The organism is Priestia sp. AB (assembly GCF_028369225.1).
GTDB lineage: Bacteria > Bacillota > Bacilli > Bacillales > Bacillaceae_H > Priestia > Priestia megaterium.
In genome coordinates this window covers 922744-980414 of the sequence record NZ_JAQMYN010000001.1, presented here as the reverse complement: position 1 = coordinate 980414, position 57671 = coordinate 922744, and the positions used below count along the sequence as shown (strand labels likewise).

Here is a 57671-nt window from a genome sequence, read left to right as displayed (position 1 = left end):
GTTCACTTCTACAAATTCAGCGGATGTCACCATGTCTGCTTCCGCTAGCATTTCCATTGCTAAATGACTTTCTCGGTAGCTGATGCCGCCTTTTACAGGTGTACCTACGCCTGGTGCATCATCCGGATCTAAGCCGTCTAAGTCCAGCGACAGGTGCACGCCGTCTGTACCGCTTAAATAATCAATCGTTTCTTTCATCACTTGCGTCATACCTAAACGATCAATTTCATGCATGGTATACACTTTAATTCCTTTTTCTTTAATTAACTCTTTTTCACCATCATCCAATGAGCGTGCACCGATAATAACTAGATTTTCAGGTTTAATTTTTGGGGTATACCCTCCAATATTTAAAAGTACAGGATGTCCAATACCCAAGCTCACCGCTAACGGCATGCCGTGAATATTGCCTGATGGAGATGTTTCAGCTGTGTTTAAATCACCATGAGCATCATACCAAATAACGCCTAAATTTTCTGAACCTTTTGCGACTCCTGCAAGTGTTCCGATTGCAATGCTGTGGTCTCCGCCTAATATTAACGGAAAGCGTTCTTGCTCTCTCACTTCTTCAACTCTTGCAGCAAGCTGTTCATTTCCGCTGGCTACAGCCGCTAAGTTTTTCAAATTCGTATTTTTATCTACGTCTGCCCGCTCTTTAATTTCTACTTTAATATCGCCTTCATCGTGTACGGTATAGCCAAGAGCTTCTAAGCGTGTATTCATGCCTGCATAGCGGATCGCGCTTGGCCCCATGTCTACACCCCTTCTTGTTTGTCCGTAATCCATGGGTACACCGATAATTGAAATGTCTTTTTTCATTTTCTATACCTCCGTTGCATTTTATTCTGTGTGAAGTAAACATAGGTAGTTATTTAACTATGTATTTTTTTCATTGATACAGCCCCTCATCTATTTCTTATGCAAAAATGATGCCAACTTTGTTTGTAGCATTCTATCAGTCTTTTTATCACGGATTTTCTTACACATGCCAAAAAAACTGTCGATTTCTACAACTTTTTGGCAAACCATGCAAACTTTTTTGTCGTTTCGTTTAAAATCGCCAATTTTATTTGCTTTCATAAAAAAGAGATTGCGACATAACAAATTCCATTCAACAGCTAGAAGTAACTACACACAGAAAACCTAAGTTTGTCATACCAATAAAAAAATCCGAACGAGTTGGATTCTTCATCAAGAATCTCAATTCATCGTTCGGATTTTTCTTCACCTAAAATACTTTTGTCCCAGTCTCTTTTTTAATTTGTAATAACGTCTCCGTCTTCATCATCGCCTGTATCGTCTTCACCAGGATCTTTTTCTAATGAAACCACTTTCTTTTGGTCATCCCATTTCACTTTGTAGCCAAGTGATTTGGCTACTTTGATAACTGATAAATAAGAGTGATGATTTGGTTTATACAGCTTTAAGTCACTCGAATCAACGACGCCTAAGCCTAACAGCAGGCGATCGGATTGAACGTAAGGCTTTCCATCAATCAGCTTCACTTGCTTATCAGTAAATGGATAAACGGCACGGTTGACTTCAACTGTAAACTCTCCTTTTTTCTCTTCTTTAATTGGTTTTGGCTGTTTGGATACATATTTAATTGCGTCTACTCCTAATACCGTGCCCTGGCGCGTATTATCAGCGCCTCCGTACATTTTCCCCGTTTCATAGTCATAGATAACCGCTTGAACGTTTCCAATATGCTCAGGCTTTTCCTCAAACGCATGTCCTTTAGCCATCATTTCAAGAATTGTATCTTGGCTAAAGCCAGGTTCCCATCTTACGGTTGGATAGCCGCCTGAATAAATACGAGGTGTTAAAATCGCTTTTTGAATCGGCATCTTATGGTCAATAACATTCATAATCGTTTCTGCTACAGACGCAATAATGGTTGGGCCTCCCGGTGAACCAATTGCCATGAACGGCTTTCCGTCTTTTAACAGCATCGTTGGAGACATGCTGCTTCGAGGACGTTTTTTAGGCTCAACCTGGTTCACACCTCCCGGAGTGGCATCAAAATCCGTCATTTCATTGTTGAGCATAAATCCGTAGTCAGGAACCATAATTCCTGAACCAAAAACTTGTTCAATGGTAGTCGTGTAAGAAACCATGTTTCCCCATTTGTCTACAACAGAGAAATGAGTCGTTTGGCCGATTGGATTTTCTTCCTTTACTGTTGCTTTATTTGGATTTTCTTTTCCTTCATATTTCCAAGGGTCTCCTTCTTTGACATTAGGCGTTGCTTTGTTTGGATTAATTAATTTACGACGTTCTTTAATATAATCTTCATCTAACAGTCCTTTTTTCGGCACTTCGTAAAAGTCTTCATCTGCCATATACGCCGCGCGGTCCGCGAAAGCTAAGTGCATCGCTTCCGTTAAATGCTGCAAATACTGAGGCGTATTGGAACCCATTTTTTCTACATCATAACCTTCCATTAGCTTTAAAATCTGCTGAACGGTTAATCCGCCGGAGCTAGGAGGAGCCGCACTAACCACATCGTAGCCTCGGTAAGTTGTTTTAACCGGCTCACGTTCTTTTACAACGTAATTTTTCAAATCATCCATGGTCATGCTTCCATCGCGTTTTTGAACTTCTTTAACAAGCGCTTTTCCAATTTCTCCTTTATAAAGAGCGTCTGACCCTTCTTTTTGAATAAGCTTTAATGTTTTAGCAAGATCCGGCTGAACAAGCTTATCTCCTTCTTTTAACGGCTTGCCATTCGGCACAAATACATTACCGGCCGTTTGGTATCTTTCAAGCTTGTCCGCATTTTCATCAATGTACTGAGCCATCGACCAATTTACTTTGATTCCTTGTTCTGCTTGAGTAATAGCTGGTTTAATAACATCTGATAAGTCCATTGTTCCATAATCTTTAAGGGCTGTTTCTACCCCTTTTAGCGTACCAGGAACTCCAACTGCTTTTCCTGTTATGTGACGCTTACTGAAAGGGATGACTTTTCCCTTTGAATCTAAAAACAGCTTAGGCGTGACATCAGCTGGTGCCATTTCACGGCTGTCTAGCATCGTAATTTTATCTTTCTTTTTTTCATAAATCATCATAAAGCCGCCGCCGCCGATACCTGACATCATCGGTTCCACAACGTTGAGAGATAATTGAATGGCAGCTGCCGCGTCCACAGCGTTTCCGCCTTCAGCTAAAACTTTCCTTCCCGCTTCAGCAGCCAGCGGGTGAGATGCCGCTACAATTCCTTGTGTAGCACCTCGTTTCATTGAATGGTCGACACCCGGAACTTCAGCAGCAGCTGGTGTGACAACTAAACTTAAACTAAATAATGCAATAACCAACATCTTCATAACCTTCACCTGGGTCTCCTCCTTCAAATACATTATTTCACATCGTCTGAAACGATGGATTTAGCAAGAAATAAATTGGTTTATTATGATATTTCTTACATATGTGTATAAATAAAAAGCAAAGTAAATCAGACCTTTGCTTTTTTTAGTTAGTCGCATGTTTAACTTTTCTCTCTATCTATTTACAATTATCTATATTTTCTAACAATTTATCCATAGGCTGATAGTTTCTTACTATTTTTGGAATTATGTAGACTGAACGCTCTAATAATGTAGAAAATCTAGCAGTTAAGAAGTCGTTGGACTTACATGCACTCCTTAAAATTTCTATAAATATTCTCATTGTTATATAAAAAGCAATTCTTTATGAAAATCAGCATATGTTTCCTAAAAGCCAAAAATAAAACAGGACTTTTGATTCACCGTCCTGTTTGCAGCATGTTTTCGACTTTTTTAATATCCGCGTGAGTAGGATTGATTTCCCAGGCATAGGCGATTTGTTCTTTCGCTTTTTCCATTTCTTTTAATTGAATATAGGTTTTTGCGAGTTCGAGCGGCAGCATAACCCCTTCAAAGCCAAGATCTTGTGCCCGTTGCAAGTAAGACAGCGATTTTTCGTAATTCCCTCCAAACATAAGCGGAGTTTCCCGGTATTTTATTCCTCGAACGAAGTGCGCCAAGCTTGAAGATGGATTTAATGTTAATGCCTGATGAAGAGCTCTGTCCATTTCTAAATTTAATACCATTTTTTCAAAAATAATTGATTCTTCGATTTGCTTTGCTAAACAAACCGCTAAGTAACAGTACAAATCAGATGCTTGAGGTTTTTTCTTCATTTCTTGTTGAATTTCGCGCTTGATCTCTTTCCACTTACCCTCTTCTAGCTGATTCATGACGTATTCTACATGTATTCCCACCACTTTGCCCTCCTTTTCCTCTTTATCATAAAGGATTTCTGCAAAAATGAAAAAAGTAAGTGTTCTTCATTTTTCTCAAAAGATCGTTACCGTTAAAAAACAGGCAAATTTCTCAATCACTTAACCCAATTAGTACATAGGATATAGAGAATTTTATTAAAGGAGGTTACACATATGGGCGCAAAAGGCGGTTTTGGTTTTTCATTTATCGTTGTTTTATTTATTCTATTAGTAATCGTAGGATGTTCTTGCTACTACTAATTTTTAGAGGGGATGAACATCATTCATCCTCTTATTTCAAAAAAAACCATGCTTTCGCATGGCTACATACCGATTAGATGAATGAGTAGAGGAACTCATTGTTCGGCAATATTGAAGAAATTTTTGGTTTTCACTTCCGCCTAGTATGCCCTTTTTGACGGGGGCTATGCGCAAATAAAGTTAACGTTTAAAAGCGAAAGCCAGACGCACCTACAATAACAAGTAAAACAAATAACACAACGATTAACGCAAAATTTTGTTTTCCCACGTACCATCCCTCACTTCCTGTTATCTGCTTTTAGTGTATACAACAGCTTGGCAAAATGTTTAGGACAGGGGTGCGGATTTTTTTAACGGGAAAAACCTTCAAATTCCGCCAAAAAAGTGAATCATATTTTTGTTTCTTTCGTTATATATAGTAAGAGATTTTTTTACTATAAAAAAGGGGGGCCTTTAATGCGCCGACATTCTAAATTGCCCATTGTTCTTGTCTTTGCCTTCTTTTTATTCATCGCAACTGTTTTGTGCGTAACCTCTTATATGTCTTGAACGTATAAATAATATAAAAAAATCGCCTCATCGAAGGCGATTTTTCTACCCTAGCATTATATCTTCATTTGGATAACGAACGGCTTCACGCTTTTGCTTAGATAATGAAAACGCAAGCGTTAATGGCCCCACTTTTCCTAAAAACATGATAAAGATAATAATCACGCGTCCAAAGTACGAAAGTTCAGGAGTTGCTCCCATCGATAAACCTACTGTTCCAAACGCAGAAACAACTTCAAACATAATTTTTACAAACGGCAGGTTTTCCGAAATATTTAACAGGAAAATGGCTCCAAATACAAACATAATTGAAATCATCGTGATGGCTAGTGCCTTAAACACGTGAAGAGGAAGAAGTCGTCTCTTTAATAGCACAATATCTTCCCGGCTTCGTAAAAATGCCCATACAGAAAAAACAATCACCACAAACGTTGTTAGTTTAATACCGCCTCCTGTTGACGCACTTCCTGCACCAATAAACATTAATAAGACCATTAAAAAGACCGTTGCGTCATGCAGGTGAGCTAAATCAATTGTATTAAATCCCGCGGTTCTTGTCGTTACCGCTTGAAAATAAGAAGCCCATACTTTGTCTCCTAATGATAAATTTCCGAGCGTATGCGAATTGCTGTACTCTAAGAAAAAAATAAAAAGCATGGCAGTCACATTAATCGCAAACGTGCTGATAATCATAATTTTTGAATGCAGCGTTAGTTTTCTATACGATTTTTTCACCCACATATCAGCAAGAACGGTAAACCCTAACCCACCAATGATGAACAAAAAAGAAATCGTTATGTTAATAATAGGATCTCCAACATACTGCACTAAGTTATCAGACAGTAGCCCAAACCCTGCGTTATTAAAAGCCGAAATTGAATGAAACAAGCTAAAGAACAGCCCCTTAGACCATCCGAATTCCGGAACCCAGCGTATTGCTAAAAAGATAAGTGCAACAAATTCAATTAAAAATGAAAAGATAAACAGCCTTTTAACTAGCAGGACAACTCCGCCGACGCTCGTTTGATTTAATGCCTGCTGAACGAGCATACGCTCTTTAAATCCAATTTTTTTACCTAGCATCATAAAAATCAACACGGCAAATGACATAATGCCAAGACCGCCTATTTGAATTAACAGCATAATAATGATTTGACCGATGACGGTAAAACGGGTACCTGTATCTACGACGGCTAAGCCGGTTACTGTCATAGCGGAAGTAGACGTAAAAAAGGCATCTACCCACCCGATTGGCTCAGTAGTAGAAAAAGGCATCATCAATAGAAGAGCACCAATAATAATTCCTCCGCCAAAAATGGAGACAAGCAGCTGCGGAGGAGTGAGTTTAATGATTTGTTTTTTCATAAGTTAAACTCCTTCTTCTTCAAAACGGTTCAAATCGCGGTTATGTCCGATGACAATCAGCATATCTCCTTGTTCAATTATTTCATGCGCGGTAGGCGAGATCACCATTTCCCCGTCTTTTCGCTGAAAGCCGATAATATTGCAGCCGTACTTGGCACGAATGTTTAAATCAAACAGCGTTTTATTATGAAGTTTCTTAGAGGCGACAATTTCGACAATACTATAATCCTTTGACAATTCAATATAATCAATGATTTTTTCTGACACCACGTGATGAGCAATACGCTTAGCAATATCGCGCTCAGGGTGAATGACTTTATCCGCTCCTATTTTTTCGAGCACTTTTTGATGATACATATTCACTGCTTTTACCCATACTTGCTTAACGCCCATATCTTTTAAAAGCATCGTTGCCAGCACGCTTGCTTCGATATCATCTCCAAACGAAATAAGAGCATGATCAACATTGCGAATACCTAGCCCCTTTAAGCTAGCTTCATCAATCGCGTTTGCTTGCACAACATATGTAGCTGAGTTGCTAAATTTATTTACTACCTCCTGATTGCGGTCAATAGCGAGCACATCCACATCCAGATTAGCAAACTCTTCAACCAAACTGCCTCCAAAACGACCTAATCCCAATACAGCAAACTGTTTTTTCATAATGTATTTATTCCTTTCTTCAACTGCTGTGTGTTCTCTTAGCTTATACTTTTTCTAAAAAATTACATCTTTTTCTTAAAAAAAGCGCAAAAAAACACAGGAAGGCTCCTGTGTTTTTCCACACTCTTCCCCCTCAAAACGCTTGCGAAGTTAGCTGTCGGGTTCGGGTTTTAAGAGTAACCCTACCTTTTTAAGGATTCACCCCGGAGCACAATATGTGCGTAAATAATGGGTCCTCCGCTCCGTAATGGATTAAGCGATTTTTATTTAAATGTCTATGATCTATTTTTTAGAATAATCGATTCGATTCATGATACGTTTCACTTTACGAAAGCTATCTTACTCCTGTGGATTTTGTCTGTCAAGATATTTTTAGCGAAGACCTCACTTGCCCTGCAAGCTGCAAAAATCATATAAATCTAAACTGACAATCATTTTGTGAAATTGATCAAATAAATTAATAACAGCTAAAAGCTCTAACAGCTGCGTATCACTGTAAAATTTCTTTAATTGATTCATATCAGCATCCGTCAACTCCCTTGGACGCACCCGGTATACATCAATAAATCGAAACAGCAGTCGATCTTTTTCTTCCAGCTCTTTTTCTCTTAACACTTTTTGATTAAGCGTCTCATCGCCTACATATGACATGCTCATACACGTCTCACAGCCGTTAACACCTGCTAGATAAAGCCTTATTTTTTCCTTAGTCTCTTTTTCTACTATATCGCTGTTCCAAAGCGTGTCGTAAAGCTCATCATACAATCTTTTTACATGCGGAATTAAATTCAATGCTTTTTCAAAATTTGTTCCCTCTTCGTTTGCTAACAAAACTCTTGCCATTTTTTACTCACTCCTTTTTAATTATTATAGTAAGAAAAATGGAAATTTTAGATTACAGATAAAACATCTTAGCTACTATTACTAATCAAATGAAACGTTAATGAGAAAGAAGGTTTTCAATTGAAAATTGATGAAATTGATTTATCGATTTTGCAGGCGCTGCAGCAAAACAGCCGCCTTTCCTTACGAGAGCTAGGAAAACAAATTAACTTGTCTCCTCCTTCGGTGGCAGAGCGAGTACGACAGCTAGAGAGCTTTGGCGTTATAAAAGGGTATACGATTGATATTGATTATGAAAAGCTGCATTTGCCCGTGTCATGTTTTATTGAAGTAACGATGAAAAACGGAGAGCACGAGCGTTTTAAACGATTTATTTCTCAGTATCCCTACGCTTTATTCTGTGAACGCATCGCCGGGCAAGCCTGCTTTATTACAAAGCTTCAGCTTCCTCACCTGCACGTACTCGAACAATTTATTAACGAAATTACACCTTATGCCAAAACGATTTCACACATCGCCCTTTCTCACGTGGAGATGGCTCCTGCATTATTGCGTCATTTAAAAGATGAAAAGTGATTGAAACGTAACGAAAAAATCCCAACGATTGGATTGATCGTTCGGATTTTCTTTCCACTAAACTACTTTTGTCCCAGCCTCTTTTATTCGTCCAACAGCATAAAAAATAACCCTCCAAAGCTGGAGGGTATAAATTTTCCGAATAATGAAAGTTTTACAACTTCATTTTATCAGGTGACGACATTTCTGTCTACTTAAAAATGTAAAAGAGCTCTCTATTAATAGAAAGCTCTTTTACCTGCTTGTTTTTTGAAAACAATCAATCTATATAAAAGGGAACTACCTAAGGCTGAAAGTCACGTGAAACCTTGGCAGTTCATCCTGCATATACCGGTTGATATGATTCAAAACAAGTTCTTTCATCATTTCTTCTTTGACTTCTGATTCCGTTTTTTTATCTTTTTGTTTTAAAATAAGAATATAATAGACTTTACCCATTTTAATGGGCTCACTACTCTCTCCGATGTGCTGTTTTTTTAAAACATCTATAAAAGAGGGAGATAGACTTGAAAGCTTTAGATTATCAGCATTCTCTATTTTGCTGACTGTCTGGACATCAGCATATTTTTTTTGAACGTCCTGAAGAGATGTTCCTTTTTGCAGTTCAGCCGCAGCGGCAGCGGCATCATGTAAAGTAGAAAAAGCCAGCTGCGTAAAAGATACGCGCGTTAGATCGTTTTCAATACGTTTATAGTAAGCAGTTAGTTCATCAGACGTAATTTGTTTGCGGAAATATTCTTCTAATTTAAACTGATTCGTTAGCTGGTTGGTTACATCACTAGAACGAATATTTAACACTTCATAACCTTGTTTTCTTGTATCCTCGTTATATGAGCGTTTAATTTGCTTCCACATATCCTCGACTTGTTTTTGTACTTTATCGCTTGTCTTTAGATGTGAAATTAAGATTTTTTGCATAACAAGCTGCCGCAATAACTCTTTGCGGTAGCTTGTATCATTTAGCGGAGCATCTGGATTTAAGAACCCTTCAACGGCTAAAAAACGGTTGAATTCAGCTCCTGTCACCTTGCCTCCCTCATACGCTGCCAGTTCTTTGGTAGAAGATAGCTGACTAATTTCTACAGAAGGAAACATCGTGTTTGAATGCTTCCCTCCGCAGCCGGTTAAAAATCCGAACGCTGTTAATACTGCTAGTAGCAGCTTTAACGGTGTTGAACTCATCCATTGTTATCCTGCTGTTCTGAAAGCTTCAGAGAAATAGTTTGTTTTTTTCCATTTCGGTACACGTCTAATTTTACCGTGTCTCCTACTTTACGTTTTGTGTATAGATATTGACGTAAATCACTGGATGTTTTGACTTCATTTCCATCGATGGCAACAATCACGTCTTTTGATTGTAAACCTGCATCAGAAGCAGAAGAGAATGGTTCAACCGTCGTTACGACAACTCCTTCAGACGTATCGCTGGTTAGGCCTAGCTGGTTTTGTTTTGTTGCAGCTGAAAGCTGACCTACATCTTGAAGACCTACCCCCATATATGGACGCGTTATTTTTCCGTTTTTCATCAGCTGTTCAATCGTCGGCTGCACTTCATCACTTGGAAGAGCAAAGCCGATGCCTTCTACATTGTCTTCTGAAATTTTCATACTGTTGATACCGACTACTTCACCGGAAGAATTGATCAAGGCACCGCCGCTGTTTCCTGGATTAATCGCCGCATCCGTTTGAATTGCATCTACGTTCCAATTTTCTGAAATAGGGACAGAGCGTTTTGCTGCGCTCACGATACCTTGTGTGACCGTACGAGAAAATTGTTCACCAAGAGGATTTCCGATTGCAAGCACCGTTTCACCTGCTACTAAATCCGATGATTTCCCGAACTTCGCCACTTGTTCAACATTTTTGTCAGACATCTCAAGCACCGCTAAATCCGTTAGCGCATCAGCTCCGACAATCTTAGCTTTTTCTTTTTGTCCGTTTGAAAGTGACACTTCTACTTCGCTTGCGCCGTCAATAACGTGGTTATTGGTCACAACGTATGCTTTTCCATTTTCTTTTTTGAAAATAACACCGGAACCCGTTCCTGCTTCTTGCGTTTGGGTATCTCCAGAAAATGGATTTGTTTGCTGTTGAATATTGTTCACGCCTACAACAGCAGCTGATACTTTATTTACAACTGAAACAAGATCTGACTGATTCACGGTTGTGCTTACTGTTCGAGGCGTTGTGCTCGTTGTTGTTGCGGTTTGAGTCTGCGTTGTTTGATTCGCTGTTTGCGTATCAGCTGAATCCATTAACCCCAGCTGCGGAGCACCGTATAGCACAATTCCTCCACCTAGCACTGCTCCGGCGATAGAAGATGCAATCACTGGAAATAAGCGTCTTCTTGGAGGCTGTGATGATGACGCAGGCTGATACTGATCGTAGCGCTGCTGGCGGTTTTCATATTCTTCTTTTCGTTCTTGCTCTCTTTCATAATCACGTGGATCCATGAAAAACACTCCTTTTAACGTAGCAAATTTTATGTTATCTATACTATAAAATAAAAGTTTGGGATAAGTATCAAAACAATGTGTGAAATTGTGAAAAATTTCTTTATAACAGCAAACACGTAGTATAATAGCGGGTACATAGACCTTTAGAGAAACGCGCACATATGGCGTAATATGCTTTATTTACCTTAATTTTCATATATTCAGAGGAAGGTGTCAAATTTGAGCTTTACACTATATTTAGTAGAGGATGAACAAAATTTAAACGAAGTTTTAACCCTTTACCTTCAAAAAGAAGGCTGGGATGTTCGCTCATTTTTTAACGGCACGGACGCCAAAGAAATGATTACAACCCCTCCGCATCTGTGGATTTTAGATATTATGCTGCCTGATATTGACGGGTATCAGCTCATTCGCGAAATCAAGCAGCAAACGCCACATGTGCCTGTTATTTTCATCTCAGCCCGCGATGCCGATATTGACCGGGTTCTTGGGCTTGAAATGGGCAGCGACGACTATTTATCAAAGCCTTTTTTGCCTCGTGAACTAGTTATTCGAGCAAACAAACTGCTAAACCGCGTATATGGTTCCAATCAAAAGAAAACCGGCACCATTACGCTGACTCCTTATGAAATCGATTTACATACCCGTACAGTCAGTGAAAATGGAAAGCCGATTGATTTAACGTCTAAAGAATTTGATTTTCTCGTCACTATCTCAAAAGACCTTGGACAGGCTTTTTCACGGGAGCAGCTGCTGAATCTCATTTGGGGAGAAGATTATTTCGGCACAGACCGAGTGGTGGATGATTTAGTAAGGCGCGTGCGTAAAAAAATGCCGCAAGCACGAATTGAAACGATTTACGGATACGGATACCGGATGATGAAAGCATGAAAAACAAGTCGCTTGCATTTCAAATTTGGCTCGTCATCTCCGGTATTCTACTGCTTATTTCAATTTTGCTCGCTATTTTATTCCCAACGACGCTCAGGCAGTTCTTCACGAATGAAATTTATACCACTATTGAAAATGAACAGCATATTTTAAAAGAATACGGACTGCCCAGCCGCTCAGGTGAATACTACTTTAGCAATGAAGACAGTGAACCAACACTTGGAAATCGAACCGTCGATCATATTTTATTGCCTGAACATGCGGATATCTCTTATTTTTCATCACGGGTGTTGCCTCAAGACTTTTTGAGAAAAGCCCAGGAAGATGCAATCAGCCAGCGAAAAATCGTCGCTCGCTATGAAAAAGATCTTGGCAACCGGACGCTTTTTTATGTAATTCGAAAAGTAAGCGTAAACGGACAGCCTGCTTTTTTGCTTTCATTTTCGTGGGATACGTATCGCAACGCGCTCACTTCTACTCTGTTTAAACAGCTGCTTCTTGTAATTTCAATTGTATTTCTATTCAGCTGGCTTCCATCTATTTGGCTATCAAGATATTTAAGCAAGCCGCTTGTATCGCTTGAAAAAGATGTGAAAAAAATTGCCGAACAAAATTGGCATGAGCCCGTTGCAGTCAACCGTTCCGATGAAATTGGCAAGCTAGGCGCCTCCATCGAGCAAATGCGCAAAAGGCTCGTATCTAAAGATGAAGCACAGCAAACGCTGCTTCAAAATATTTCACACGATTTAAAAACACCGGTTATGGTGATTCAAAGCTACGCTCAGTCGATTCAAGACGGCATTTATCCAAAAGGTGATTTATCTCAAACGGTAAAAGTTATTGAAGATGAATCCAAAAATCTTGAGAAAAAAATCCGCGATTTGCTTTACTTAACCAAGCTTGACTATATGTCCACTCATCAGCTTGCACAAGATGACTTTGATTTTACTGCACTTCTTCATGAAGTAGTGGATCGCTTGCGGTGGAGACGCCCTGAAATACAGTGGGAATTTGACGACGAAAACGCAACAATTAAAGGAGATAGAGAACTGTGGACAAAAGTTCTTGAAAATGTACTCGACAATCAGCTGCGCTATGCCGAGACGAAGGTTTCACTTTCACTTGCTAAACACCAAACGAACGTTCAATGTACAATCAGCAACGATGGTCCGCCGATTGATCAAAGCGTGCTTCAACACTTGTTTGAACCGTTTAAAAAAGGAGCAAACGGTGAATTCGGTATCGGCTTAAGTATCGTAAAGCGTATTGTTACGATGCACGATGCAGCCATTACGGCTGAAAACACAGACACCGGAGTAACGTTTTCACTTACTATTCCTATATAAACTAAAAAAGCAAGGGATTCGAATCCCTTGCTTTTTTATGAAAAAATTGATGTATAGGCATAAAGAGCCGGTGAACCGCCTGAGTGGACAAACACCACATTTTCATCCTTATTAAAATAACCTTTTCGAATTAAATCAATTAGACCAGCCATCGCTTTTCCCGTATACACAGGATCCAATAAAATCCCTTCCGTACTGGCCACAAGTTTGACTGCTTCCACCATCTCTTCTGTCGGAACAGCATACCCTCGACCTACGTATTCATCCATACATACAATCTCTTCTTTTTTAAAAGGCGTTTTACTATGTAAATGATCATAAAGTTCACTCGTCAGCTTGGCAACTTTTACTTCTTGCTCTTCTTTAGCACGACTGACATTCATTCCAATAACAGATACGTCACTTTGAAGACCTTGAAAGCCTGCCACTAATCCTGCATGCATGCCTCCGCTGCCGCTTGTACAAACTACGTGGTTAAGCTTTATTTGCTGCTCATAGCTTTGCATAAGCAGTTCTTGTGCACAGGCAGCGTATCCGGTTGCACCGATAACATTCGAACCTCCTACTGGAATTAAATACGGTTTATGACCTTTTTCAATTAGCTCTCGCTCTACTGTTTTCATTTCGGCTGTCAAATCAGAACCTTCAGCGACAAACCGCATGTCATGAGCGCCTAATAAATGATAAAGAAAATAGTTTCCTGTGGGCTGACCGCTTGCTTTATTTTCGCCTTCTTCTAATACGAGCACGCATTTCATTTGTTCTTTTACAGCCGCAGCGAGCGTCAAACGACAGTGATTGGATTGTATCGCACGTTACAAGCACGTCTGCTCCTTGCGCTTTTGCATCAGCTACTAAATATTCAAGCTTGCGCGTCTTATTTCCGCCCCCTGTCAGTCCAAGCATATCATCTCGCTTCATATAAATTGAAGGTCCATTTAACTGCTGAGATAAAACCGATAGCTTTTCTAAAGGTGTAGGGGAATCCGTATATTTCCTTCTAGAAAATTGAGTTAAGTTCATGCTCTCATCCTCTCTTTCATATTTGTTCTATTTTACCATATAGAAGCTTTTGAAGAGCTTTTTACGAAAGGGCTTTCTATAACTTGTATACATAAGAACAAGTAGTCAACATACATTAAACCATATAAACAGTTTGAAGGAGTGTTTTCAATGAGTGAAAAAGCAGTACTTTGCAGCGTCTCACGAGTAGTCAAATCACAGCACATTTTTCCAAATGACCTAAACAATCACCACACCCTTTTTGGGGGGAAAATTGTCGCTGACATGGACATGACGGCTTCTCTTTCAGCAGCTAAACATTCCCGAAAGACGTGTGTTACGGCTTCCATTGATCACGTTGATTTTATCGAACCCGTCACCGAAGAAGATTTTATTTCATATGAAGCATTCGTTGTTGTCACAGGAAAAAGCTCCATGATTATTTTTGTTAAAGTGATTGCCGAAAATTTGTTAACGGGCATTAAGCGTATTGCAGCTACTTCTTTTCTCACCTTTGTTGCGTTAGAAAACGGGAAACCTGCCTCCGTTCCTCAAGTTATTGCTCAAACTGAAGAAGAAAAAAGCCTTCAAAAAGTAGCTCTTGAACGAAAAGAGTCCAAAAAAACGCAGGTTGAGCACAGCAAAGCGATTGCGAGCATTTTATCTAAATCTTTGCGCAGCAGTAATTAAGCTCTTCATCTAAAAAGCAGCTGTCTGCTTTTTAGACGAAGTTTTTTTAGTTTTCACATTGTTATTTAATGTAATATGCGATATATTGGTTTTATGAAAAATAACATTCAACCTCTCAAACGACTTTCTTTAAGGGAAGAAGTCTATCAAACACTTAAACACAATATTGTCATGCTTGAATTTCAGCCGGAACAAAAGCTTCAGGATAAAGAACTGGCTGAGCAGTTTGGAGTTAGCCGCACTCCTGTTCGAGAAGCATTAAAAAGGCTTGAAGATGAAGGCCTTGTCCAAACGACACCTGGCTCTTCTACAAAAGTGGCTCCATTAAACCTTGAGGAGGCAAAACAATCTTTTATTGTCGTCGCAGCTCTTCATGCACTTGCTGCTAAGCTGGCTTGTACTTCGTTACAAGAAGAAGATATGGGCGAACTAATCAAACACAATCAATCTCTAGAACATGCAATCAAAACAAGAAATGTCCTTAAAGCGATCGAAGCGGATGAAACATTTCATTCCATCTTTTTAAAACGGGCGAACAATATAGAGCTAGAACGTGTTGTAAAACAAACAAGCGCCAAAATTCAGCGTCTGGAAATCGCTCGTTTTTCGTCTCTTGCTAGTCTTGCTTCGGTTGATCAGCACAAAGAAATCATAAACGCTTGCGGTCAAAAAGATGCCGCACTGACATCGCAGCTTGTGGAAACGAACTGGCTGACGCTAGGTGAAGCGCTGACAAGTGAGGAGGAATCCAAGTGAAGCCTCTTTTATTAGGCATTGCTGCATCATTCTTTTTTGCTTTTACATTCGTTTTAAATCGAGCGATGGATTTATCCGGAGGCAGCTGGGCGTGGAGCGCGTCGCTGCGCTATTTTTTTATGGTACCTCTTTTGCTTGTGCTCGTTTATTTTTGGGGTGGTATTAAACCTGTGGTAGCAGAAATAAAAGCTCAGCCTCAAAAATGGCTGCTTTGGAGCACGGTTGGATTTGGGTTATTTTACGCTCCTCTTTGTTTTGCTTCAACCTACGGTCCCGGCTGGCTTATTGCAGGAACTTGGCAAATCACAATTTTATCGGGGTCTCTCCTAGCTCCTTTGTTTTACAAGGAAGGAAAGAAGCGAGGCGGCATTCCCTTCAAGCAGCTAGGTTTTTCGTTTATTATTTTAATAGGAGTTGTGCTCATGCAGCTTGAGCATGCGACTGAACTGTCGGCCGCTACTGCCTTGCTTTGTACCATTCCGATTTTAATTGCCTCTTTTGCATACCCGCTTGGCAACCGTAAAATGATGGAAGTTTCGTCACTTAATACGTTTCAGCGCGTGCTTGGAATGACGCTTTCAAGCCTGCCGTTTTGGATTATTCTTTCTGTCTATGCCTGCGTGACCGATGGACTACCAAAAACAACTCAGATTTATCAAAGCAGTTTAGTTGCTTTACTTTCAGGAGTATGTGCAACAGTTTTATTTTTTGCAGCAACCGACCTTGTTAAAAAAGATTCTCAAAAGCTAGGTGCAGTTGAAGCTACACAATCGATGGAAGTTTTATTTGCCCTGCTAGGAGAGGTCTTCCTTCTATCAAGTCCTTTGCCATCGATTCTTTCTTGGGTTGGAATGGGAGTTATCATAGCAGGCATGGTCCTTCACAGCTACCAAACAAGTCATAAAAAAGCTATACCGCAAAAAGAATTGACCCACTAATTAATAACAAAAAAGAGCGTCTTAGTCGGCGCTCTTTTTGTTTATACAACAGACCTTCTTTCTAAATTGAAGACATTCACCTGCTCAGCATCAAAGCGGCTTAGCAACGAATCTACTCCGTACTCAAGTGCAAAAGCACGTTCATTTTCTGAAATCGGAACGGCCTGCAGGAACGTTACTTTTTTATCAGATAGTTCAATCGTTGAAAAATTATCCCATAAAAACGGCGGAATCAGCAAAATGTGCTGCATATGAAAGCTGTCATCAAGAACTGCAATAACGTCTTTATAAATAGCTCCTGGGAAGATGGACACATGAGATTTCATCATATGGAAAATACAGTTTGCTAAAATAGCAGAATAAATACCGAATTCCTCATGACAAGCCCCAACGATTTCAATTCGAAGCGGGATCCCTCCAACTGTATAGCCTGTCGGACATTGATGTCCACCGAGCGTTGCATACGCGGTTACGTCTTGACGCGGATGGTTTTCACACGCCACAACGTGAATACCATGCTTTTTTCTTTCATCTGAATAATCTTCAATTCGATCCTTTTGACCAAATACATCTATTGCTTTATGTATAATTAATTCTTCATCTTTTGTAAAATTACTCATAAAAAACCTCCTTGCTTGCGACCTTAAAAAGCTCCCTACTGTACAGCATATACTACTGCACTCGCTTACGATATAGTTTTTAGAAAATGTGATAGAAATGTTATCGTTTCGTAACATACTATGATATTGTATCAAGAAGCAAACGAGAAACCTTAACCAATTTTTTCTTTTCCCATAAAAAATAGAGCCTGCACCATGGCAGCCTCTATTTTTTATGACATTATTATGAAATAATTTGCAATTCTTTTGGGTACTTCGTTAACGTTTCGTATCCATCTTTTGTAATGATTACATCATCTTCGATACGCACGCCTCCAAGTCCTGGAATATAGATACCCGGTTCAATTGTATATACCATGCCTTCTTGAAGCACATCATCATTGTTACGGCTCATTGAAGGAAACTCATGCACGCTAATACCAAGACCATGACCAAGACGATGCAAGAAATACTCTCCATATCCTGCTTCTGTAATAATATTGCGTGCTACCATGTCCAAGTCGCCAATTCGAGTGCCAGGCTTGGAAGCTTCAAGTGCTGCCTGCTCAGCGCGCTGTACCGTTTCATAGATTTCTTTTTGCTTATCATTAATAGACTTGTAAGCAACTGTACGTGTAATATCTGAACAGTATCCGTCTAGCACTACACCTAAATCGAACAGAACCATATCTCCTGGCTTTAACGTGCGAAGACCTGGGTTCCCATGCGCTTCTCCCGTTTTTTCACCAAATAAAACCATCGTTGAAAACGACATCTCACGAATTCCTTTTCGCTTTAGCTCGTATTCAATTTTAGCCAGAACATCCATTTCCGTAACGCCTTCTTTTAAAGCAGCTACGCCCACTTCTACACCAAAATCAGCTAAGGCAGCTGCCTTTTGCAGAATCTCAACTTCACGCTCATCTTTAATTAAACGCAGCTGATTTAACTTCTCTTCTGCTCCGACTAGCTCAGCGTTTGGATATAGGCTAAGCAGTTCTTCGGCTCTCGCATACAGCAGCTGCTCTTTCTCTACAGCAACCTTTTTCACATCTATTACGTTTCGTTTATGTAAAGCTTCTTTAATAAGTTCCCAAGGATTTTGATGATCTTCATATCCAATCACATCAAACTTCCAGCCCGCTTCTTTTGCTTGTCCCACTTCCATTGATGGACAAACAAGCATCGGCTCCGCTTCGTTAAACACAAATAAGCCAAGCAAACGCTCATGCGGATCCGTGTGAAATCCAGTTAAATAAAATACGTTTTCGGTTGACGAAATAAAGGCCGTTTCTACATTCTTTTCTTTTAGCCACGATACGACTTTTTGTAAACGTGCTTCCATTAAAAAAACCCCTTTCATTGTGCAATATTACTATTATAACATAGTTATTTAGCAATATTGTACAATGAATAGAGGTTAAGACAAAGCCGCGTGAAGAGTAGTAAGCTGCTCTTTAATCGCTTTTCGCTGAATACTTACTTTCATCAGCCAGCCATTTTCTCCGTATCTATAAATAAATTCGTACGTACCTTTAGGGAAATATTCTTTTACCAGCATGTCCCGATTTTCAACAAATCCCGGATCGCCAATAAAATAGGTACCTTCTTCAAGCGGAAGCTCATGAACTTTTTTTTCTAGCTGCTTCTCTTCGTCTTCATCATCATCTATAACAATGTGCAGACCGCCTTCATCACGCACAACATCGAATTCACCGTTTTGTTCAAGCTCAAGCACTGGCACCACTTGTCCATTTACCGTTAGCAGCTGCTTCGTTCCTTCAAGGACCTGGGACCAGTGATCATCGTATAAAGTAGAAGAATAAAAAATATATCCCTGAGATTTATATAATAAAAGCAGCTGTTCAAAATGATTTTTCACTTGTTCTTTATCAAACAGAATAACAAAATGCTTTCGATAGAAAAAACTTGTAAAAGGCAGAATAGACGATTGATTAAGCTCTTTAATTATTTCAGCACTATCTTTACCTGAAATAATAGCTCCGGTCAATTCCCCCGCGCCATAAGGTTTCCAATGACTTAACGCCGCTTCTGGAATCAGCACAAGGTTCGAAGATGACACATATATACTCATTCGCTTCACTCCTTTTTTCTACATTTAGACCTATATTTGATTCTCCCCAAATGGAGACTTTCCTCTTATTCCATTCTTAAAAGACAGAACTTTTCCCCTAACTATGATAGATTATAACAAAGATCCTTGAAAAAAATAACCTTTATTTCCTCTTTCTTCTATTTGTAAACTTCTCTTATTTTAGCTGTCTTCGCAGATTTACTAGTGAACGTACTTGCTAATCTAATTCCTTAGTGTTAATTTTATTATGTCGTTTTATAATTTTTTGCATAATTGGTTTCAAACAAAAAAGTATTAATATTTTTGAATGCGATGGTGAGACATTTGGAAGAACGTACAGAACGTAAACAACATAAAAGAAAAAAGCAAAGAAAAAAGAAACGCTTTAGAAAGCTACTTCTTTTCTTTCTCATTCTTGTAATCGCCGCTGGTGCGTATGTGTATTATCAATACCAACAAGGGTTAGCAGAAGCAGACGGAGCTTTTGGGAAAGATGGACAATTTGATTTTAATGGTGCAAGTGCCAATTTAGATAGCATGAATGTGCTGCTTCTTGGAATTGACTCTCGAGGTGAAGAACATTCGCGTGCCGATACAATCATGATTGCTCATTATGACAAAGACAGCAATCAGCCTAAACTTGTTTCTTTGATGCGTGATTCATATGTGGATATTCCTGGACATGGCAAAAACAAATTAAATTCAGCCTATGCATTTGGCGGGCCCGAATTAATGCGTAAGACAATTAAAGAAAATTTCGGCGTAGATGTAAACTATTATGCCGTTGTTGATTTTAAAGGCTTTTCTAAAGTTGCCGATACGATTGCCCCTGAGGGAATTACGGTTACCGTGCCGCACGAAATGTCATCAGGAATTGGCATGACGCTAAAACCTGGAAAACAAACTCTTCACGGAGATAAATTACTAGGATACGTGCGATTCCGACATGATAGCCAAAGTGATTTCGGGCGCGTGAAGCGTCAACAAGAAGTGATCGGTAAATTAATGGATGAAGCTCTTCAAGTAAAGACGCTGGCGAAAGCTCCTAAGCTATGGGGCGTCATTGATCCATATGTGGATACAAATATTCCGCCAAAAACATTTATTGTGATAGGAAAAGATTTTTTAGTTGGAAATCAGCCAGATTTAAAATCTCTTCGTTTACCGGTTGAAGGTTCCTATTCAAATGAACGAATATCCGGTATTGGTGCTGTTTTAAGCATCGACCTTGAAGAAAACAAACAAGCGTTACAGTCATTTTTAAATTAGGAAAAGGTGTCCATTGGCGGACACCTTTTTTTATACTATTCAAAAAAACTTCTGTTTTTCCTCCCTATCCTTCAAAAAAATTTGAGCTTCGACAAAAAATGAAGCCATTTTCCAGGAAACAGCTATTTCTTTGAAGTTCTATTTTTCCTGTTACATGCGTATATGAAAAGAGAAGGACTTCTTTTTTATATTTTTGATTCAAGGAGATGAACGTATGAAATTATATGGTTTTCAATCTGAAGAAGAGCGTTCCTTTCTTCATTCTACCTATAAAGTAAACCCATTGCTTTCTCATACTGGAGATGTCAAAATTAGCTTTCTATCTTTTCAAGAAAATGATTATACCCCTCGTCAAGAAGCTACGATTCCACAGCTTCTATTAGTCGTTCACGGGGAAGGCTGGGTAGCTGGGGATAACGGCCTGAAAATTTATATCAAACAAGGTGAATCCGCATTTTGGAGAGCGGGGGAATCATTTGAAGTCGGGAGTCTAACGGCTATGACAGGATTACTCATTGAAGGATTAGATATCGCTCCTCAAAAGCTGCTTACTTCTTTTTCACGAACAAATGTAAATTAAAAAGCCGCGTTAACGCGGCTTTTTTTTATTATCTTAGTAATCGAGCGTAGCTTTCAGCACTATCTTGAATAACTTTGTCACTCAGGTCACCGCCTGCTCCTTGAAATAAAAATGGCGTTTGGAACTTCATACCTGTTAAATTTGCCGTAGCTTGAAACGGAAGAAGCAGATGATTCATTGGGTAACGGTTGTATCCCCCTTCTTGATAAGCTTCCGCAGGGCCTCCTGTCGAAGTAGCTACGACAAACTCTTTTCCCTGAAGTTTAGTACCTTTGCTTCCATAAGCCCATCCGTATGTTAAGACAACATCTTGCCACTCTTTTAAGAGTGCTGGTGAGCTGTACCAGTAAAATGGAAATTGAAAAACAATACGATCAAATTGAACAGCTAACTCCTGCTCTTTTTCTACATCAATTTTGAAATCGGGATAGTTTGCGTATAAATCATGAACGTACACATTCTCTTCTTTTTTTACTCGCTCTGCCCACGCTTTATTAATGCGAGAAGATGCTAAATTTGGATGCGCTAAAATAACCAGTGTTTTCATTTTGCTACTCTCCTTCTAATGTCTGTGCTTGCTTTGTTCTTTTCTATTTTTTCCGCTTGCTTCTCACGGCTTGCTCAGTCATTCTTTCCTTTTCCTTCAGCAAATCCAAGTTAGTTTACACTTATAAACTACCAGTATTATCATTCTGCTTCAATAAAATTGACTTTGCTTTTATCACCTTTAATTTTTTTATGTATCCAAAACGGCAGATAAAGGACAAGAAAGCTAAGAATCATCATTCCTTCAATCCATACTAAATACCAAGGATGAGGTCCAAGAACATCCAGCAAGGAAGCGTGTTCTGGCTTTTTCATCATGTATAAATAATTCGCCCCGAGTAAACAATTCATGACATAGATAAAACCTCCGTACAGATTAACAAATACTACGCTTACCCACAAAGAACGAAACGTCGGCTCATATCTGCAAACAGCAATTAGCATACAGCAAGCAAGTACCACACCGCCATGCGATACATAAAACTGCACATAGCGAAACTGGGCATACGCATAGCCGCCAAGGTCTGGGGTAATCATCGCTTGAACAGAGCTGCTGATTCCTGCGAAGTACACAAAATAAAAAAGAAACCTACTTTTGGTTATCAGCATAACAGCAGCCAGCAGCACGACTATATCACTGAGCTGAAGAGGCAAGGAAGTTTCAGCAGACCACTGATGGCAGCTGATTTCCCAAGCTTGGTAGGCTGTTTCTGAAGCAATTAGAATGAGTGAAAGCAAAATGAACACAAACCTCTTTTTTCGCAGTTGCTTTCGACACAAAAAAATAAATGCTCCTATAATCACGATAATAGCTAAAGTTACAAGATGTTCAACTGAAAAAAGCTGAAAGGAATGTTGTACAGGATGACACGTAAAAAATGAATTCATAAAAGCGCCTCCCTTCCATCAGAAAACAAATTCGGTACCTTTAGCTTGTTCATAAGACCTCATTTTCATTAATGCTTCTCTCGCATTAAAAAGAGATTGAGACATAACGAAATCACGCCAATCTAAAGACGGACGAATGGTGTAAATAATCGAGTATGGATCACTTCTTGCACCGCAGTTGATTTCCATGCAAGGCTTCGCTTTCCGCGGGAGTCTTCGCGTTGCCCTCCAATCAACTGCTAGAACCAACTAAAATAAAGAGATCCGAACGATTCATCATTCGGATCTTCTTTCAACTAACATACTGTTATCCTAGCTTTTTTCTTCGTTTTTACTCTCTAATTAATCCTTTTTTCACTAAGAATTGATGAGCAACTTCTTCAGCCGTTTTTCCTTTCGCATTTACTTGATAGTTCATTTCACGCATTTCCTCATCACTGATTTTACCGCCCAGTTGATTTAAGATTTTTTTCAGTTCAGGGTGCTCTTTTAGCGTATCTTCACGAAGCACAGGCGCTCCTTGATACGGCGGGAAGAGCTGCTGATCGTCTTTTAAGACTTTCAAACCAAACTGTTTAATTTCAGGGTCCGTTGCGTAAGCATCAAGCATGTTAATATCGCCTTTTTCTACAGCGCGATAGCGAAGCTTCGGCTCCATGGTTTTAATATTGGGGAAGGTAAGGCCATATTCTTTTTGGATGCCTACATAGCCATCTTCACGATCTTTAAACTCAAGCGTAAATCCTGCTTTTACTTTATCTGTTGCATTTGCCAAATCTGAAATAGTTGTTAGATTATTTTCTTTGGCAAATTCTTTTGTCACGGTCAATGTGTACGTATTATTAAACTTCATTGGATCTAAATAGACAAGACCGAATTTCTTTTGAAACTCTTCTTTTGCCTGCTTGTACACCTCTGTTTCATCTTTGCTGTCCGGCTGTTCCTTTAGATGCGTCACAATGGCTGTACCTGTATATTCAGGGTACAAATCGATTTCCTTGTTACGCAGAGCCTCAAATACAAATACCGTTTTCCCAAGCGACGAACGAAGATTTACTTTCATATCCGTTTGATCTTCAATTAATTCTTTGTACATATTAATTAAAATGTCTTGTTCTGCACCAATTTTCCCTCCGATAACAAGGTCTGGTTTTGTTGCGCTCATCGCTGCAAACGGAGAAACAAGAATGAGTATTAATACGATGATCATAATAAACGAGCGTTTTTTGGACCCTTCTTTAGCTGAGTGTTCAATCGTTCGCAGAATTCCATCAAAAATAAGCGCTAATAATGCTGCTGGAATGGCTCCTAATAAAATCAAACTATTATCGCTTCGGTCAATACCAAGCAAAATTAAGCTTCCGAGTCCGCCCGCTCCGATAAGAGCCACGATTGTCGCTGTGCCAATAATGAGTACCATCGCTGTGCGAATTCCGGCCATAATGACAGGAAGTGCTAGAGGAAGTTCTACTTTAATTAATCGTCTCCACGAGTTCATCCCCATGGCTTTGGATGCTTCAATTAAAGATGGATCCACTTCTTTAATTCCGGTATATGTATTTCGTACAATAGGAAGAAGCGAATATAAAAACAGCGCAATAACCGCGGGAAAGGTTCCAATTCCGACAAGAGGAATCAGTAACCCTAATAAAGCGAGTGAAGGAATAGTTTGCAGTACGGCTGTTACGCCAATGATTGGTTCAGCAATGCGGTCATGCCTCGTTAAGTACAGTCCGAGCGGCACTGAAATTAATACGGCGATAACAAGAGCCAGTACTGAAATTTGAATGTGTTCAAGAAGAGCTTGAAACAGTGCATCTCCTCGTTGATCTAATAATGTGCTTAGTGCATTCATTACAGCGTTCCTCCTTCTTTCGTTTTATCAGAAAGAAACGCTAATAGAGTTTTGCGCGTTACAACGCCAATACGTTTGCTCCCTTTTTTCACGGCTATTGCTTCATGATCGTAAAGGGCGTCCATTGCCTGCTGAACAGTGGCAGTTGAAGCTAACTCTTCAGTAGGTTCTACGTCTGGCTGTTCACTTTCTTTGACAAACATATCCAATGTCTCAAATAAAGCATTGCCTTGATTTCCAATAAATGTTTTTACAAATTCATTTTTAGGCTTTTGAATGAATTCCTCCGGGGTTCCAACTTGAACAATTTCCCCATCTTTCATCAGGCAGATACGATCTCCAAGCGTCATCGCTTCGCTCATATCGTGCGTAACAAACACAAATGTTTTTTTGATTTTTTCTTTTAAGCTAATAACATCTTGCTGAAGCTGTTCGCGGCTTAACGGATCAAGGGCACTAAAGGGTTCGTCCATTAAAATAACGGGGGGATCAGCTGCGAGGGCACGTGCTACACCTACACGTTGCTGCTGGCCACCTGAGAGCTCAGACGGCTTTCGGTTTCGATACTGCTTTGGGTCTAGTCCTACCAAAGTAAGCAGTTCATCAATGCGCGTTTTGATTTTATTTTTCTTCCAATGCTTCATCTCGGGTACAATGGCTATATTTTCAGCAATGGTCATATGGGGAAAAAGAGCAATCTGCTGCAGGACATAACCAATGTTCCAGCGTAGCTTATGTATGTTGTGGTCCGATACGAGCTTATCTTTTATGTATAGTTCTCCTTCGGTAATATCATGAAGACGGTTAATCATTTTTAAGGTGGTTGTTTTCCCACACCCACTCGGACCAATTAAAACGAAAAACTCTCCTTCTTTAATTTCTAGATTAATATTTTTCACGGCGGTCGTACCGTCTGGATACTGCTTGGACACATTCTTAAACGTAATCAAATTATCGTTCACCCTCCCTGTTGAAATTTAACCCCGAGTTTCGTGTACCCAATATTCAGAGGCAATAAACATTCTTTTAAGAATATTTCTAAATATGATTCATAAGACACAGGGGAAAAGATACACATATTTTCTCATAACCTCCTAATAAGGCTATCAAACTGTTAAAGTTTTCACAAGGCGGGAAAGAATAATTTTAAAGCCGACACAAATAAAAAAAACCTTCTTTCAACAAGAAAGAAGGTTTTTTAGTATGCTAGCGACAGGGATCGAACCTGCGACCTCTTGCTTACCATGCAAGTGCTCTACCTACTGAGCTACACCAGCGTCTTGGAAAATTATATCACGTTTAAATTCATTTAGGAAGCGCTTTTTTAAATTTTTTTATTGGTATATTCTCTAATTTACGTCTTCTGAAATTCGCACTTTCTACAAAGTTCCATATTTTATGTTAGAACTCCTTACATAAATTGTGTGAATTTTCTTTTTTTATATTACCCTTAGTAAAAGAGCTTACAAAAGAAGGGAAGAAAATAGATGGAACAACAACCAACCATGACCAAATCAAAAACGGCAACTCCCTACCCAAGAGACTGCACGTTCAGCCTGGAAGATTGGACGACGCTCGCTAAGTATTGGTACCCCGTCGCACGCTGCAGTGATGTAACAGAGAAACCAACATCCGTAAAACTGCTAGATGTAAATCTAGTTCTATACCGTACCACACACAAAGTAGTAGCGGCTCGTGATTTATGCGTTCACCGAGGCACCCCGCTTAGTATGGGCTGGGTGGAAGATGATGAAATTGTCTGTCCTTACCACGGCTTCCGCTATGCAACGGACGGCGCATGCACGTCGATTCCAGCTCACCCTGATGCCAACATTTCTCCCCGCCTGTGTATGGCTGTCTATCCAGTTATTGAACGATTTGGATTAGTGTGGACTTCCCTGACAGGTGAACAAGATAACCTGCCTTACTTCGATGCGTGGGAGGCCCCTGATTTTCAGCAAATTGTTTGTCCGAGCTTTGATATCATGGGTTCGGCCGGTCGTCAAATGGAAGGCTTTTTAGACGTAGCTCATTTTGCTTGGGTGCATACGGACACATTTGGTGATCGAAACAACGCCTTTGTGCCTAAATATAAAGTAAGCGATACAGATTATGGGCTTCATGTAGAATATACGAGCACCGTGAGCAATTATTCCAAAGAACAGCAGCATTTAAATCCACCTGATTTTAAATGGCTTCGCGTCTTTGATGTTTATCCGCCGTTTACAGCTACGCTAAAAGTATACTTCCCAGAAGGCGCAGAGCTGTGGATTATGAATGCAGTCTCTCCTATTTCAGCCCGCGAAACACGTTTATTCGCACCAATCGCTCGAAACTTTGACAAAGATTCGAGCGTTGAAGGTGTGTATGACTTTAACCTTCGCGTCTTTGACGAAGACCGTGAAATGGTTGAAAACCAAAAGCCTGAAGACTTGCCTTTAGACCTGCAGATGGAAGCGCATATTATGGCTGATCAAACGTCCATCGGCTACCGGAAATTATTAAAGAAAATGGGCTTAAGCTTTAGATATACAAGCTAAAGAAATCCCCGCTGTCTCAGCGGGGATTTCTTTTTTATTTAGCAAACTGCTCGCTTCCTGCTTTTTCCTTTATCACTTCATCTTCACTTGCCGGCGTGGCGCGTTTCATAAACAATGAAAGAATTAAGGCAACCACCACTAGTACTACTGAGACGGCAAACGCATCGTTAATTCCTTGTACCATTGCCTGCATCCCAATTTGTTCTTTCATTTGAGCTGCCCCGGCTGCCGTTGCATTCGCTGCTCCTGCTCCGCTCATTGCATCTTGAGCAAGCTCTTTTGCATGCGTAGCTGTACGATTTGACATCACCGTTACTAAAAGAGCCGAACCAATAGCTCCCGATACTTGTTGAAGCGTGTTATTCATCGCAGTACCATGCGGATTAAAGCGCTGCGGCAGCTGATTTAATCCGTTTGTCATAACCGGCATCATCACCATAGACATTCCGAACATGCGAAGCGTGTAAAGCGTAATGAGCGTTGTATATGTCGTATCAAGCTCTAAGTTACTGAAGAAATACGTCGTGACGGCTGTAATCGTTAGACCCGTTACAGCCAGTGCACGCGCTCCGAATTTATCAAATAATTTTCCGGTAATCGGAGACATCACACCCATGAGTAGCGCACCCGGAAGCATTAGTAATCCTGAGTGAAGCGGAGAAATGCCTCGTACCGTTTGAACATAAATTGGCATTAGCAGCATGGCTGAGAATAATGCCATTGTAATCACCATTGAAATCGTTGATGATAAAGCAAACATTGGATATTTAAAAATGCGGAATTCAAGCATAGGTGTTTTCAGCTTGAACTGACGCGTAATAAATAAAATCAGCGCCACAGCTCCTACGATAATGGTGCCGTATACTTCCACAGAATCCCAGCCTTTATCCCCTGCTGAGCTAAATCCGTATAGAAGTCCTCCAAATCCAATTGTAGATAACAAAAGAGATAAAAAATCCAAATTGATTTCCACTTTTTCTTTTTTGTCTTTTAATAGGAAGAAAGCACCTATTAATACAATTGCCGCGATTGGCGTAACAAGGTGGAACAGCATTCTCCACTCATAGTGTTCAATCAGCCACCCTGATAAGGTAGGACCAATTGCCGGAGCAAAAATCATAACTAAACCGAAAATTCCCATCGCAGCTCCGCGTTTTTCTAATGGGAAACTTGTGAGCAATACGTTCATTAAAAGCGGCATCATAATGGCTGCGCCTGATGCTTGAATAATACGAGCGGTTAACAAGACCGAAAATACGGGCGAAGCACCGGCAAGTATTGTTCCTGCTGTAAATAAAGTCATAGCCGTTAAAAATAAGCCTCTGACAGAATAACGCTGAATTAAAAAAGCGGTAGTTGGAATCATAATACCATTCACTAACATATAACCAGTAGAAAGCCACTGGACAGTTGACGTTGTCACATCTAAGTCTTTCATAATAGACGGCAGCGCCACGTTTAATAACGTTTCATTCAACAATGAGATAAAAGCGCCAATTAACAAAATAGCAATTATGCCATAAGGCGGCTTTTCCATTTGATTTATCGATTGACTCATTATTGTACCTCCTTATACTTTAAGTTCATTTTTTTAGACACATGTTCTACATAGAGTATATTATACTGTGAGTTCAATTTATGCAAGCGAAAAATCTTGCGTTCATGTCCTTTATTTTATCGACTTTTTTAGTCCTGTAATCCTTTTATATCAATACATTGTCGTGATATCGTCTTTTTTTTGAAAAGAACATTTGTGTAAACGCTTTAAATCATGTATCATAAAGTTGGACCGTGAGTCTAATTTTATATTTAGGTGATAATAATGAATAACCGAAAACAGCAAGTTGTAAAAAATGCACACCATCTCTTCGTTGAAAAAGGATTTCAAGCTACATCTATTCAAGACATCATTGATTATAGCGGCATTTCAAAAGGAACATTCTACAACTATTTTTCTTCAAAAAATGAATTATTAATCGCTGTTTTTACCTGGCTTCATACAACAATTGAACAAGAGCGAAATCAGCTGCTGGTTGGTAAAAGCCTGACCGATGTAGATGTGTTTGTTAAACAGATTGATGCACAGATGAAAAACCATCATAAACATAAATTTTTTACATTACTTGAAGAAGTATTTGTTTCCAATGATCCCGATTTAAAAGCATACATAAAAAACACCCAGTTTATTGAAGTAAACTGGGTTTACAAACGGTTCATTGATTTATTTGGACAAGAAAAGAAACCGTACCTGCTAGATTGTGCAATTATGTTTCTTGGCATGCTTCATCGCAACTTTCACTATAATTTTATGGTTAACGGCACAAATACTGACCCGCATGAGATCATAAGCTACAGTGTCAAGCGCCTGCTGCCTCTTGTAGACGAAGTAGCAAATTCAGGAGACATTTTGCTCGATCCACAAACGATTAAAGAATGGCTTCCATCTTGCCCGAATACTAAAAATCAAATAGGACAGGACATTTCTGCAGCACTTATCGATTTAAAAAAACAAGTTCACAAACAATTTACGGATGAATTCGAACGTCAAAAATGCACAGAGCTTATTAGTTTTATTGAAGAAGAGCTGTTTAAACAATCAAAGCCCCGCAAGTTTGTTGTGGATAGTGCTCTTCATTCATTAAAGCAGCTGCCTGTTAACAACAGTAAAACGAACCTAGAGGAACTGCAGGCGATGATTGATCAGTATGTGAGTGAACTGCATTAAAAAATCCGAATACGTTTGATTCTCCCTTAAGAATCAAACGCATTCGGATCTTCCTTCAACTAAATAACTTTTGTCCCAGCCTTTTTATTCATACAGCGGAAATTCAAGTGAAAAACACGTTTCTTTTCCTTTTACGCTAGACACACTCACTTTTCCCTTCATATAATGAATAATACTGAAAGATACCATCGTTCCAAGCCCGGTACCTTTTTCTTTTGTTGTAAAATACGGTTCGCCTAGCCGGTTGATTTGTTCTTGCGTCATGCCGCAGCCCGTATCAATAATATCCACAATAACAGCTCCGCCTTCTTTTGTTACTTTAATGGTTAACGTGCCTCCATTTTGCATGGCTTCAATACTATTTTTAAATAAATTGATTAGGCACTGCTGAAGCTTTCTTCTTTCTCCCATTACGAAGAACTTCACTTTTTCATCAAATGTAAAATCAATAGCGACTCCATTCATATTGGCAAGAGGCGTCATAATATGGGTGACATGATGAATCTCTTCTGAAATATTCATTTTTTCATTTCGTTCCGGAGCAGAATTGGCAAACAGCAAGTAATCATCAATGATTTCTTTTGCACGATCTAGTTCATTAATCGCAATGGAAATGTAACGTTTTTTAGCAGGTTCTTTTTCATCTTCTTGCAGCATTTGCATAAATCCTCTGCTTGCCGTTAGAGGATTTCGCACCTCATGAGAGATGCTGGCAGCTAAATGACTGACAATTTCTAGTTTCTCTGCTTTCATCAGGCGCTGCAGCACTAGTAAATTTGCCCGTATTGCTTCCCACAGTATGGTAATTACAAACATTCCTGCTACATCTAAAATCGCAAATTGAACCCACACGCTAATCGGAATGCTTGTTACGCGCAAGATAAAAATAGATACAAGCATAGCTAATAAAGAACCGATTATACTAAGACAGGTGCTTACGATAATTCGATTTTTTAATGAAAAATGTAAAAAGTATTTTGTTATGAAAAATAAAGGAATGGATAAAATCGGAAGAGAAATTAGTGTTGATAAAAACCCTACATCGTACCCGCCAATTAGCAAGCGCAGCAGTAAAATAAAGACAAAAAGCAAGCTCCCTAGCGGCCAGCCTCCATATAACGTTCCTAAAATATAAGGAATTCTTCGTAGATCCATTCGATAGTCATCCGGGACATAAGCTCCGTTAACCGGAAACAAAAGGCAAAAGGCAATGGCTAAAATCGGAAATACCGCGATATAACGATCTTTCCACCAATGAATTTTTTTAGCATACTTGATTAAATAAAACATCTGCACTAAAAACAGCGCCAATAAAATAAATAGAAAATTAATTAACAAATCTTTCGTGACAAAACTCATGCATTCACCGGTCTTTCAAATGAGATAAAAATAAACTCTTTTATTGCATTTACATTTGTAACACAAATTAGAGCGTAATCATAGATAAATAAACGTATTCTATTTACTTTTTTACAACTTCCTATCACTTTATCGTCCGTTCCCTAAAATAGTGAAGGCTAAGAAAACCTTTTCAACTTCACTAAAAATATTCAGAATTTTATTTACATATGAGTTACAATGCTCTATAATCAGATCAATGTACTTGGTTTTGAGAGTAGGAGGACGAAATATGGAACTATCAATTACCTTAATGGGATTATTCGTTGGAACCCTTGTAGGCTTAACGGGGGTTGGAGGTGCCGCTTTATTAACACCTTTACTGATTGTACTCGGCATTAACCCTTCCATTGCCGTAGGAACAGATCTTGTCTACAATTCTATCACAAAATTATTCGGAGTCGCTCAGCACTACAAACAGCGAACCATTAACTTTAAATTAGCAAAATATTTAGCCTTCGGAAGTATTCCGAGCGCTGTGCTAGCTATTGTCACACTTCATGCATTTCCATCTTTTCACGAGCATCAAGAAACGATTATTAAGCACGCTCTTGGATATGTCATGACGCTGGTTGCCATTTCAATTATCTTTCGCGTCTTTTTTGATAAATTAATTCGCCCAAATCGGTTTCAGGAAATGGACTTAAATCAGAAAAAAGGATTAACAATCGGAATTGGCGTAGTCTTTGGATTCATTGTCGGACTAACATCGATTGGTTCGGGCTCATTATTTGCGATTGCGATGCTGTACTTATTTAAGCTAAAAACATCTGAGCTGGTTGGAACTGATATTGCACATGCGTTTCTTCTCGTTACGGTGGCTGGTATTTTAAATGCAAGCTTTGGAAGCGTGGATTACATGTTGACTGCTAACCTATTAACTGGATCTATTCCAGGTGTGTTAATCGGAAGCCGTTTATCAACGAAAGTGCCTTCAAGACCGCTTCAAGCCATTATGGCAACCATCATTCTAATTAGCGGAATTAAATTAATTTAACAAATAAAAGCACATGCCTTTGCATGTGCTTTTTATTAACTTTTTTAAAGATCTACATTAAAAATAATAATGTTTTAAACCACTTCCCTTCCCTTCTTATACACTTCAACTAATATTTTTATTGAATTTTAGTCAAAGAGACCAATGACATCTCAAACAACCTTACGTTAAAATGTAAAAAAACATAACATCTGTTGTGATATCCAAAAAATTGTACGACGAAGGGAGAACACATGACACAAACAGCGGCAAAAAGTAAGCAAAAACCTTTTTATAAAGGTCTTTTCTTTCAAATTATGATGGCAATTGTACTTGGCATAGCCGTAGGATATCTATGGCCAAGCTTTGGAAATGCTGTGAAACCGATTGGAGACGGTTTTATTAAGCTTATCAAAATGCTGATTGCTCCTCTTATTTTTGGAGTAGTCGTTGTTGGAATTGCCAAGGTTGGAAACATTAAAACAGTTGGGCGTATCGGCGGAAAAACCATTCTTTACTTCGAAATTGTCACAACATTCTCCCTATTGATCGGTCTATTAGTAGCAAACGTAATGAACCCCGGCACCGGTATGAATGTTGAGCCTTCAAGCTTAAACACAAGCGAAGTGGACGCGAAGACAAACGGCTCTGAACTTCCGAGTGAAGGTGATTTTTTTCTTAATATGATTCCAGACAGTGCAGTTGGTGCTTTTTCAAGCAACTCCATGCTTCAAGTGCTTTTAATTTCTTGTTTGTTTGGCATCGCGCTTGTCCATATAGGTGAAAAAACAGCAGAGACCCTTTTAAATGTATTGGAAAAAGTAAATGATGTGTTGTTTAAAATTATGGGATACATTATGAAATTAACGGCTCTTGCCACCTTTAGTGCCATGGCATTCGCAGTTAGTCAGTACGGTCTTGGAACACTTGCTGCATTCGGAAAGTTATTTATCGCTATGACAATTGCCTGTCTAGCATTTGTTCTTGTTTTAGCTGTTATTTTACGAATCTATTTAAAATTAAGTTTGTGGAAAGTCATTCTATATATACGAGAAGAAATTATGCTGGCATTTGCTACGGGTTCCACTGAAGCCGTTATGCCGCAGCTCATGGATAAATTCGAACAAGCAGGATGCAACAAAGCAGTCGTGGGCCTTGTTGTGCCTACAGGCTATTCGTTTAATCTAGACGGTGCTTCCATTTACCTGTCTCTTGCCCTCGTCTTTTTAGCACAAGCAACAGGTGTGGATTTGAGCCTCACTGATCAGCTTTTAATGCTTGGTGTTCTTCTTCTTACGTCTAAAGGAATGGCTGGTATTCCAGGATCAGCTTTTGTTGCTCTCTCGGCTACCGCAGCAGCAACAGGATCCATTCCGGTAGCTGCCGTTGCTCTGATGCTCGCTCCTGATCGCTTTATGGGTAATTACCGGACTACAGTTAATATTATTGGTTATGCGGTAGCTGCTTTTATTATCGCACGATGGGAAAATTTATTAGATCTACAAAAAGCAAATGATGTGCTGGACGGAAAAATTGCGTATCAGCCCAAAAATGCTGAAATTTCTCTCCCAGAGAGTATTCCAGCAGCCAATGAACAAGCATTTTAACAAAAAAATTTCCTGGCCGAGACAAGTCTATTTTGCTTGTTTTTCGGGCAGGAATTTAATTGTTACATGAAAGGCCTTTTGCTGAAACTTATTTTCTTCGAGTATTTTATATACCATTTGTTTAATCGTTTCTTGCGTTTTGGCATCAGCTGAAACGGAAGGCTCCATATACACATCCAGCTCTACTCTGTCTTTTGAGTAAAGGGAAGAATTCACGCCCCTTGATTCATAGCCCGCTTCAGTTAAACCGCTGCTGATTTTATGCCAAATATCCAGTTTGTCCATTTGTTTAATAACAGGCTTTGCTTCTTCGTACACTTGTGCTTGCTGAGTCTTGAAAACTTCTTCTTTTTTAGTAAAAACTGCATACCCTGAACCTACTACTAAAAACGTCATAATAGCAAATGCTCGCATCCTTTTCATTCTCTCACCTCATTTAGAGATATAGATTATAAATATGCGAATAATTGCTGCGGTATGACGGCTTGTATCTCTACTTCTTTTCCACTATACTCAGCAGTCGTTTAGAACCAGCTTCTGCTTCTTCTATCATACTGTCAAAAAGCTCTTGCACCGTTGGAATATTATCAATCAGTCCAACGACTTGACCTGCCCATCCATAGCCTTCATCGATTTTATTTTCATAAATATATCGGCAGTTTGCCACTCCGCTAATGACGTCTTTTAACTCTTCGTACCTCTCTCCTTGCTGCTCACGCTCAATAATGTCAAGAGTATAGTGGGACTTCAATACGCGTCCAGGTGCTCCGAACGAACGTTTAATAACCACAGTATCGGTTTCTTTTGCTTCTACAATAGCTTGTTTATACGCATCGTGGGCATCTACACATTCTTTTGTCGCGATAAAACGTGTTCCCATTTCTATCCCTTCAGCGCCTAATGATAACGCTGCTAATAATCCTTGTCCATTTCCAATCCCTCCGCTTGCCAAAACCGGAATTGACACAGCCTCAGCTACTCGAGGAATTAATACCATTGTGCCGAGATCCTCACGTCCGATATGTCCTCCTGCTTCTTGCCCCACTGCCATGACAGCATCTGCTCCTAGCTTCTCAGCTTTTTGAGCTTGACGCACGTTGGCTACAAGCACGAGCGTTTTAATTCCTGTTCCTTTTAATCTCTCAAAAATAGGTGCGGGATTTGCTCCTGTTATGGAAACAACAGGCACACCTTCTTCTACTGCTACGTCGAGAAGTTCTTTATAAGAACCTTCTGTTTGACCTCCAACAGCAAAATTAACGCCAAAAGGACGCTCAGTTAAAGAACGTACTTTCTTAATTTCAGCTCGAAGTTTCTCAGGTGTTCGGAGCGTCATAGCTGTAATTTGTCCAAGCCCTCCTGCATTTGAGACAGCAGCAGCAAGTTCGGCGTACGCTAAATAAGCCAGACCTCCTTGTACAATTGGATATTGAATTCCTAATAAATCTGTTACCCGTGTTTTCATCTATGTATCCCCTCTCCTTTTATTTTCTTATTTATGAATACTTATTCATAATCATAACAAGAAAATAACGGATTTCCTACGAAAAAATTCCAACATTTCTGTTTGCTTCAACTTTTGATAGGGTACACATTTTGTAATGATTATTAACTAAAGATCAAGGAGGAAAACATGTATGACAAAAAAGCACCCTGTAAATGAAAAAAGCAAGCAAGAACAGCTCGAGCAGTTTAAAACAGATGATCGAAACCAAGCGCTCACAACCAATCAAGGGTTAAAGCTTTCCGAAGATGAATTTTCTTTAAAAGCAGGTGAACGTGGTCCAACCCTTATGGAAGACTTTCATTTCCGTGAAAAAATGACGCATTTTGACCACGAGCGCATTCCTGAACGCATCGTTCATGCACGAGGCTTCGCTGCTCACGGAGAATTTGAACTGTATGACTCTCTCAGTGAATATACAAAAGCCGAATTTTTACAGAATCCATCTGTAAAAACACCTGTATTTGTCCGTTTTTCTACTGTAGCAGGTTCTAAAGGTTCAGCTGAAACGGTGCGCGACGCCCGTGGTTTTGCAACAAAATTTTATACAGAAGAAGGAAACTATGACTTAGTTGGAAATAACATTCCCGTGTTCTTTATCCAAGATGCGATTAAATTTCCGGATTTAATTCACGCTGTTAAGCCTGAGCCACACAACGAAATGCCGCAGGCAGCTTCAGCACACGATACGTTTTGGGATTTTGTCGCCAATAACCAAGAGTCTGCTCACATGGTCATGTGGTCAATGTCAGACCGTGCAATTCCACGCAGTTTGCGTATGATGGAAGGCTTCGGCGTACATACTTTTCGCTTAGTTAATGCAGAAGGAAAAGCTCATTTTGTCAAATTTCACTGGAAGCCTGTGCTCGGAACGCATTCCCTTGTTTGGGACGAGGCTCAAACAATTTCTGGGAAAGACCCGGATTTTCATCGCCGCGATTTATGGGAATCGATTGAAAACGGAGACTATCCTGAATATGAGCTAGGTATTCAAATCATAGATGAGGAAGATGAATTTAAATTCGACTTTGACATTCTCGATCCAACTAAGCTTTGGCCTGAAGAAGACATTCCCGTCAAATTGGTTGGAAAAATGACCTTAAATCGAAATGTAGACAACGTATTTGCCGAAACGGAACAAGTCGCATTCCATCCGGGACATGTGGTACCGGGAATTGATTTTTCCAATGATCCTCTCTTACAAGGAAGATTGTTTTCATACACAGATACCCAGCTTATTCGTCTTGGCGGTCCGAATTTTCACGAACTTCCAATCAACCGTCCAGTATGCCCGTTTCATAACAATCAACGAGACGGTTACGGACGTCAAACAATTAATAAAGGGCCTGTCAGCTATCACAGAAACTCTCTTGCAGCCAATACGCCGGCTCCTGTCTCAGAGTCAGAGGGCGGTTATGCTCACTATCAAGAAAAAGTGGAAGGAAGAAAAGTTCGAAGCCGAAGCGAAAGTTTTAAAGACCACTTTTCACAGGCAACGCTATTTTGGAATAGCATGAGCGATACTGAAAAAGAGCATATTATCAGTGCTTTCAGCTTTGAGCTTGGAAAAGTGAAAAGCAAGTCTGTTCAGCAGCAGGTCGTTGATATGTTTGCCAACGTCAGTACAGTGCTAGCTAAACAAGTAGCACAAGCGATTGGTGCCACGCCTCCATCAGGAGAAGACGCGCCAGTGACCAAGTCATCTCCGGCTCTTAGTCAAGAACAGACGATTAAAAAGCCGAATACGCGTAAAGTAGCTGTCATTGTAGCTAATGACTTTATGGGTGACCTACCACAAGTGTTAAATAGTTTAAAACAACAGGGCATTCAGCCTGAAATTGTAAGCACAACCCTCCAAAACGTGAAAGGAACAGACGGGTCAGAACTTGAAGTACAGCACACGTTCTTAACAAGTGATTCTGTTTTATTCGATGCGGTTTATGTTGTCGGAAGCGCGTCCGCTGATGAGAAGTTTCGTAAAGAAGCACTGACGTTTGCTCAAGAAGCATTCGAGCATTTTAAACCAATTGGCGCGTCGGATGAAGGCGTTAAGTGGCTAAAAGCTGCTGGTTTAGATAGCAGTCCCGGTGTCGTAACTGGAGAAACTACACGCTTTACAGATGAATTTATTGAAGCTATTTCAGCTCACCGCCACTGGAATCGTCACGTTATATAAATTACAAAAAAGATAGGGACCTACCCTATCTTTTTTCTATGAAATCACAGTAATTGAAGAAAAGCTTTTCTTTTGCTTATACTAGATAATGCACCTTAGATTTTCAGGAGGCAGAAAGAAGACATGCTCACAAACAAATCATCTTACTTTTTACAATTAACGAAACAATTCAAAAAAGCTGCAACGGCAAATTCAGTTATCCTTGGAATTTTGTTAGCTATTGTGGGAGGTTTTCTTGATGCTTATACGTATATAAGCAGAAACGGAGTATTCGCAAATGCACAAAGTGGAAATATCGTCTTATTAGGTGTAAAGGCAGCGCAAGGTCAATGGACAGAAGCTTTTTTTCATATTCCCCCTATTGTAGCCTTTATCCTAGGCGTTGCTGTAACCGAAACATTTAAGCAGCCGCGATTTGTATCTGTACTCCCTGATACTTCTCGTATCGTATTGCTTTTAGAAATTGTCGCACTCATTATCGTTGGTTTTTTACCGTCTAGTGTTCCTAATATGTTGGTTACAGTAACAATTTCATTTGTTGCTGCTCTTCAAGTTTCTTCATTTAGAACTTTGATAAAATGGTCATATAATACAACCATGACAACCGGAAACCTTCGTACTGCTTCTCAAGCAGCATACTATGCTATATTCAAACGCGATGAAAATGCTGCTTATCAGTGCCTTCGTTTTACCGCCATTATCCTCTCTTTTTTGAGCGGGGCAATGTTAGGTTCTATTTCTACTTTCACCCTGGGGACAAAAGCAGTTTGGCTAGCTTCTGCTATTCTTTTTCTCGCTTTTGTCATTTTAAATTCAGAATCTCAAAAAAGCCTTTGAAATCATTGATTTCAAAGGCTTTTTTTATTAAACTGATTTTCTAAATGCCATAACGTGCAAATCTTTTACCGGATAAAAATCGTTATCAGGAAAGCGAACGTAACCTCTTTTAGTGTACAGCTTAATGGCATGTTCCATTGAATGATCTGTATGTAAACCTAAATAAGAACACCCTAGCTCCCGAGATTTTTTTTCACACGCTTCAAGAAGCGCGTTGGCGACTCCTTTTCGGCGATGCGACGGAGCAACTGCCAGCAGACGAATTTCAGCCCATGGAAATGGCTTTAACAATCCTCCGTATACATCCGTATTTGGGGGATAAAACAAAACGCTTCCTGCCATTTCTCCATCGATTTCAGCTACAATGCACTCAAATTTCTTTTCTTCACTCAGGGTATGTAAAATTCCCTTTCGATATCTTTTCCAGTGTGCTTCTGATTTTACAGCTGCATATTGCTCATAAGCAGCAAGCGTCACTGTTTCAATAGATGATGTTTCTTCTTCTCTAGCTTTTCGAACGATCAATTTTTTCTCCTCCATTTACCTTCTTCGTTAATTCTTATTGTCTATGGTGAACCATGTTTATGCAACACATTTGCATCTTAAAACAGCTTCCTTTGCATATATTTAATCCGTTCATTATGGTTTCTAAAGCGGTCTTTGTGCTGAAACTCTGCTTGTCTTCATATACATATAAAGAGATTCATAGACAAGGATGAGACAGCATGTATAAAAAATTGATTGCAATTGGAATTGGCAGTGTGTTTGTTAGTATCGGGATTAACGTTTTTATTCTTCCGCTTCAGCTTGTAACAGGAGGCATTACCGGAATTAGCTTAATCATTAATTATTTACTTGGCTATAAAGTAGGTGTGATGATTTTTTGCTTAAACTTGCCGATTTACCTTCTCGCCTTGGGTTTTAACCGCTCTTATTTTTTAAATGCTATCTATGGCATGGTTCTCTCAGCCGTTATGATTGATTTGCTGTTTCCGCTTCACGGGATTTTTCACCTTCCCATTATCTTAAGCGCTTGCCTTGGAGGTGTTTTTAACGGAATCGGAACCGGCATCATGCTCCGGCAGCACGCAAGTCAAGGCGGGGTCGACTTATTTTCTCTGATACTTGCGAAATGGTTATCTTTAAACCCCGGCATCATCATTTTAGTGATTGACGCATCTATTATTATTTCAGGTATTTTACTGCTTCAAAACGATACAGCTATTTATTCATTATTCATTGTTGTATGCTCTGGTATAGTGACCAGTTTAATTACGTCATTCAAACACATCATCGTCTATGTATAAGGAAAAAGCCTCGAGACATGCGTCTCGAGGCTTTTCTTTATTTGTCATTTAAGAATTCTTGCAGCGCTTCTTTATTTTTATCTAAATCAATATCAAGCACCATACCAACACCGCTATACGTTTTGTTTTCAAATGATCCGTCTAACGGCAGTCGCAGGCTTTGAACATCTTTCATGTTTCCTGTTACCACATCTTTAGCCAGAAGCATCATGCTTTTTGTATCTAAATTTGTATCGATGTAAGGATCCATTACGCCGAGAAGCTTCGGTATTTTAAACACGCTGTTTAGGCTTGCTGCTTCATCTTTAAGCTTTAAAACGACTCCTTGCTGGCGCTGAACGCGTCCAAAATCACTCATGTTATCATGGCGAAAACGTACGTAGCCAAGCAGTTGTTCACCGTGTAAAACTTGGGTACCTTTGTGAAGCGTCATACCAATTCCCGAAGACATATCGTGAGGCACGGTTACTTCAATGCCGTCAGGTGCAATCGTATCTACAATTTTTGAAAACCCTTCGAAGTCCACAACTGCATAATAGTTAATATCGATATCAAAATTTTGTTTGATCGTTTGACGCAGCAGCTCAGGACCTCCGAACGCGTAAGCAGCATTCAGCTTTTGCTTGCCGTGTCCTGGAATATCCACGTACATATCCCTCATAAGGGAAACAATTTTCGGGTGTTTGCTTTTAGAATCGTAGTGAGCAATTAAAATAGAGTCTGTACGAGAATGCTTTTCCCCGCGCGAGTCACTTCCTAACAGCAGCATATTTACTTCTCCGTTATTTGGGAGACTGCCTTGAAACTGTTCAAATGTCGTGCCGTCATCCGCAAATTTACCACCGCTTGCCATCGATAGCCCTTGCTTATATTGGAAATAGCTGTATATGCCTCCAACGATAATAAAAAGAAACAACAAAGCAAAGAACACTCTGCCCCATCGAACTCTTCTTCTTCTTTTGCGTCTTGTTCGCTCCACGTTTCTGTCACCAGCTTTCTTTTTCAATGAAGTTCTCATAAAACAAGCAAGTAGCTAAGCTTTTAAAAAGCTCCTCTACTTGCTTGTTTGGATTGTATGGTGTGAAAGCTTACATTACTTTTCTGTTTCTTGGTCTTTTCCATACATGTATTTTGATGGATCGACCGCTTTAAAGTCATCTAATTTATTAAATCGTAATAAATCACCGTATAACACTTTATCAGAAAGTTCTAGCTCTCTTCCAACTTTCTTTTTATAAGCTTTCGCTTCGTCTGTTGCTGTGATTCTTTCTCCTGTGTTTGTATCGTAATACTTGCCGTCAATTGACGTGTATTTCGGAGAAACATAATCACCGTTTCTAAATGCTACTACCTGATCGTGGTCTTTTGATAATAAATCTGTACCGAATTGAACATACTCTTTACTATCAATTCCCACTAAGTGAAGAAGCGTAGGCACTACGTCAATTTCACCGCCGTACGTGTGGTTCACTCCACCTTTTACACCTGGTACGTGAAGGAAGAACGGTACGCGTTGAAGCTGAGCGTTTTTATATGGCGTAATTTTCTCGCCAAGAACTTTTTCCATTGCTTTGTTATGATTTTCAGAAATACCGTAGTGGTCGCCGTAAATCATAATAACTGAGTTGTCATATAAGCCTGAAGCTTTTAGCTCTGTAAAGAATTCTTGCAGTGATTCATCCAAATAACGAGCCGTTTGGAAATAACGGTCTACCGTTCCATCTCCTGTGTTTGCCGGCTCAATGCTAGCATCGCCTTTATCAAGGACAAATGGGAAATGGTTTGTTAATGTAATCATATGCGCATAGAACGGCTGCTTCAATGACTGTAGCATTGGCATAGATTCTTTGAAGAATGGCTTATCTTTTAATCCATAGTTTACTTTGTTATCACCAGTCATATTGTAATAACTTGCATCAAAGAATTTATCCACACCGAACTGTTTATAAATTTCATTACGGTTCCAGAACGTTTTATAGTCTCCGTGTAAAACGGCACTTGTATAGCCGCCCTCTTGATCTAAGATCGCTGGTGCTGCTTGGTACGTGTTGCGGCCTTTTAAGCTAAATGCTGATCCTTGAGGCAAGCCGTATAATGATGTATCCATCATAAGCTCTGCATCAGCTGTTTTACCTTGTCCTGTTTGATGGAAGAAGTTATCAAAATACATAAATTCATTTCCATTTGCTAATGAGTTTAAAAACGGCGTTACTTCTTGCCCGTTTAACTTGTAGTTAATCAGGAATGACTGAAATGACTCTAGATGAATTTTAATAATGTTTTTTCCTTTTGCTTTACCGGCATACTCAATATTTGGAGCTGCATAGTGACTTGTACTGAAGTTTTTCACTGTTGTTAAGTCATCACTGCTTGCGAATGCTCGCTGCTTTGAGTTTTTAAACGTTTGAACTGCATCATACACCGTGTAGTTGTATGCTCCTAAATATTTCACTAGGTAGTTGCGATCAAATGTTCTTGTTAATAATTCAGGGCGATCTTTTTCAGCATAGTGCAAGTTAATTGCAAAAGCGATAGCTCCTGCCGCTAATACCATGAACGTATAGCGGAATTTAAGGCGTGCTTTTGGCCATTCGATTTTTCTAACAAACAATAGCGCAATCAGTAAAATGATATCTACAAAGTAAAAAATATCGTGAGCTTTTACTAAATCAGCGATACTGCCTCCCATATGACCCACATTGCTTGTTTGCGTTAAAGTAGGCAATGTCACAAAGTCATTGAAGAATCGATAATATAAAATATTGCTGTACAAAATGACCGTCATGATTGTACTAAGGATAAGCGTCCAAACGATGGCTCTTTTCCCTTTTGCAAACAATGCTAACCCTAAAAAGATCAAAGTTGAACTAATTGGATTAATAAACAATAACGTTTTTTGCATTGAGTCACTTATATCTAAGTTGAACTCCACTTTGTAAGACATGTAAGACTTGATCCACATGAATAAAACCGCTATAAAAAAGTAAAACAACGGCTTTGAAAATAGTTTTTTCATTTTCAAATTCCTTTCACTAAAAAGTAGAGATTTCATGTTCAGCTAACCTCAGGAAAGTCCCCTCCATTAAATCGTAACGGTTACGTCCTGCAAAAGATTACCTGAAAATGATTCAATTTGTCAAACAATATCATCTTCATCTCTTTTTTTAGTCATCTACAAAATTTACATTTCAACTTGTAATCTCTTATTTTTTATCTTGATGTTAATATTACACAATTGTTAATTTGTAAATTTTGTTCTCCCTATATTGCATACATATTAATTTACCACATTTCTGCTCTGCAATAAAAGTATTTTTATTTTATTAGGCATAATATTTCACTTACTGAATGAAAAGGTACTATTGTACTGGACGATATTCTTCGCTTACTGTTAGGACTAGTAAAAATAGACTTATCTATGCTTAATCTTTATCTTTCTCAACAGCTATGCGGTCTCCTTGTGCAAAGGGCTGTGAAATAACAAGAAACTCAATATCTTCGCCCGAACAATTCATCATTTGATGAAGAATGGACGGAAGCACTTCTATTCCTTCATGTGCTTTTACATCATAAATAATTCCGTCTACTTCTAGAGCAGCTGTTCCTTTTAGCACAAAGAAAAATTGCTGTGCTCTCGTGTGATAATGCCTTACCTCTTTCGTATGAGGAGGCATGCGCTCATGAATAATACTTACGTCTTTATTTTTCACCAGGTGCCACCCATCGCATTTTCTTCCCCACACGTAGTGTTCTGCGTTTTGCTTACTGACTTTCATGACCAGCTCCCCTTTTTCTAATAAATGAAGACCTGCAGATGAAATAGAAATTCTATGTGATCTTTTTAATCTTGCTAGTGGAAATACTTTTTTTAGATGAAGGTTTTGGCTTCAAAGTAAAAATCATTCCTAAAAAGATCAAAACAATGCCTGCCAGCTGAAAAAGCGTCGGGCGAAATCCCGTGAATGCTGTATCTAATAAAATAGCAACAGCTGGATCTAAAAACACTAGAACCGAAATCACCTGAGTTTTTAAATAGCGCAGGCTGTCGAAAAACAAATAATACACTAAACCAGTATGTACAAAGCCCGTTACTAAAATTGCTGTCCAATTGGACGCTGTTAAGAAATGAAAATCACTAAAATGAACAAACGGCAATAATAAAAAAACCCCTACAAAAGTCTGAAGAAATGTAACAGCGTAAGCACTCGTATGAATAATTCCTTTGCCAAGCAGCGTTGTGCATGCATAAAACAAAGCGGCTAAAAGCGCCCACAGTATTCCTGACGACATGAAGCCATCAATCGTAAGTTCCTTCACTCCAATAATCAGAAGTGCTCCCACAAAACAAATGAAAATAGACATAACGCCAAGAACCGTTAATTTCTCCTTAAATATAAAGCTTCCCAAAAGCAATACTAAAACGGGTGCAAGATGATAAATAGAAATAGCTACCGTAACGGACATCATTTCAAATGCTTTAAATAGAAACACCCAGTTAAACACAAGGAATATGCCGCACAGTAAAATTTGCTTTATTTCTTTGGCATTCCATTTCTCCCTTTTATATTCACCCGTTACAAACCAGCACATTCCGAGAAAAAGCGTTGCACAAATACAGCGAACAAATACTAAATCAAAAGAAGGCAGTCCAGTTTGTGTGGAGAAAAAGCCAATTGAACCAAAAATACTCATTGAAACCATCATTTTTACCATTGGGTCTGCTTTCATTTCCCCACCTCACTTTCAGAAAACTATTATTATTCAAACATAAAGAAATCTATTTGTAAATTAATGGTTCATAAGCTCTGTTCCATGAGAAAGCAAAAAGCGCAAAGACACGGGGTCAGTCCCATCGTCTTTGCGCTTTTCTGTCTTTCTTTTAATCTTCAACCGGGAACCAGCCTGGTGTGTTAATAACGGCTTGCCACAGCGGGTCAGGAATCACAAGCTTTTCCTGATCTTTTTTGCTTAATGTGGTCACAATTTCATTTTCACGGCCTTCTTTGACTTTTTGAACCCAGTCTGGATCCATAATTAATTCACGGCCAATCGCAAGCAGTGGAATGCCGGTTTCAAGAGCTGCTGCTGCTTCGTCGGCTGTATGAATAGAACCTACGCCCATTACAGGCACGCGGCTTCCTACTCGCTCTTGAATAATTTCAATACGTGAACGAGTATCTTCCACGCCTCGGCGCGGTTTTGACCAGAATTCCATTAGGGATACGTGAAGGTAATCAAGGTCTTTTTCTGCTAGTGCATCAACTAACTTCAACGTATCAGCCATTGTAATTCCAGGCGTTTCAGGCTCTTCTGGCGAGAAGCGATAGCCTACTAAAAATGGCTCTTTTGCATGTTTAGAAACGGCTTGCTTTACTTCGTCTACAATTGCCAGCGGGAATGTTAAGCGTTTTTCTACGCTGCCACCCCATTTATCTTCGCGGCGATTAGAATGCGGCGAAAAGAACTGCTGAATTAAATAGTTATTTGCTCCGTGGATTTCAACTCCGTCAAATCCTGCTTCAATAGCACGGCGCGTCATCTCACCAAAATCATGAATAATGCCTTCGATTTCTTCATTTGTTAACTCTCGAGGCACCGGTGCTCCTTCTTGTTCTGCAGCAACAGCACTTGCGCTAACGACCTCTCCATTTGGAACAAGCTCAGGCGGACACATGCGGCCTCCATGAAAAATTTGAAGAACTGCTTTTGCTCCTTGATCTTTAATGGCTGTTGCTAAACGGCGCAGGCTAGGAATCATTTCATCGCTGTCTGCAGCAAACTCTCCGTGAAATCCTTTGCCGTTCGGCGTTCCGTATGTACATGCTGTAATGACCATGCTAACACCGTTTGAACGTCGTACATAGTAGTCTACTTCTGCATTTGATACTGTTCCATCTTCATTTGATGAAAAATTTGTCATAGGCGCAAGAATAACGCGGTTATCTAATTTGATGCCATTTGAAAAAGTAAATGGCTGTAAAAGCGGCTCATACTTTTTATTTGTCATTTTGTTTCCCTCCAAAAATGATACGGTCAAAAATATTGGCATATTATAGGTAGAAACTGTTTTTCCTACCTATAATATGTGTCATTTAAAACTGTAACTTTAAAATATACTGTAATTTTAATATGTACAATTTTGCCTGTCAAAGAATAAGACTTTCTCATATAAAAAAGCACTCATATACTGAGTGCCTTTTTATCATTGCGAAAGAGGTCCCTGATTATACATGAATGCTTTCACTTTTACATATTGAGCTTCTAACTCTTGAAGTGTCAGTTCGTATAGGTGCCGATTTCCTTTTTTATAAATACCAAAATTCAATAGCGCATTAATAAACCAATTTTTCTTATGTTCCGTTTCAGGCTGTGTGTGTTGTTTCACGATTTCCACCACCTAAGTTTATCTCATATTAATTTTGCAAAGCATTTGCTTTTACACAAATGATTTTACTTCTGCACGATGAAAAAACAGTGAAATAGAAAGCATTTTTATTTAAATTTCTGCAGTCGGACCCGCCATTTTTTTACGTCTTTTTACTTCTGATAATATTTTTCCAATATAATAAATAACACTAATAAAAACCGACATAATAGCAAAATAAGTACCGATTACAACAAAAGGATTCGGACTTTCAAAGCCGCTTTCTTTTCCTTTCATCCCTCTTTCCATACCTCGGCCATCGTGATCAAAATTCGGACGTTCGTGACCAGCAGATGCCGTCGCAGAAGATTTGTTCTCGCTAAATGAATGGTGATCAAAATCCAGCTTCCCACCGCCATTTTGCGGTATATCTGAGGAACTTAAATTCAGTACTTTCGCTATTCCTCCAAGCTTCCCAAGAAAACCCGTCTCATTTATTTCGTATATGCCAACGACTAACAGTGCAACGGTTGCAAGCTTAGCTGCTATGCTCAAGCTTTTCTTTGACTTTTTGAATTTCGTCATATTTTTACATACATTTATAACCCATTGCCAATGAAGACCTATGTGAGCGGCTACTAAAATTAACACTAAAAACGATACCGAAATATGCGAAATCTTAAACCATTGTTCATTGCCAACATTAATATTCGGAAATACTACTCTTGAAATAAAAATACCGCTTACCATAATAAATGACATCGTAATCAACAGCATGATATTTAAAAAGTAACCAAACTTTGTTCTGCGCGGAAGCTTGCGGTCAAATAATTTAACCGTAACTTTCTTTACCCACTGCCAGTTTAGCAGCACGTGGGTAAAAAAGGCAACGGCAATCGCCAACCCCGCAATTTCATGAAACGTTAACCCTCCCAATACTTGTTTGTTAAAAAACAAAACAAACGTAACGGCCATTAAAAGATCCAGTCCAAACCGGACGTACATCATCTTTTTCACTCTATTCATTCTCCTCAGCTATGTATTTGTCAAAACAACCTCTTTTTCATATTTCTTAATGTAAGCAGAGTTGGTGAAAATTAGGTGAAACGACTGATTTTTTTACCAAAATAACCAGTCTTGAGCTCTATAAAAACCAAAGTTCCATCATTTTATTTTTTAGAAAATAGCTGTTGACAAAGAAAAAAGAAGCACGTATAGTAATGGTTATTCATCAAGAACTTTCAGTTTTTAATCGAAAACACAGCGATTGGGAGTAGTAGAAGCTTATTATTCGGTCAAGAGAGCTACGGGTTGGTGTAACGTAGTCCAATAATACTTTGAACTCGCCCAGGAGTGGTAATTCAGAAAGAATGCAGAAGTATTCTCTAAGTTTTAACGTCTAACCTTCGTTATCAGGTTTTAAGCAGGGTTCTTTAAGAGCCAACAAGAGTGGTACCGCGGTTAGCTAAAGCTTATCGTCTCTTCTCTCATTTGATAATGAGGTAGGAGACGATAAGCTTTTTTTATTTTATAAAAAAGTGGAGGGAAAAGTCATGAAGAAGGACAACCAAGGTTTGCAGCGAACAATGACTTCACGTCATATTATGATGATGGCGCTAGGTGGAGCAATTGGCGCTGGTTTATTTAAAGGAAGCAGCTCAGCTATTGATATGGCAGGACCATCAGTTATCATTGCTTATTTAATTGGCGGAATTATTTTACTATTCATTATGCAAGGTCTTGCTGAAATGGCGGTTCGAAACAGTGACGCACGAACGTTTCGTGATTTAGTTCAGTCGATTTTAGGAAGCTACCCCGCTTATTTTTTAGACTGGATTTACTGGAAAATGTGGGTGTTAAACATTGCAGCTGAAGCCGTTGTAGCAGCTATTTTTATTCAGTACTGGCTTCCTGATTATCCAATTTGGATGCTTGCTTTAGGCGTATCCGTTATTGTCACAGTTATTAACTTGCTTTCGGTTAAAGCCTTTGCTGAAACGGAATACTGGTTAGCCTTAATTAAAATTACGGTCATTGTGATCTTTATCATCGCTGGACTTCTGTTACTATTTGTATCATTTGGTCACCATACCGCAGCCGGCTTTTCAAACTTGAGCGATCACGGCGGTTTCTTCCCTAAAGGACCAACTGGGTTAATTACGGCGATGCTAGTGGTCATCTACTCTTACGGTGGAACTGAAATCATCGGAGTGACGCTAGCTGAAACAAAAAATCCTGAAAAAGTAGTACCAAAAGCCGTGCGCAGCACATTAACGCGCATCATTGCTTTTTATCTGTTCCCATTTTTTATCATCGTAAGCTTAATTCCTTGGAATGAAGTGAATGGCGTTTCTCAAAGCCCTTTTGTGATGGTATTTAAAATGATTGGAATTCCTGGAGCAGACCATATTATGAATGCCGTGATCTTGTTAGCCGTTATTTCTTCAATGAACTCAGGGCTTTACGGTTCATCGCGTATTTTATATACGCAAGCAGTAGACGGTCGAGTGCCGAAGATATTTTCGAAACTTTCTGTTAAAAAAGTTCCTGTCTATGCAATCTTAATGTGTACATCATCCCTTTATGTGGGCGTGTTGATTTCCTTATTTGCAGGAAGTAAAACATTTGATTATTTGATGGGATCCTTAGGATATACCGTGCTGTTTATTTGGTTGATTATTGCAATCGCACACTTAAAGTCCCGCAAAGTTCAGCCAGAAGCATCGAGTAGCTACTCTGTTAAATGGTTTCCTTATACGACGTGGGCTGCCCTAATTGCACTAAGCGCTATTTTAATTGGTGTTATCTGCACAACCTCCGTTGTTATTACGACTATTACACTAGCTATCTATTTATTTATTACAGCTACGTATATCTTTAAAGGCCGCTTTTATCGATCATCAGCAGTCAAGCACGCTAAATAAAAAAACGTCTCCTTTGAGTCATCAGAGGAGGCGTTTTTTTATTTAAAATGTTAAGTACCAATAACCAAGTGCAAAACCGATATAGTTACCAATAATATAGCCAAGCGTTCCTACTACCAAGATAGGACCAACCAAACTTCCCCATCCTTTAGCAATCGCCATTGCGCTTGCTGTCGTAGGTCCTCCTACCGTTGCATTGCTCGCCAGTAATATATGTTCTAAATCAATTTTAAATACTTTTCCTAAAAGCAGTCCCACTATTAAATTACTCATTCCCACAATGAGCACAAATAGAATCAAAAGAGGTGCCTTTTCAACAATTAATGGAATGGACGCCGGCACTCCAATGACAACAAAGAAAATATAAATGAAGTATGTGCCGATTTCTTGGCTTCCGCTAATGTTTTTAAAATAAGAAGGAAACAGATAAATGACAAGAAACGTAAGTGTGGAAAGCAATAAGTATTTTTCGCTCAAAATAGTATGTAATAATGTTTGAACTACCGAAACATTTGGACCGGTTGGAATGATTGTTCCAAACCATTCGGCTAATTTAAACGATGCAACCACTAGAAAAAATGATGTACCAATTGAAGCCGCCACGTCTTTTAGCGAAATTTCTTTTTTTGCCCAATATTTTTCTGCAAGCGTATGGCGATCATTTTCTCCATATTGCCCAGCCTCTACTTCTTGAATATGAGGCGTCTTAAAATGTTTTCTAAAAAACTTCATAGAAGGAACAAACATATACACGGCAAACAGCAAAGCCATGACCATATTATCAGCAACCACCGTCGCGGAAACCATTTGACTTGATGGTTCAAATTTAGCCGTAACGGTAGCAAAGTTAACCCCTCCGCCTACATAAGAAGCGCCGATAGCAGCTGCAATTTTTGCTAGTTCAGGAATATAATCTTTTAATAACAAGAAGCCTGCCGTGCTCCCTATAACCGTTCCTACTGCACAGATTAAGAAAATAAAAAGCAGCTTCCGGCTTTCTTGAAATAATTCTTTCATATTGACTTGAAATAACAATAATGGAATGGCAAGCGGTACTAGATACGCCCAAACCGCATCATAAACCGGAGACTCTGTTGGAATGATTTTTAAATTTGATAGGATAAGCGCTCCTGCTAGCGCAATAATAGCTCCTGACAGAAAAGAAGCCCACTTATACTTTTGTTCGAGAAAAATACTAACAGAAGCCCAAATCGCTAGAATTCCCCATAGTGCCCACGTATCATCAGCTTGAATAATAGTAAAAATCACAAGCTACTCCTTTCTTTCTCTTTTTCAGGAAATAGAATTTTCAGAAAATACACTTTAGATTTTATCAATATATGCCAAATTCCGTCAATCTATAAAAAAGAGTCGAGAACAAAGTAGTCTAGTTAAAGTGAAACACGAACTATCTATCACAAAGGATGAATAGTTCGTGTTTTTTTATGATTATGGTGAACTTAGGTTTTATGTAGGTAGCTACTTCTAGCTGTTGATTGGAGGACAAGGCGCAGACTCCTGCGGGAAAAACGGTACAGGTGAGACGCCGCAAGAGCACAAGCAGCGAGGAGGCTCAGCGGCCTCCCGCGGAAAGCGAAGCCTTGCACGGAAATCAACAGCAGTGTCACAAGCAGTCCAGCTCATGTATCCCGATTGTTAGTCTTTAGAGTAGATTCATTTTGTGATGTCCCAGCCTCACTTTTTATTTACGAACAAGAACTGGAATCTGCTGCTTAATCTGCTGCAAAGGAGCGCTTGTTTTCTCTGTTAACGAACGCAAGATTCCTCCTTCAATCATACAGTTAATCACAACTCCAAGCTCTCCTGCCTGCTTTTCTTCAAATCCGCTCTCTATCATTTTTTCTCTAAAAAGTTTTTCCCAATCTTGAAACGCTGCGTAGCAGACTTCGCGCAACAGTTCATTAATAAGCGCTGTTTCTCCAGCCAGCAGCCCAACAGGCATACCAGCAATGCTTTCTTCTTGTTCAAACTGCTTGGACAATTCTTCAATAAAATACTGAATAGCCTGCGCTGCGTCAGAAGATTTATTTAGACTTTCTTTAATTTGAACTTGGACGTATTTATTCGTATATTGAACAGCGTGAATCGCCAGTTCTTCTTTCCCTTTTGGAAAATAATAATAAAGAGACCCTTTTGGCGACCCGCTCTCTTTAATAATTTGATTTAATCCTGTTGCATGATAGCCTTGCAGCTGAAAAAGCCGGGATGCTGTTTCTAAAATCTTATCGCGTGCATTTGCTTTCTTCACAAAACGATGCCTCCCCTATATAATAAGTGGTTTCTATAACACTACTTATCATATAGGAAAATGAAATTTTTGTCAAAATAAAGTGAATATTTTACCATTTATTTTTTCTTTTTTTCATTTCTTATGACCTAATAATTGTTTTTCTTACTTCTTCTGCTAACGGTTGAAGAGGCGTAATAATACGGTCGCTTACCTCCGCCGCCGCTTCTACCATCGAGAGCTGCGCCACTGAAACAACAGTGTTATGCTCTTTTACTAGCTCATGTAAGACATGTTTTACCTGCTGTTTATACTTTTTTAGGTTTCCAGTCATTACTAGTTCAAAAGCACCTTCTATCACAACAGGACGAACCTTTATCTTTACATTTTGATGAAATGCAAATTCGTCTAGGCGCTTCATTGTTCCTTCTACGGTCTCCGGATTTGTAAACACGATAAGCTGTGGTTCTTCTATTTCACATATTCGGTGAAAATAAGGCTCATCGATTTTAATAATTGGAATATCGCTTGTAAATGCTTCTGGTAAAAGAGCAATGTAGTTCGTACACGTAAGTAAAATGGCATCCGCTGAACATTCTTCCATCCACTTTAACTACTTCTCTACTTTTGCAGCTGCTGACTCCGCTGCAAACTTAGGGTCGGCTGTTACCCGATGTACAAGGCCAGGGTCTACGAAATGCATACAGTTCGCAAACGGCAGCGCTTTTTCTATATAAGAGATGTTCGAATGATGAGCGTGCAGGCAAGCAATTTTCTTCATCGTTTTCCTCCCGTATGATGGTCTTTGAAATACTGAATTAAAAATTCCTGGAACTTTTTCGCAACAGGAGTTAAATATTTATCCTTGTTCCACGCAACCCCAATTACCCTTGAAGCTGTGTCTTCTTTGAGCTTTATTTTTTTAATGCCTCGCAAGTCTACTCCCTTTATTTCAGGAAGCAAGGCAACCCCTAAATGAGCCGCTACAAAACCAATCACCGTTAAAAATTCTTCTCCTTCAAACGTAATATTTGGAACAATCTCGGCCTCTTCAAACAGCTGATCAAAAATTGTTCGGCTTCCATATCCTTTTTTTAACGCGATAAACGATTCATGAGCCAACTCTGAAATCGAAAGCACTTGTTTTGAGGCAAAAGAATGCGTATCAGGGACATACGCGTACAGCTCGTCTTTCCATAAATATTCCCACTGAATTCCTGCCCTAGATTCCGTTACAGAAGACATACAAAAATCAATTTCCCCCGTTTGAAGCTGATCGAGCATGATGTTCGTGGCGTTCTCAAAAATTTGAAACTGAACGTTCGGATACTCTTGTAAAAAAGCATGAACTAGTTTTGGGACGGACGAAGCGCCTAATGATTTTAAAAAAGCAAACGAAATACTGCCGCGGTGAGGATGAATCAAATCTGAAAGCTCACGTTTAGCTTCTTCCATTTCGTTTAATACTTTAGCCGTTCGTTCGTAAAAAAGCCGTCCGTATCGATTTAAAATGACTTGCCTTCCTTTTCGTTCAAATAGCGGCACGCCAAGCTCTGATTCTAATTTAGAAATTGAGCGGCTGAGCGTAGGCTGTGCAATTGATAATTTTTCTGCGGCCTTTGTGAAATGTTCCGTTTGAGCTACAACATTAAAATATTCGAGCTGCTGCCATTCCATTTTTTCACATCCTTTGCTTATTACATAATACTATTAATTTCATATAAATTATACATTGGACGTCATAAAAAATTCATGTTTAAATGAAGAACGTAGCACTTGCTAAAAATAAAAATGTTATGTGTCTGCATAGAATAAGTGTTGAAAGAAGGAATTAGTTTATGGATGTTTCAATTGTTTTAACAATGTTAGCCGTCGGACTGATCTTAGGATTTGTCGGAGCAGGCGGATCAGGTTTTATTATTTCAATTTTAACGCTGCTGTACGGCGTATCTGTACACGTTGCACTCGCAACGGCTCTTGCCGCAATGATTTTCTCTTCTTTATCTGGCGCCGTCAGTCATTACCGTGAAGGTAACGTATCTTTAAAATCCGGTATCTCTGTTGGTATCCTCGGTGCATTAGGCGCTTGGATTGGGTCTAACCTTTCATCCTTTATCCCAGAAGGCGAGCTAAAGTGGCTAACAGCCGGTATGCTTTTATTATCTGGTGTTTTACTTTGGCTGCGAATGTTTTTATTTTCCCGTCAGCAAAAAGAACGTACTGTGCCAACAGGAGCTAAATTTGTCGTCTACTCTTTACTCATTGGCTTAATTACCGGTGCTCTGTCCGGAATGTTTGGAATTGGATCAACTCCATTTATCCAGCTTGGCCTTATGATGGTGTTAGGCTTGTCGATTCGCCAGTCGGCCGGAACGACAATGCTCGTTATTATTCCGATTGCCATTGGCGGGGGAATGGGCTATTATCAGCAGGGCTTTTTAGATATTCCGCTGTTGATTCAAGTTGTCGTCGGCACAATGGTCGGTTCCTATATTGGAGCAAAGTTTACAAATCGTGTACCTGCTCCCGTATTAAAAACGTCCCTTGTAGCGCTGCCTATTTGCTCTAGCTTCCTACTTGTCATATAAGAAAAAAGCTTGAACTCTTGTTCAAGCTTTTTTTATGTTCATCTGATAAACAAACTGCTTTCCTTGGCTTCCAAAAATATGCCGGTTTGTATCAACAAAGCCGCATCGTTTGTACAGATGCTGCGCAGCCGTGTTTTTATAGTTCACGCCTAGCACCACTTTATTTATAGTCGGAAAGTGACGGTTGATAAAAAAAGGAAGAAGTTTCAATGACTTTTTGCCAACTCCCTTTCCTTGATAATCAGGATGAATGGAATACGACCGTATTAAAAGCGCGCCGGAGCTCTCGGTATATTCTTTAACGGCTTTCCCTGCGTCAAGCACGAAAAAGCCGGCTACTTTGTTTTCTGTCAAAATCAAAACGGGCGTTCTGTCTCTTTTCCCCTTACACTTAGCCAAGGCTTCAGCGGGAAGCGCCGTATAAATGAGCTGCTCTTCAGGCAGCGTATAGCTATGTATAGATGACTCGTAGGCTTCACTGTAAAACGTTAGCACTACATTTACTGTATTATCCATTCTATACCTTACTCCTTTTTCCATAGTATAACATGCACAAAAAAAGCCGCATAAAGCGGCTTTTCCTTTATCTAGCGTCGGATACAACGGTAAAGCGTTCGTTTATATGCTCTCCTCGCTCAATTTCATCAATAACTGCAATGGCGTAATCAGCATAGCTGACATGGCTGTTCCCTTCTGAGTTTAAAATAACATGATCTTTCCCTGTTTTATAAGCATCCGTTCGTTTTCCTGAAGGATTAAAAAATGCTGCTGGGCTAATAAACGTCCAATTAATATCACTTGTACTTTCTAAGTCTTTTAAATTTTGAGCTTGGTTGTCAGCTGTCGCCTTATACTCTTTTGGAAAATCAGGCGTATCTGCTAGACGCGTCGTTTTCTCTTCATCGACAAACAAACTGCCTGCTCCTCCTACAACAAGAAGACGAACGTCCGGAGCTTGTTTAAATACATGGATTAATGACTGTCCCGCTTCTACATGCAGATGTTCTTTTCCTTCGGGAGCTCCAAACGCATTCACTACCGCATCGAAACCTTCAATATCGTTTGCCGTAATATCAAAGATGTCTTTTTCCAGTGTACGAACATCCTTTTCTTCTACTTTGCTCGCATCACGTACGATTGCCGTTACATCATGCCCGCGATTTAAAGCTTCTTTCACGATAAAACTTCCTGCTTTTCCTGTAGCACCTACGACTCCAATTTTCATTTTATAACCTCCAGTAAAATTCTCTATATTTAGGTAATAGCCTTTTTTTGCTATGCTAAAACACTGCGAAACGTTTTAAGCAAGATAGAGAACGAATAAAGAGGCTGAAGCGAAAGTTTTTTAGTTGAAGAAGACTCCTGCAGGAAAAGCGGAGCAGGTGAGACCCCGCAGGGGCGCAAGCGACGAGGAGGCTCACCTGCCGCCCCCGGAAAGCGAAGCCTTGCACGAAAATCAACTGCGGTGTACTAAACGATCCATACTGGCCCCTTTATCCATTTGTTCGACTTTAGACTAATTTAGTTATGCCTTAATCTCTTTGGGAAAAAATAAATAAGTGCTTATTCAATTTCAATAAATAACACGTGAGCCATAGAATGAATTGATTTAATCAATTCTACTTTATTCCCTTTCTTTTTTGCTTTTCCTTTTATTTCAACAAAATAGAGCAGTTCACCTTGATGATGATCCTGGTGAATTTCATAGGATGAAATCATAATATTTTCCCTTTCAATCTTATCAAGGAGCTCATAAATAGCCTCTTGATTCGCTGCACGAAACTTAATTAAAATGGAATGAGTAGAAAGTGATGTAAACATCACGTTCAATATTTCTAAGCCAATCAGCACCAATATAGTTGCACTAATGCCGACTGTATACATACCCGCCCCAATGGTTAAACCAATTCCCGACGTTGCCCATACGCCTGCGGCTGTTGTGAGCCCTCTAATATGCTGCTTTTGGATAATAATCATACCTGCTCCTAAAAAACCAATACCGCTTACTACTTGTGCTGCAACCCGGCTCGGATCAAGGGCCATATGATCTTGATGAAGCACATCTGAAAAGCCATATTTCGAAATTAGCATAATCAGCGTGCTACCGACAGCAACTAAAAAATGAGTGCGAAAGCCCGCTTCTTTTGCTCTAAATTCTCTTTCTAATCCAACCAAAGCTCCTAACAGACCTGATAGAGCTAGACGACTAATAAAAGCTGCGGTCATTTTTCCTCCTCCTTTCCCTTCCTCTTCATTTTTTCATAAACGCACCTATTAACTATTTCTATTTTTGTTATAATTTACTATAACTAATTTTTGAAGTGGAGGCTAATCAAAGTGGATAAAATTATCGATTATTACAGCAGATTTGATGAGTGGGGAAGGTTAGAACGGGAGCCTATTGAGTTTCAAGTAAACTGGCATTTTATCGAAAAACACCTTCCTCCCAGCGGACATATCTTAGATAACGGTGCTGGACCTGGAAGATATGCCTTAAAACTAGCAGAAAACGGCTACGAATTAACTCTAACTGATTTGACGCCTCATTTAGTTCAAACAGCCAAGGAAAAGGCTTTAGAACGGCAAGTATACAATGCATTTCGTGATTTTCACGTGGCAGATGCTCGGAATCTTCAATGTTGCCTGGATGAACAATTTCATGCGGCACTAATGCTTGGACCAATGTATCATTTGCAGAAGAAACAAGATCGCATTCAAGCTGTCCGAGAGCTGTATCGAGTCACAAAGCCAGGCGGAACTGTCTTTATTTCGTTTATGCCGCGCGTCCAGCACGTCATTTCTTCTTTAACATCCCCGGAGCGTTTAAAACCAAACAACACGGCAAAAGCGCTTCATGATTTTTATGAATCAGGCTGCTTTGATCATGCCGAAGAAGTTCGGTTTACTCACGCTTATTATGCTAATATTGAGGATATTATTCCTTTTTTAAAGAAGCATGGATTTCAATGCATTGAGCTGATTGCCTCTAACGTTGCTTCGTCTGTTAATTCTGAGGAATGGACTTACTGGAAAGAAAAGTATCCTGAAGAAATGGACAGCATCGTTCAACTGCTTATCCAACAAGCATCAAGTTCTTATCACCTTGGACTTTCTTCTCATTTACTCTATATCGGACGGAAGCACTAATAATCGCCTCTACCTATCATAGGATAGATAGAGGTGATTATTAATGAACCGTTTATTCAAATGGAGGGCGAGCACTTTGCTATGTTTGATGTACTGCTTTTTGATTCCCCTTCCTTCTTATGCAAGCGGTGACTCTTACTCTTCCTATGCAGAACTGCAGCAGTACGAGATTCTCCATCAAGACTATGATATTCGCTACGAACAGCGCTTTAGCTACCTATCCATTATGGCCATTCACGGCGGAGGAATTGAACCGGGCACATCAGAAGTCGCCAAAGAACTCGCCGATCGCTTTTCCGCTTCTTATTATTTATTCGAAGGCATCAAGTCCACTAACAACGGAGTTCTGCACATAACCTCAGAAAATTTTGACGAACCGATTGCTAGAGGAATGGCTCAGCAAAGTATGTCCGTCATGACGATTCACGGCTATAGCGGTAGTCAGCCTATCGTATATGTAGGCGGAAAAAATCAGCTTTATAAAGAGCTGGTAAAGCAATCGCTGCGCAAACACGGCTTTACAGTCCGTGACGCCCCTTCTGATATAGCCGGAACAAGCGAGCAAAATATTGTGAACGATAATCTGCTAAAAGCCGGGGTACAGCTTGAACTCACAGCCGAACTAAGAAAATCATTTTTCGTAAACCACGACTGGTCGAGAAACAACCGCATGAATGTAACGCCGCTTTTCCATACATTTATGACTTCCTTACAAGAAGCATCTTCTTCCTATCAAACTTTCCTTTACTTTCAAGTTCACTAACTTATCAACTCTTGCCTGTTCCTTGATTTCCAGACAAAAAAACCAGCGCAGTCTGTGTAGTCAAACGCGCTGGTTTTTATCTATTTCTCTCCCTAAAATAGACCGCTTAAAGCCTTTTTGCTCAAAAAACTCTTTGATTTCACTTCTTATTGGACG

56 protein-coding genes, 1 tRNA gene, 2 pseudogenes, 1 riboswitch and 1 other annotated feature (2 of these 61 only partly in view) are annotated in these 57671 nt (G+C 39.5%); of the genes and pseudogenes, 21 read left to right on the top strand and 38 right to left on the bottom strand.

Features of this window, described 5'->3' with window-relative positions:
• From rocF to POF52_RS05000, 3 genes are all read right to left on the bottom strand, one after another.
• Nucleotides 1–819 carry the 5' portion of an arginase gene (gene rocF / locus POF52_RS05010; protein WP_098476256.1) on the bottom strand. 81 nt of this gene lie to the left of the window's left edge, so 819 of the gene's 900 nt are visible here — the first part of the coding sequence; the start codon lies at nt 817–819; its stop codon lies off the left edge, out of view.
• Nucleotides 820–1256: 437 nt separating this feature from the next.
• The gene (gene ggt, locus POF52_RS05005; protein ID WP_176583246.1) at nt 1257–3335 is read right to left on the bottom strand and encodes a gamma-glutamyltransferase; all 2079 of its coding nucleotides are present in this window, start codon (nt 3333–3335) and stop codon (nt 1257–1259) included.
• 410 nt (nt 3336–3745) lie between these two features.
• The gene (locus tag POF52_RS05000; protein ID WP_271990299.1) at nt 3746–4243 is read right to left on the bottom strand and encodes a tetratricopeptide repeat protein; all 498 of its coding nucleotides are present in this window, start codon (nt 4241–4243) and stop codon (nt 3746–3748) included.
• Nucleotides 4244–4417: 174 nt separating this feature from the next.
• On the opposite strand from POF52_RS05000, the gene POF52_RS04995 reads away from it, so the two are divergent.
• Entirely contained in the window at nt 4418–4504 is an 87-nt protein-coding gene (locus POF52_RS04995; RefSeq protein ID WP_016765201.1) for a YjcZ family sporulation protein, read from the top strand.
• 187 nt (nt 4505–4691) lie between these two features.
• Here the strand turns inward: POF52_RS04995 and POF52_RS04990 are convergent, their stop codons facing one another.
• The 4 genes from POF52_RS04990 to POF52_RS04975 all read right to left on the bottom strand — a co-directional run bounded on the left by POF52_RS04990 (nt 4692) and on the right by POF52_RS04975 (nt 7924).
• The gene (locus POF52_RS04990) at nt 4692–4772 is read right to left on the bottom strand and encodes a YjcZ family sporulation protein (protein WP_016765202.1); all 81 of its coding nucleotides are present in this window, start codon (nt 4770–4772) and stop codon (nt 4692–4694) included.
• A 326-nt stretch (nt 4773–5098) separates the two neighbouring features.
• Complete coding sequence (locus POF52_RS04985) at nt 5099–6418, bottom strand: TrkH family potassium uptake protein (protein ID WP_176583247.1); 1320 nt, start codon at nt 6416–6418, stop codon at nt 5099–5101.
• A gap of 3 nt (nt 6419–6421) precedes the next feature.
• A complete protein-coding gene (locus POF52_RS04980) occupies nt 6422–7081 on the bottom strand; it encodes a potassium channel family protein (RefSeq protein WP_013058591.1) in 660 nt (219 codons plus the stop codon).
• A gap of 124 nt (nt 7082–7205) precedes the next feature.
• Nucleotides 7206–7350: riboswitch (cyclic di-AMP (ydaO/yuaA leader) on the bottom strand.
• Nucleotides 7351–7465: 115 nt separating this feature from the next.
• Entirely contained in the window at nt 7466–7924 is a 459-nt protein-coding gene (locus POF52_RS04975) for a carboxymuconolactone decarboxylase family protein (RefSeq protein ID WP_013084575.1), read from the bottom strand.
• Between the two features lie 120 nt (nt 7925–8044).
• Between POF52_RS04975 and POF52_RS04970 the strand changes: the two genes are divergently transcribed.
• Nucleotides 8045–8500 carry an Lrp/AsnC family transcriptional regulator gene (locus POF52_RS04970; protein WP_271990289.1) on the top strand — a complete coding sequence of 152 codons (456 nt, stop codon included), beginning with the start codon at nt 8045–8047 and terminating at the stop codon, nt 8498–8500.
• 279 nt (nt 8501–8779) lie between these two features.
• Here POF52_RS04970 and POF52_RS04965 read toward each other — a convergent pair whose 3' ends face one another.
• Together POF52_RS04965 and POF52_RS04960 are read right to left on the bottom strand one after the other, a co-directional pair.
• Nucleotides 8780–9682 (bottom strand): peptidyl-prolyl cis-trans isomerase, encoded by a 903-nt coding sequence (locus POF52_RS04965; protein ID WP_013084576.1) that lies wholly within the window; start codon nt 9680–9682, stop codon nt 8780–8782.
• Nucleotides 9679–10953, bottom strand: coding sequence for a S1C family serine protease (locus tag POF52_RS04960; protein ID WP_013084577.1), 1275 nt, complete (start codon nt 10951–10953; stop codon nt 9679–9681). The genes POF52_RS04965 and POF52_RS04960 overlap by 4 nt, the downstream gene beginning before the upstream one ends.
• A gap of 222 nt (nt 10954–11175) precedes the next feature.
• Between POF52_RS04960 and POF52_RS04955 the strand changes: the two genes are divergently transcribed.
• Together POF52_RS04955 and POF52_RS04950 are read left to right on the top strand one after the other, a co-directional pair.
• Nucleotides 11176–11847, top strand: a complete 672-nt coding sequence (locus POF52_RS04955) for a response regulator transcription factor (protein ID WP_271990284.1) — start codon at nt 11176–11178, stop codon at nt 11845–11847.
• Nucleotides 11844–13193: a sensor histidine kinase gene (locus POF52_RS04950; protein WP_074893132.1), complete on the top strand. Its 1350-nt coding sequence runs from the start codon at nt 11844–11846 to the stop codon at nt 13191–13193. Before POF52_RS04955 ends, POF52_RS04950 begins: the two co-directional genes overlap by 4 nt.
• 35 nt (nt 13194–13228) lie before the next feature.
• Here POF52_RS04950 and POF52_RS04945 read toward each other — a convergent pair.
• Nucleotides 13229–14216: pseudogene (locus tag POF52_RS04945) on the bottom strand (D-cysteine desulfhydrase).
• Between the two features lie 150 nt (nt 14217–14366).
• Between POF52_RS04945 and POF52_RS04940 the strand changes: the two are divergent.
• The 3 genes from POF52_RS04940 (at nt 14367) to POF52_RS04930 (ending at nt 16579) form a co-directional block, all read left to right on the top strand.
• Nucleotides 14367–14885, top strand: coding sequence for an acyl-CoA thioesterase (locus POF52_RS04940; RefSeq protein ID WP_034649541.1), 519 nt, complete (start codon nt 14367–14369; stop codon nt 14883–14885).
• Nucleotides 14886–14960: 75 nt separating this feature from the next.
• Complete coding sequence (locus tag POF52_RS04935) at nt 14961–15641, top strand: GntR family transcriptional regulator (protein ID WP_013084582.1); 681 nt, start codon at nt 14961–14963, stop codon at nt 15639–15641.
• Complete coding sequence (locus tag POF52_RS04930) at nt 15638–16579, top strand: DMT family transporter (RefSeq protein WP_271990276.1); 942 nt, start codon at nt 15638–15640, stop codon at nt 16577–16579. Before POF52_RS04935 ends, POF52_RS04930 begins: the two co-directional genes overlap by 4 nt.
• A gap of 41 nt (nt 16580–16620) precedes the next feature.
• Here the strand turns inward: POF52_RS04930 and POF52_RS04925 are convergent, their stop codons facing one another.
• The 3 genes from POF52_RS04925 to POF52_RS04915 form a co-directional block, all read right to left on the bottom strand.
• The gene (locus POF52_RS04925) at nt 16621–17199 is read right to left on the bottom strand and encodes a suppressor of fused domain protein (RefSeq protein ID WP_013084584.1); all 579 of its coding nucleotides are present in this window, start codon (nt 17197–17199) and stop codon (nt 16621–16623) included.
• 223 nt (nt 17200–17422) lie between these two features.
• Complete coding sequence (locus tag POF52_RS04920) at nt 17423–18523, bottom strand: M24 family metallopeptidase (protein WP_057273862.1); 1101 nt, start codon at nt 18521–18523, stop codon at nt 17423–17425.
• Between the two features lie 75 nt (nt 18524–18598).
• Complete coding sequence (locus POF52_RS04915; RefSeq protein WP_053487663.1) at nt 18599–19273, bottom strand: hypothetical protein; 675 nt, start codon at nt 19271–19273, stop codon at nt 18599–18601.
• A gap of 312 nt (nt 19274–19585) precedes the next feature.
• On the opposite strand from POF52_RS04915, the gene POF52_RS04910 reads away from it, so the two are divergent.
• Both POF52_RS04910 and POF52_RS04905 read left to right on the top strand, forming a co-directional pair.
• Nucleotides 19586–20542 (top strand): LCP family protein, encoded by a 957-nt coding sequence (locus POF52_RS04910; RefSeq protein WP_416433809.1) that lies wholly within the window; start codon nt 19586–19588, stop codon nt 20540–20542.
• A 214-nt stretch (nt 20543–20756) separates the two neighbouring features.
• Entirely contained in the window at nt 20757–21122 is a 366-nt protein-coding gene (locus tag POF52_RS04905; RefSeq protein ID WP_014458652.1) for a hypothetical protein, read from the top strand.
• Between the two features lie 28 nt (nt 21123–21150).
• On the opposite strand, the gene POF52_RS04900 is transcribed toward POF52_RS04905, so the two are convergent.
• The 5 genes from POF52_RS04900 to POF52_RS04880 all read right to left on the bottom strand — a co-directional run bounded on the left by POF52_RS04900 (nt 21151) and on the right by POF52_RS04880 (nt 25688).
• Complete coding sequence (locus POF52_RS04900; RefSeq protein WP_013084589.1) at nt 21151–21669, bottom strand: NAD(P)H-dependent oxidoreductase; 519 nt, start codon at nt 21667–21669, stop codon at nt 21151–21153.
• 140 nt (nt 21670–21809) lie between these two features.
• Nucleotides 21810–22556: a YwaF family protein gene (locus POF52_RS04895; RefSeq protein ID WP_271990257.1), complete on the bottom strand. Its 747-nt coding sequence runs from the start codon at nt 22554–22556 to the stop codon at nt 21810–21812.
• 331 nt (nt 22557–22887) lie between these two features.
• The gene (locus POF52_RS04890; RefSeq protein WP_016765218.1) at nt 22888–24411 is read right to left on the bottom strand and encodes an ABC transporter permease/substrate-binding protein; all 1524 of its coding nucleotides are present in this window, start codon (nt 24409–24411) and stop codon (nt 22888–22890) included.
• The gene (locus POF52_RS04885) at nt 24411–25361 is read right to left on the bottom strand and encodes an ABC transporter ATP-binding protein (RefSeq protein ID WP_013084593.1); all 951 of its coding nucleotides are present in this window, start codon (nt 25359–25361) and stop codon (nt 24411–24413) included. The genes POF52_RS04890 and POF52_RS04885 overlap by 1 nt, the downstream gene beginning before the upstream one ends.
• Nucleotides 25362–25615: 254 nt before the next feature.
• Nucleotides 25616–25688, bottom strand: a tRNA-Thr gene (locus POF52_RS04880).
• Nucleotides 25689–25898: 210 nt separating this feature from the next.
• On the opposite strand from POF52_RS04880, the gene POF52_RS04875 reads away from it, so the two are divergent.
• Entirely contained in the window at nt 25899–26951 is a 1053-nt protein-coding gene (locus POF52_RS04875; RefSeq protein ID WP_271990252.1) for an aromatic ring-hydroxylating oxygenase subunit alpha, read from the top strand.
• Between the two features lie 34 nt (nt 26952–26985).
• Here POF52_RS04875 and POF52_RS04870 read toward each other — a convergent pair whose 3' ends face one another.
• Nucleotides 26986–28509 (bottom strand): DHA2 family efflux MFS transporter permease subunit, encoded by a 1524-nt coding sequence (locus POF52_RS04870; RefSeq protein ID WP_271990250.1) that lies wholly within the window; start codon nt 28507–28509, stop codon nt 26986–26988.
• A 264-nt stretch (nt 28510–28773) separates the two neighbouring features.
• Between POF52_RS04870 and POF52_RS04865 the strand changes: the two genes are divergently transcribed.
• On the top strand, nt 28774–29676 hold the full coding sequence (locus POF52_RS04865) for a TetR/AcrR family transcriptional regulator (protein WP_271990247.1): 903 nt from the start codon (nt 28774–28776) through the stop codon (nt 29674–29676).
• 84 nt (nt 29677–29760) lie between these two features.
• On the opposite strand, the gene POF52_RS04860 is transcribed toward POF52_RS04865, so the two are convergent.
• Nucleotides 29761–31035, bottom strand: coding sequence for an ATP-binding protein (locus tag POF52_RS04860; RefSeq protein WP_271990244.1), 1275 nt, complete (start codon nt 31033–31035; stop codon nt 29761–29763).
• 271 nt (nt 31036–31306) lie between these two features.
• On the opposite strand from POF52_RS04860, the gene POF52_RS04855 reads away from it, so the two are divergent.
• Both POF52_RS04855 and POF52_RS04850 read left to right on the top strand, forming a co-directional pair.
• The gene (locus tag POF52_RS04855) at nt 31307–32071 is read left to right on the top strand and encodes a sulfite exporter TauE/SafE family protein (protein WP_025750122.1); all 765 of its coding nucleotides are present in this window, start codon (nt 31307–31309) and stop codon (nt 32069–32071) included.
• A gap of 233 nt (nt 32072–32304) precedes the next feature.
• Entirely contained in the window at nt 32305–33657 is a 1353-nt protein-coding gene (locus POF52_RS04850) for a cation:dicarboxylate symporter family transporter (RefSeq protein WP_271990236.1), read from the top strand.
• Nucleotides 33658–33684: 27 nt separating this feature from the next.
• Here POF52_RS04850 and POF52_RS04845 read toward each other — a convergent pair whose 3' ends face one another.
• Both POF52_RS04845 and POF52_RS04840 read right to left on the bottom strand, forming a co-directional pair.
• Nucleotides 33685–34080, bottom strand: coding sequence for a hypothetical protein (locus POF52_RS04845; protein ID WP_013058625.1), 396 nt, complete (start codon nt 34078–34080; stop codon nt 33685–33687).
• A 70-nt stretch (nt 34081–34150) separates the two neighbouring features.
• Entirely contained in the window at nt 34151–35122 is a 972-nt protein-coding gene (locus POF52_RS04840; RefSeq protein ID WP_271990233.1) for an NAD(P)H-dependent flavin oxidoreductase, read from the bottom strand.
• 172 nt (nt 35123–35294) lie between these two features.
• On the opposite strand from POF52_RS04840, the gene POF52_RS04835 reads away from it, so the two are divergent.
• Together POF52_RS04835 and POF52_RS04830 are read left to right on the top strand one after the other, a co-directional pair.
• Nucleotides 35295–37337 (top strand): catalase, encoded by a 2043-nt coding sequence (locus tag POF52_RS04835; RefSeq protein ID WP_271990230.1) that lies wholly within the window; start codon nt 35295–35297, stop codon nt 37335–37337.
• A 123-nt stretch (nt 37338–37460) separates the two neighbouring features.
• Nucleotides 37461–38174 (top strand): YoaK family protein, encoded by a 714-nt coding sequence (locus POF52_RS04830; protein WP_271990227.1) that lies wholly within the window; start codon nt 37461–37463, stop codon nt 38172–38174.
• Nucleotides 38175–38201: 27 nt separating this feature from the next.
• Here the strand turns inward: POF52_RS04830 and POF52_RS04825 are convergent, their stop codons facing one another.
• Entirely contained in the window at nt 38202–38699 is a 498-nt protein-coding gene (locus POF52_RS04825) for a GNAT family N-acetyltransferase (RefSeq protein ID WP_013058629.1), read from the bottom strand.
• 200 nt (nt 38700–38899) lie between these two features.
• Here POF52_RS04825 and POF52_RS04820 point away from each other — a divergent pair, with 200 nt between their 5' ends.
• Complete coding sequence (locus tag POF52_RS04820) at nt 38900–39481, top strand: YitT family protein (RefSeq protein WP_271990222.1); 582 nt, start codon at nt 38900–38902, stop codon at nt 39479–39481.
• A 37-nt stretch (nt 39482–39518) separates the two neighbouring features.
• Here POF52_RS04820 and POF52_RS04815 read toward each other — a convergent pair whose 3' ends face one another.
• The 7 genes from POF52_RS04815 to POF52_RS04785 all read right to left on the bottom strand — a co-directional run bounded on the left by POF52_RS04815 (nt 39519) and on the right by POF52_RS04785 (nt 46853).
• Nucleotides 39519–40487, bottom strand: coding sequence for an LCP family protein (locus POF52_RS04815; RefSeq protein ID WP_271990219.1), 969 nt, complete (start codon nt 40485–40487; stop codon nt 39519–39521).
• Between the two features lie 87 nt (nt 40488–40574).
• Complete coding sequence (locus tag POF52_RS04810) at nt 40575–42497, bottom strand: LTA synthase family protein (RefSeq protein ID WP_013084604.1); 1923 nt, start codon at nt 42495–42497, stop codon at nt 40575–40577.
• A 406-nt stretch (nt 42498–42903) separates the two neighbouring features.
• Entirely contained in the window at nt 42904–43257 is a 354-nt protein-coding gene (locus tag POF52_RS04805; RefSeq protein ID WP_013084605.1) for a cupin domain-containing protein, read from the bottom strand.
• Between the two features lie 52 nt (nt 43258–43309).
• Nucleotides 43310–44209 carry a DMT family transporter gene (locus tag POF52_RS04800; protein WP_013084606.1) on the bottom strand — a complete coding sequence of 300 codons (900 nt, stop codon included), beginning with the start codon at nt 44207–44209 and terminating at the stop codon, nt 43310–43312.
• 151 nt (nt 44210–44360) lie between these two features.
• Nucleotides 44361–45488 (bottom strand): NADH-dependent flavin oxidoreductase, encoded by a 1128-nt coding sequence (locus POF52_RS04795; RefSeq protein ID WP_013084607.1) that lies wholly within the window; start codon nt 45486–45488, stop codon nt 44361–44363.
• 195 nt (nt 45489–45683) lie between these two features.
• Nucleotides 45684–45866 carry a Fur-regulated basic protein FbpA gene (locus POF52_RS04790; RefSeq protein ID WP_217598290.1) on the bottom strand — a complete coding sequence of 61 codons (183 nt, stop codon included), beginning with the start codon at nt 45864–45866 and terminating at the stop codon, nt 45684–45686.
• Between the two features lie 111 nt (nt 45867–45977).
• On the bottom strand, nt 45978–46853 hold the full coding sequence (locus POF52_RS04785; protein WP_271990879.1) for a DUF4405 domain-containing protein: 876 nt from the start codon (nt 46851–46853) through the stop codon (nt 45978–45980).
• 246 nt (nt 46854–47099) lie between these two features.
• Nucleotides 47100–47331 (top strand) — a binding site (T-box leader).
• Between the two features lie 67 nt (nt 47332–47398).
• On the opposite strand from POF52_RS04785, the gene POF52_RS04780 reads away from it, so the two are divergent.
• Nucleotides 47399–48769, top strand: coding sequence for an amino acid permease (locus POF52_RS04780; protein WP_271990210.1), 1371 nt, complete (start codon nt 47399–47401; stop codon nt 48767–48769).
• A 42-nt stretch (nt 48770–48811) separates the two neighbouring features.
• On the opposite strand, the gene POF52_RS04775 is transcribed toward POF52_RS04780, so the two are convergent.
• The gene (locus POF52_RS04775; RefSeq protein ID WP_176583267.1) at nt 48812–50038 is read right to left on the bottom strand and encodes a DUF819 family protein; all 1227 of its coding nucleotides are present in this window, start codon (nt 50036–50038) and stop codon (nt 48812–48814) included.
• A gap of 223 nt (nt 50039–50261) precedes the next feature.
• Between POF52_RS04775 and POF52_RS04770 the strand changes: the two genes are divergently transcribed.
• A complete protein-coding gene (locus POF52_RS04770; protein ID WP_162837667.1) occupies nt 50262–50429 on the top strand; it encodes a hypothetical protein in 168 nt (55 codons plus the stop codon).
• Between the two features lie 42 nt (nt 50430–50471).
• On the opposite strand, the gene POF52_RS04765 is transcribed toward POF52_RS04770, so the two are convergent.
• The 3 genes and pseudogenes from POF52_RS04765 to POF52_RS04750 form a co-directional block, all read right to left on the bottom strand.
• The gene (locus POF52_RS04765) at nt 50472–51038 is read right to left on the bottom strand and encodes a TetR/AcrR family transcriptional regulator (RefSeq protein WP_271990205.1); all 567 of its coding nucleotides are present in this window, start codon (nt 51036–51038) and stop codon (nt 50472–50474) included.
• A gap of 121 nt (nt 51039–51159) precedes the next feature.
• Nucleotides 51160–51798: pseudogene (locus tag POF52_RS04760) on the bottom strand (hypothetical protein).
• Complete coding sequence (locus POF52_RS04750; protein ID WP_013084614.1) at nt 51795–52694, bottom strand: LysR family transcriptional regulator; 900 nt, start codon at nt 52692–52694, stop codon at nt 51795–51797. The pseudogene POF52_RS04760 and the gene POF52_RS04750 overlap by 4 nt, the downstream one beginning before the upstream one ends.
• 161 nt (nt 52695–52855) lie before the next feature.
• Between POF52_RS04750 and POF52_RS04745 the strand changes: the two genes are divergently transcribed.
• Complete coding sequence (locus POF52_RS04745; protein ID WP_271990195.1) at nt 52856–53605, top strand: sulfite exporter TauE/SafE family protein; 750 nt, start codon at nt 52856–52858, stop codon at nt 53603–53605.
• 21 nt (nt 53606–53626) lie between these two features.
• On the opposite strand, the gene POF52_RS04740 is transcribed toward POF52_RS04745, so the two are convergent.
• From POF52_RS04740 to POF52_RS04730, 3 genes are all read right to left on the bottom strand, one after another.
• Nucleotides 53627–54121: a GNAT family N-acetyltransferase gene (locus POF52_RS04740; protein ID WP_271990192.1), complete on the bottom strand. Its 495-nt coding sequence runs from the start codon at nt 54119–54121 to the stop codon at nt 53627–53629.
• A 67-nt stretch (nt 54122–54188) separates the two neighbouring features.
• Nucleotides 54189–54830 (bottom strand): NAD(P)-dependent oxidoreductase, encoded by a 642-nt coding sequence (locus POF52_RS04735; RefSeq protein WP_013084617.1) that lies wholly within the window; start codon nt 54828–54830, stop codon nt 54189–54191.
• A 338-nt stretch (nt 54831–55168) separates the two neighbouring features.
• Entirely contained in the window at nt 55169–55831 is a 663-nt protein-coding gene (locus POF52_RS04730; RefSeq protein WP_034649473.1) for an MgtC/SapB family protein, read from the bottom strand.
• Nucleotides 55832–55942: 111 nt separating this feature from the next.
• Here POF52_RS04730 and POF52_RS04725 point away from each other — a divergent pair, with 111 nt between their 5' ends.
• Together POF52_RS04725 and POF52_RS04720 are read left to right on the top strand one after the other, a co-directional pair.
• Nucleotides 55943–56752 (top strand): class I SAM-dependent methyltransferase, encoded by an 810-nt coding sequence (locus tag POF52_RS04725; protein WP_271990184.1) that lies wholly within the window; start codon nt 55943–55945, stop codon nt 56750–56752.
• 43 nt (nt 56753–56795) lie between these two features.
• Complete coding sequence (locus POF52_RS04720; protein WP_271990181.1) at nt 56796–57515, top strand: poly-gamma-glutamate hydrolase family protein; 720 nt, start codon at nt 56796–56798, stop codon at nt 57513–57515.
• 146 nt (nt 57516–57661) lie between these two features.
• Here POF52_RS04720 and pdxR read toward each other — a convergent pair whose 3' ends face one another.
• Nucleotides 57662–57671: the final stretch of a MocR-like pyridoxine biosynthesis transcription factor PdxR gene (gene pdxR, locus POF52_RS04715; RefSeq protein WP_271990178.1), read on the bottom strand. It continues 1394 nt past the right edge of the window; only the last 10 of its 1404 coding nucleotides appear in the window; its start codon lies off the right edge, out of view — the gene reads right to left on this strand; it ends in the stop codon at nt 57662–57664.

Coding starts and splice junctions, on each gene's coding strand:
- POF52_RS04995 (WP_016765201.1), top strand. CDS start 4,418: ATGGGCGCAAAAGGCGGTTTTGGTTTTTCATTTATCGTTGTTTTATTT.
- POF52_RS04985 (WP_176583247.1), bottom strand. CDS start 6,418: ATGAAAAAACAAATCATTAAACTCACTCCTCCGCAGCTGCTTGTCTCC.
- POF52_RS04980 (WP_013058591.1), bottom strand. CDS start 7,081: ATGAAAAAACAGTTTGCTGTATTGGGATTAGGTCGTTTTGGAGGCAGT.
- POF52_RS04975 (WP_013084575.1), bottom strand. CDS start 7,924: ATGGCAAGAGTTTTGTTAGCAAACGAAGAGGGAACAAATTTTGAAAAA.
- POF52_RS04965 (WP_013084576.1), bottom strand. CDS start 9,682: ATGAGTTCAACACCGTTAAAGCTGCTACTAGCAGTATTAACAGCGTTC.
- POF52_RS04960 (WP_013084577.1), bottom strand. CDS start 10,953: ATGGATCCACGTGATTATGAAAGAGAGCAAGAACGAAAAGAAGAATAT.
- POF52_RS04950 (WP_074893132.1), top strand. CDS start 11,844: ATGAAAAACAAGTCGCTTGCATTTCAAATTTGGCTCGTCATCTCCGGT.
- POF52_RS04940 (WP_034649541.1), top strand. CDS start 14,367: ATGAGTGAAAAAGCAGTACTTTGCAGCGTCTCACGAGTAGTCAAATCA.
- POF52_RS04935 (WP_013084582.1), top strand. CDS start 14,961: ATGCGATATATTGGTTTTATGAAAAATAACATTCAACCTCTCAAACGA.
- POF52_RS04925 (WP_013084584.1), bottom strand. CDS start 17,199: ATGAGTAATTTTACAAAAGATGAAGAATTAATTATACATAAAGCAATA.
- POF52_RS04920 (WP_057273862.1), bottom strand. CDS start 18,523: ATGGAAGCACGTTTACAAAAAGTCGTATCGTGGCTAAAAGAAAAGAAT.
- POF52_RS04915 (WP_053487663.1), bottom strand. CDS start 19,273: ATGAGTATATATGTGTCATCTTCGAACCTTGTGCTGATTCCAGAAGCG.
- POF52_RS04910 (WP_416433809.1), top strand. CDS start 19,586: ATGGTGAGACATTTGGAAGAACGTACAGAACGTAAACAACATAAAAGA.
- POF52_RS04905 (WP_014458652.1), top strand. CDS start 20,757: ATGAAATTATATGGTTTTCAATCTGAAGAAGAGCGTTCCTTTCTTCAT.
- POF52_RS04900 (WP_013084589.1), bottom strand. CDS start 21,669: ATGAAAACACTGGTTATTTTAGCGCATCCAAATTTAGCATCTTCTCGC.
- POF52_RS04895 (WP_271990257.1), bottom strand. CDS start 22,556: ATGAATTCATTTTTTACGTGTCATCCTGTACAACATTCCTTTCAGCTT.
- POF52_RS04890 (WP_016765218.1), bottom strand. CDS start 24,411: ATGAATGCACTAAGCACATTATTAGATCAACGAGGAGATGCACTGTTT.
- POF52_RS04875 (WP_271990252.1), top strand. CDS start 25,899: ATGGAACAACAACCAACCATGACCAAATCAAAAACGGCAACTCCCTAC.
- POF52_RS04870 (WP_271990250.1), bottom strand. CDS start 28,509: ATGAGTCAATCGATAAATCAAATGGAAAAGCCGCCTTATGGCATAATT.
- POF52_RS04865 (WP_271990247.1), top strand. CDS start 28,774: ATGAATAACCGAAAACAGCAAGTTGTAAAAAATGCACACCATCTCTTC.
- POF52_RS04860 (WP_271990244.1), bottom strand. CDS start 31,035: ATGAGTTTTGTCACGAAAGATTTGTTAATTAATTTTCTATTTATTTTA.
- POF52_RS04855 (WP_025750122.1), top strand. CDS start 31,307: ATGGAACTATCAATTACCTTAATGGGATTATTCGTTGGAACCCTTGTA.
- POF52_RS04850 (WP_271990236.1), top strand. CDS start 32,305: ATGACACAAACAGCGGCAAAAAGTAAGCAAAAACCTTTTTATAAAGGT.
- POF52_RS04845 (WP_013058625.1), bottom strand. CDS start 34,080: ATGAAAAGGATGCGAGCATTTGCTATTATGACGTTTTTAGTAGTAGGT.
- POF52_RS04840 (WP_271990233.1), bottom strand. CDS start 35,122: ATGAAAACACGGGTAACAGATTTATTAGGAATTCAATATCCAATTGTA.
- POF52_RS04835 (WP_271990230.1), top strand. CDS start 35,295: ATGACAAAAAAGCACCCTGTAAATGAAAAAAGCAAGCAAGAACAGCTC.
- POF52_RS04830 (WP_271990227.1), top strand. CDS start 37,461: ATGCTCACAAACAAATCATCTTACTTTTTACAATTAACGAAACAATTC.
- POF52_RS04820 (WP_271990222.1), top strand. CDS start 38,900: ATGTATAAAAAATTGATTGCAATTGGAATTGGCAGTGTGTTTGTTAGT.
- POF52_RS04810 (WP_013084604.1), bottom strand. CDS start 42,497: ATGAAAAAACTATTTTCAAAGCCGTTGTTTTACTTTTTTATAGCGGTT.
- POF52_RS04805 (WP_013084605.1), bottom strand. CDS start 43,257: ATGAAAGTCAGTAAGCAAAACGCAGAACACTACGTGTGGGGAAGAAAA.
- POF52_RS04800 (WP_013084606.1), bottom strand. CDS start 44,209: ATGAAAGCAGACCCAATGGTAAAAATGATGGTTTCAATGAGTATTTTT.
- POF52_RS04795 (WP_013084607.1), bottom strand. CDS start 45,488: ATGACAAATAAAAAGTATGAGCCGCTTTTACAGCCATTTACTTTTTCA.
- POF52_RS04785 (WP_271990879.1), bottom strand. CDS start 46,853: ATGATGTACGTCCGGTTTGGACTGGATCTTTTAATGGCCGTTACGTTT.
- POF52_RS04780 (WP_271990210.1), top strand. CDS start 47,399: ATGAAGAAGGACAACCAAGGTTTGCAGCGAACAATGACTTCACGTCAT.
- POF52_RS04750 (WP_013084614.1), bottom strand. CDS start 52,694: ATGGAATGGCAGCAGCTCGAATATTTTAATGTTGTAGCTCAAACGGAA.
- POF52_RS04745 (WP_271990195.1), top strand. CDS start 52,856: ATGGATGTTTCAATTGTTTTAACAATGTTAGCCGTCGGACTGATCTTA.
- POF52_RS04740 (WP_271990192.1), bottom strand. CDS start 54,121: ATGGATAATACAGTAAATGTAGTGCTAACGTTTTACAGTGAAGCCTAC.
- POF52_RS04735 (WP_013084617.1), bottom strand. CDS start 54,830: ATGAAAATTGGAGTCGTAGGTGCTACAGGAAAAGCAGGAAGTTTTATC.
- POF52_RS04730 (WP_034649473.1), bottom strand. CDS start 55,831: ATGACCGCAGCTTTTATTAGTCGTCTAGCTCTATCAGGTCTGTTAGGA.
- POF52_RS04720 (WP_271990181.1), top strand. CDS start 56,796: ATGAACCGTTTATTCAAATGGAGGGCGAGCACTTTGCTATGTTTGATG.